This window comes from Butyrivibrio sp. LC3010 (assembly GCF_000424385.1).
In the GTDB taxonomy this organism is placed as follows: domain Bacteria; phylum Bacillota; class Clostridia; order Lachnospirales; family Lachnospiraceae; genus Butyrivibrio.
On the sequence record NZ_AUJU01000021.1, the window covers coordinates 55,924 to 113,594 of the forward strand.

General features: G+C 40.3%; 60 protein-coding genes (1 of these 60 running past the window's edge). 53 read left to right on the plus strand and 7 right to left on the minus strand.

Features of this window, described 5'->3' with window-relative positions; all coding sequences use genetic code 11:
* The 8 genes from G622_RS0113285 to G622_RS0113320 form a co-directional block, all read left to right on the plus strand.
* Positions 1-272: the end of an HD domain-containing protein gene (locus tag G622_RS0113285; protein WP_026511112.1), read on the plus strand. It extends 295 nt beyond the left edge of the window; only the last 272 of its 567 coding nucleotides appear in the window; its start codon lies off the left edge, out of view; its stop codon occupies positions 270-272.
* A gap of 50 nt (positions 273-322) precedes the next feature.
* Positions 323-1,282 carry a DNA/RNA non-specific endonuclease gene (locus G622_RS0113290; RefSeq protein WP_155831489.1) on the plus strand — a complete coding sequence of 320 codons (960 nt, stop codon included), beginning with the start codon at positions 323-325 and terminating at the stop codon, positions 1,280-1,282.
* A gap of 345 nt (positions 1,283-1,627) precedes the next feature.
* Positions 1,628-1,849 (plus strand): hypothetical protein, encoded by a 222-nt coding sequence (locus G622_RS0113295; protein ID WP_026511114.1) that lies wholly within the window; start codon positions 1,628-1,630, stop codon positions 1,847-1,849.
* A 355-nt stretch (positions 1,850-2,204) separates the two neighbouring features.
* The gene (locus G622_RS0113300) at positions 2,205-2,774 is read left to right on the plus strand and encodes a chromate transporter (protein WP_026511115.1); all 570 of its coding nucleotides are present in this window, start codon (positions 2,205-2,207) and stop codon (positions 2,772-2,774) included.
* Positions 2,771-3,334, plus strand: coding sequence for a chromate transporter (locus tag G622_RS0113305; RefSeq protein WP_026511116.1), 564 nt, complete (start codon positions 2,771-2,773; stop codon positions 3,332-3,334). The genes G622_RS0113300 and G622_RS0113305 overlap by 4 nt, the downstream gene beginning before the upstream one ends.
* 140 nt (positions 3,335-3,474) lie before the next feature.
* Positions 3,475-4,062, plus strand: a complete 588-nt coding sequence (locus tag G622_RS0113310; protein WP_026511117.1) for a sce7726 family protein — start codon at positions 3,475-3,477, stop codon at positions 4,060-4,062.
* 257 nt (positions 4,063-4,319) lie between these two features.
* On the plus strand, positions 4,320-5,075 hold the full coding sequence (locus tag G622_RS0113315; RefSeq protein WP_026511118.1) for an ATP-binding protein: 756 nt from the start codon (positions 4,320-4,322) through the stop codon (positions 5,073-5,075).
* Between the two features lie 263 nt (positions 5,076-5,338).
* Positions 5,339-6,103 carry an HD domain-containing protein gene (locus tag G622_RS0113320; protein ID WP_026511119.1) on the plus strand — a complete coding sequence of 255 codons (765 nt, stop codon included), beginning with the start codon at positions 5,339-5,341 and terminating at the stop codon, positions 6,101-6,103.
* 8 nt (positions 6,104-6,111) lie between these two features.
* Here the strand turns inward: G622_RS0113320 and G622_RS22935 are convergent, their stop codons facing one another.
* Positions 6,112-6,582, minus strand: coding sequence for a hypothetical protein (locus G622_RS22935; protein ID WP_155831490.1), 471 nt, complete (start codon positions 6,580-6,582; stop codon positions 6,112-6,114).
* 173 nt (positions 6,583-6,755) lie between these two features.
* On the opposite strand from G622_RS22935, the gene G622_RS0113330 reads away from it, so the two are divergent.
* Both G622_RS0113330 and G622_RS0113335 read left to right on the plus strand, forming a co-directional pair.
* A complete protein-coding gene (locus tag G622_RS0113330) occupies positions 6,756-7,127 on the plus strand; it encodes a YccF domain-containing protein (protein ID WP_026511120.1) in 372 nt (123 codons plus the stop codon).
* Positions 7,128-7,259: 132 nt separating this feature from the next.
* A complete protein-coding gene (locus G622_RS0113335) occupies positions 7,260-7,457 on the plus strand; it encodes a hypothetical protein (protein WP_026511121.1) in 198 nt (65 codons plus the stop codon).
* Positions 7,458-7,798: 341 nt separating this feature from the next.
* On the opposite strand, the gene G622_RS0113340 is transcribed toward G622_RS0113335, so the two are convergent.
* Entirely contained in the window at positions 7,799-8,854 is a 1,056-nt protein-coding gene (locus tag G622_RS0113340; RefSeq protein WP_026511122.1) for an AraC family transcriptional regulator, read from the minus strand.
* 207 nt (positions 8,855-9,061) lie between these two features.
* Between G622_RS0113340 and G622_RS0113345 the strand changes: the two genes are divergently transcribed.
* The 7 genes from G622_RS0113345 to pgmB are packed head-to-tail and all read left to right on the plus strand — an operon-like array spanning position 9,062 to position 17,732.
* Positions 9,062-10,564 carry a sugar ABC transporter ATP-binding protein gene (locus tag G622_RS0113345; RefSeq protein WP_026511123.1) on the plus strand — a complete coding sequence of 501 codons (1,503 nt, stop codon included), beginning with the start codon at positions 9,062-9,064 and terminating at the stop codon, positions 10,562-10,564.
* A 14-nt stretch (positions 10,565-10,578) separates the two neighbouring features.
* Positions 10,579-11,559 carry an ABC transporter permease gene (locus tag G622_RS0113350; RefSeq protein WP_026511124.1) on the plus strand — a complete coding sequence of 327 codons (981 nt, stop codon included), beginning with the start codon at positions 10,579-10,581 and terminating at the stop codon, positions 11,557-11,559.
* A 14-nt stretch (positions 11,560-11,573) separates the two neighbouring features.
* Positions 11,574-12,773: a substrate-binding domain-containing protein gene (locus tag G622_RS0113355; RefSeq protein WP_026511125.1), complete on the plus strand. Its 1,200-nt coding sequence runs from the start codon at positions 11,574-11,576 to the stop codon at positions 12,771-12,773.
* A 24-nt stretch (positions 12,774-12,797) separates the two neighbouring features.
* On the plus strand, positions 12,798-13,778 hold the full coding sequence (locus G622_RS0113360; protein WP_026511126.1) for an ABC transporter permease: 981 nt from the start codon (positions 12,798-12,800) through the stop codon (positions 13,776-13,778).
* A complete protein-coding gene (locus G622_RS26560; protein WP_044957680.1) occupies positions 13,775-15,298 on the plus strand; it encodes an alpha-L-rhamnosidase-related protein in 1,524 nt (507 codons plus the stop codon). Before G622_RS0113360 ends, G622_RS26560 begins: the two co-directional genes overlap by 4 nt.
* Before the next feature lie 24 nt (positions 15,299-15,322).
* Entirely contained in the window at positions 15,323-17,092 is a 1,770-nt protein-coding gene (locus G622_RS0113370; protein ID WP_044957681.1) for a glycoside hydrolase family 3 protein, read from the plus strand.
* A 1-nt stretch (position 17,093) separates the two neighbouring features.
* Complete coding sequence (gene pgmB, locus G622_RS0113375) at positions 17,094-17,732, plus strand: beta-phosphoglucomutase (RefSeq protein WP_026511129.1); 639 nt, start codon at positions 17,094-17,096, stop codon at positions 17,730-17,732.
* A gap of 223 nt (positions 17,733-17,955) precedes the next feature.
* On the opposite strand, the gene G622_RS0113380 is transcribed toward pgmB, so the two are convergent.
* Positions 17,956-18,945 carry a LysR family transcriptional regulator gene (locus G622_RS0113380; protein ID WP_026511130.1) on the minus strand — a complete coding sequence of 330 codons (990 nt, stop codon included), beginning with the start codon at positions 18,943-18,945 and terminating at the stop codon, positions 17,956-17,958.
* A gap of 413 nt (positions 18,946-19,358) precedes the next feature.
* Between G622_RS0113380 and G622_RS0113385 the strand changes: the two genes are divergently transcribed.
* The 3 genes from G622_RS0113385 to G622_RS0113395 all read left to right on the plus strand — a co-directional run bounded on the left by G622_RS0113385 (position 19,359) and on the right by G622_RS0113395 (position 25,349).
* Positions 19,359-24,308 carry a fibronectin type III domain-containing protein gene (locus G622_RS0113385; RefSeq protein ID WP_026511131.1) on the plus strand — a complete coding sequence of 1,650 codons (4,950 nt, stop codon included), beginning with the start codon at positions 19,359-19,361 and terminating at the stop codon, positions 24,306-24,308.
* A 286-nt stretch (positions 24,309-24,594) separates the two neighbouring features.
* Positions 24,595-25,113 (plus strand): O-acetyl-ADP-ribose deacetylase, encoded by a 519-nt coding sequence (locus tag G622_RS0113390; protein WP_026511132.1) that lies wholly within the window; start codon positions 24,595-24,597, stop codon positions 25,111-25,113.
* Between the two features lie 2 nt (positions 25,114-25,115).
* Positions 25,116-25,349, plus strand: coding sequence for a hypothetical protein (locus tag G622_RS0113395; RefSeq protein WP_026511133.1), 234 nt, complete (start codon positions 25,116-25,118; stop codon positions 25,347-25,349).
* A 239-nt stretch (positions 25,350-25,588) separates the two neighbouring features.
* Here the strand turns inward: G622_RS0113395 and G622_RS22940 are convergent, their stop codons facing one another.
* The gene (locus G622_RS22940; protein WP_049945854.1) at positions 25,589-27,316 is read right to left on the minus strand and encodes a glycoside hydrolase; all 1,728 of its coding nucleotides are present in this window, start codon (positions 27,314-27,316) and stop codon (positions 25,589-25,591) included.
* A 211-nt stretch (positions 27,317-27,527) separates the two neighbouring features.
* On the opposite strand from G622_RS22940, the gene G622_RS25810 reads away from it, so the two are divergent.
* The 3 genes from G622_RS25810 to G622_RS0113420 all read left to right on the plus strand — a co-directional run bounded on the left by G622_RS25810 (position 27,528) and on the right by G622_RS0113420 (position 28,611).
* A complete protein-coding gene (locus G622_RS25810; RefSeq protein ID WP_155831491.1) occupies positions 27,528-27,689 on the plus strand; it encodes a hypothetical protein in 162 nt (53 codons plus the stop codon).
* Positions 27,690-27,732: 43 nt separating this feature from the next.
* Positions 27,733-28,212, plus strand: coding sequence for a YbaK/EbsC family protein (locus tag G622_RS0113415; RefSeq protein ID WP_026511134.1), 480 nt, complete (start codon positions 27,733-27,735; stop codon positions 28,210-28,212).
* Between the two features lie 96 nt (positions 28,213-28,308).
* Positions 28,309-28,611, plus strand: coding sequence for a Dabb family protein (locus tag G622_RS0113420; protein ID WP_026511135.1), 303 nt, complete (start codon positions 28,309-28,311; stop codon positions 28,609-28,611).
* A gap of 143 nt (positions 28,612-28,754) precedes the next feature.
* On the opposite strand, the gene G622_RS0113425 is transcribed toward G622_RS0113420, so the two are convergent.
* Complete coding sequence (locus tag G622_RS0113425) at positions 28,755-29,405, minus strand: Crp/Fnr family transcriptional regulator (protein ID WP_026511136.1); 651 nt, start codon at positions 29,403-29,405, stop codon at positions 28,755-28,757.
* A gap of 252 nt (positions 29,406-29,657) precedes the next feature.
* On the opposite strand from G622_RS0113425, the gene G622_RS0113430 reads away from it, so the two are divergent.
* The 16 genes from G622_RS0113430 to G622_RS0113505 all read left to right on the plus strand — a co-directional run bounded on the left by G622_RS0113430 (position 29,658) and on the right by G622_RS0113505 (position 41,514).
* Positions 29,658-29,876, plus strand: coding sequence for a hypothetical protein (locus tag G622_RS0113430; protein WP_026511137.1), 219 nt, complete (start codon positions 29,658-29,660; stop codon positions 29,874-29,876).
* A 235-nt stretch (positions 29,877-30,111) separates the two neighbouring features.
* Positions 30,112-30,420 (plus strand): PspC domain-containing protein, encoded by a 309-nt coding sequence (locus G622_RS27145; protein WP_081675320.1) that lies wholly within the window; start codon positions 30,112-30,114, stop codon positions 30,418-30,420.
* A gap of 140 nt (positions 30,421-30,560) precedes the next feature.
* On the plus strand, positions 30,561-30,797 hold the full coding sequence (locus G622_RS0113440; RefSeq protein WP_049945855.1) for a GlsB/YeaQ/YmgE family stress response membrane protein: 237 nt from the start codon (positions 30,561-30,563) through the stop codon (positions 30,795-30,797).
* Between the two features lie 332 nt (positions 30,798-31,129).
* Positions 31,130-31,483: an arsenate reductase family protein gene (locus G622_RS0113445; RefSeq protein WP_026511139.1), complete on the plus strand. Its 354-nt coding sequence runs from the start codon at positions 31,130-31,132 to the stop codon at positions 31,481-31,483.
* A gap of 46 nt (positions 31,484-31,529) precedes the next feature.
* On the plus strand, positions 31,530-32,042 hold the full coding sequence (gene thpR / locus G622_RS0113450) for an RNA 2',3'-cyclic phosphodiesterase (RefSeq protein WP_026511140.1): 513 nt from the start codon (positions 31,530-31,532) through the stop codon (positions 32,040-32,042).
* 3 nt (positions 32,043-32,045) lie between these two features.
* Positions 32,046-32,261 carry a hypothetical protein gene (locus G622_RS0113455; protein ID WP_026511141.1) on the plus strand — a complete coding sequence of 72 codons (216 nt, stop codon included), beginning with the start codon at positions 32,046-32,048 and terminating at the stop codon, positions 32,259-32,261.
* Positions 32,262-32,308: 47 nt separating this feature from the next.
* Entirely contained in the window at positions 32,309-32,878 is a 570-nt protein-coding gene (locus G622_RS22950) for a DUF6609 family protein (protein WP_044957683.1), read from the plus strand.
* A gap of 19 nt (positions 32,879-32,897) precedes the next feature.
* On the plus strand, positions 32,898-33,680 hold the full coding sequence (locus tag G622_RS0113465) for a histidine phosphatase family protein (protein WP_026511142.1): 783 nt from the start codon (positions 32,898-32,900) through the stop codon (positions 33,678-33,680).
* Positions 33,681-33,893: 213 nt separating this feature from the next.
* Positions 33,894-34,667, plus strand: coding sequence for a methyltransferase (locus G622_RS0113470; protein WP_026511143.1), 774 nt, complete (start codon positions 33,894-33,896; stop codon positions 34,665-34,667).
* A gap of 65 nt (positions 34,668-34,732) precedes the next feature.
* Positions 34,733-35,044: a hypothetical protein gene (locus tag G622_RS0113475; protein ID WP_026511144.1), complete on the plus strand. Its 312-nt coding sequence runs from the start codon at positions 34,733-34,735 to the stop codon at positions 35,042-35,044.
* Between the two features lie 338 nt (positions 35,045-35,382).
* Positions 35,383-35,535 carry a hypothetical protein gene (locus tag G622_RS25815; protein WP_155831492.1) on the plus strand — a complete coding sequence of 51 codons (153 nt, stop codon included), beginning with the start codon at positions 35,383-35,385 and terminating at the stop codon, positions 35,533-35,535.
* Between the two features lie 478 nt (positions 35,536-36,013).
* Complete coding sequence (locus G622_RS24725; protein ID WP_049945856.1) at positions 36,014-39,259, plus strand: leucine-rich repeat protein; 3,246 nt, start codon at positions 36,014-36,016, stop codon at positions 39,257-39,259.
* Positions 39,260-39,335: 76 nt separating this feature from the next.
* On the plus strand, positions 39,336-39,506 hold the full coding sequence (locus G622_RS0113490; RefSeq protein WP_026511145.1) for a hypothetical protein: 171 nt from the start codon (positions 39,336-39,338) through the stop codon (positions 39,504-39,506).
* Between the two features lie 317 nt (positions 39,507-39,823).
* Entirely contained in the window at positions 39,824-40,114 is a 291-nt protein-coding gene (locus tag G622_RS0113495; RefSeq protein ID WP_026511146.1) for a Nif11-like leader peptide family natural product precursor, read from the plus strand.
* Positions 40,115-40,223: 109 nt separating this feature from the next.
* On the plus strand, positions 40,224-40,568 hold the full coding sequence (locus G622_RS26915) for a PspC domain-containing protein (protein WP_081675322.1): 345 nt from the start codon (positions 40,224-40,226) through the stop codon (positions 40,566-40,568).
* A gap of 16 nt (positions 40,569-40,584) precedes the next feature.
* Positions 40,585-41,514, plus strand: coding sequence for a J domain-containing protein (locus G622_RS0113505; RefSeq protein WP_155831493.1), 930 nt, complete (start codon positions 40,585-40,587; stop codon positions 41,512-41,514).
* A 3-nt stretch (positions 41,515-41,517) separates the two neighbouring features.
* Here G622_RS0113505 and preA read toward each other — a convergent pair whose 3' ends face one another.
* Positions 41,518-43,008, minus strand: coding sequence for an NAD-dependent dihydropyrimidine dehydrogenase subunit PreA (gene preA / locus G622_RS0113510; protein ID WP_026511148.1), 1,491 nt, complete (start codon positions 43,006-43,008; stop codon positions 41,518-41,520).
* 398 nt (positions 43,009-43,406) lie between these two features.
* Between preA and G622_RS0113515 the strand changes: the two genes are divergently transcribed.
* From G622_RS0113515 to G622_RS22975, 5 genes are all read left to right on the plus strand, one after another.
* Entirely contained in the window at positions 43,407-43,883 is a 477-nt protein-coding gene (locus G622_RS0113515) for a GNAT family N-acetyltransferase (RefSeq protein ID WP_026511149.1), read from the plus strand.
* 685 nt (positions 43,884-44,568) lie between these two features.
* Positions 44,569-46,272, plus strand: a complete 1,704-nt coding sequence (locus tag G622_RS24730; protein WP_049945857.1) for a hypothetical protein — start codon at positions 44,569-44,571, stop codon at positions 46,270-46,272.
* A 26-nt stretch (positions 46,273-46,298) separates the two neighbouring features.
* A complete protein-coding gene (locus G622_RS22970; RefSeq protein WP_044957684.1) occupies positions 46,299-46,520 on the plus strand; it encodes a hypothetical protein in 222 nt (73 codons plus the stop codon).
* A gap of 17 nt (positions 46,521-46,537) precedes the next feature.
* Positions 46,538-47,164: a flavodoxin family protein gene (locus G622_RS0113540; RefSeq protein ID WP_026511150.1), complete on the plus strand. Its 627-nt coding sequence runs from the start codon at positions 46,538-46,540 to the stop codon at positions 47,162-47,164.
* A gap of 145 nt (positions 47,165-47,309) precedes the next feature.
* Positions 47,310-47,693 carry a response regulator gene (locus tag G622_RS22975; protein WP_049945858.1) on the plus strand — a complete coding sequence of 128 codons (384 nt, stop codon included), beginning with the start codon at positions 47,310-47,312 and terminating at the stop codon, positions 47,691-47,693.
* Between the two features lie 230 nt (positions 47,694-47,923).
* Here G622_RS22975 and G622_RS0113550 read toward each other — a convergent pair whose 3' ends face one another.
* The gene (locus G622_RS0113550; protein WP_026491417.1) at positions 47,924-48,142 is read right to left on the minus strand and encodes a hypothetical protein; all 219 of its coding nucleotides are present in this window, start codon (positions 48,140-48,142) and stop codon (positions 47,924-47,926) included.
* 233 nt (positions 48,143-48,375) lie between these two features.
* Between G622_RS0113550 and G622_RS0113555 the strand changes: the two genes are divergently transcribed.
* The 9 genes from G622_RS0113555 (at position 48,376) to G622_RS0113595 (ending at position 57,583) form a co-directional block, all read left to right on the plus strand.
* On the plus strand, positions 48,376-49,527 hold the full coding sequence (locus G622_RS0113555; protein ID WP_044957686.1) for an ATP-binding protein: 1,152 nt from the start codon (positions 48,376-48,378) through the stop codon (positions 49,525-49,527).
* A gap of 80 nt (positions 49,528-49,607) precedes the next feature.
* Positions 49,608-51,206, plus strand: a complete 1,599-nt coding sequence (locus tag G622_RS0113560; protein ID WP_026511152.1) for an ABC transporter substrate-binding protein — start codon at positions 49,608-49,610, stop codon at positions 51,204-51,206.
* Positions 51,207-51,210: 4 nt separating this feature from the next.
* Positions 51,211-52,137, plus strand: coding sequence for an ABC transporter permease (locus G622_RS0113565; protein ID WP_026511153.1), 927 nt, complete (start codon positions 51,211-51,213; stop codon positions 52,135-52,137).
* Positions 52,134-52,949 (plus strand): ABC transporter permease, encoded by an 816-nt coding sequence (locus tag G622_RS0113570; protein ID WP_026511154.1) that lies wholly within the window; start codon positions 52,134-52,136, stop codon positions 52,947-52,949. Before G622_RS0113565 ends, G622_RS0113570 begins: the two co-directional genes overlap by 4 nt.
* Positions 52,927-53,739 carry an ATP-binding cassette domain-containing protein gene (locus tag G622_RS0113575; RefSeq protein WP_049945859.1) on the plus strand — a complete coding sequence of 271 codons (813 nt, stop codon included), beginning with the start codon at positions 52,927-52,929 and terminating at the stop codon, positions 53,737-53,739. The genes G622_RS0113570 and G622_RS0113575 overlap by 23 nt, the downstream gene beginning before the upstream one ends.
* Entirely contained in the window at positions 53,732-54,475 is a 744-nt protein-coding gene (locus tag G622_RS0113580; protein WP_049945860.1) for an ABC transporter ATP-binding protein, read from the plus strand. The genes G622_RS0113575 and G622_RS0113580 overlap by 8 nt, the downstream gene beginning before the upstream one ends.
* A gap of 106 nt (positions 54,476-54,581) precedes the next feature.
* The gene (locus tag G622_RS0113585) at positions 54,582-55,355 is read left to right on the plus strand and encodes a class I SAM-dependent methyltransferase (protein ID WP_026511157.1); all 774 of its coding nucleotides are present in this window, start codon (positions 54,582-54,584) and stop codon (positions 55,353-55,355) included.
* Between the two features lie 87 nt (positions 55,356-55,442).
* The gene (locus G622_RS0113590; RefSeq protein WP_026511158.1) at positions 55,443-56,195 is read left to right on the plus strand and encodes a class I SAM-dependent methyltransferase; all 753 of its coding nucleotides are present in this window, start codon (positions 55,443-55,445) and stop codon (positions 56,193-56,195) included.
* Between the two features lie 29 nt (positions 56,196-56,224).
* Entirely contained in the window at positions 56,225-57,583 is a 1,359-nt protein-coding gene (locus G622_RS0113595; RefSeq protein WP_044914767.1) for an MATE family efflux transporter, read from the plus strand.
* Positions 57,584-57,671: the final 88 nt, after the last annotated feature.

The following is a 57,671-nucleotide window of genomic DNA, read 5'->3' on the forward strand; positions in this document are numbered from 1 at the left end:
CTCTTCCAGAGGAAATATCAAATGACTTTTCTGAGTTATATAAGGAAATGGATGCTCAGGAAACAAAAGAAGCCAAGCTCTATAAAGCCTTGGACAAGCTTGAAGCACTGATCCAACATAACGAATCTCCGATTGATACGTGGTCAGAAAATGAGTATGAACTAAACAAAACATATGCGTTTGATACTGTGAATTTCTCAGAATGGCTCACTGAGCTAAGGAAAGTTATTCTCGAGGATACATTAAAAAAGATTGATGAAAGTGTACAGTAAAGTATGATAGATGAGCTTAGATCGTTCTCAATGAAAGAGGACAGATGGTTATGAAAAAAATGCGTAAGACTAACTTCATTTTGATGTTTTTTCTTACAGTTTTCATAGTTGCTGCGAATATTATTGGAAGCAGAGCTTATGTAAAGAAGGCAACTACTGATGCTGATATTCCTGCTTATAATGGCAGTCCATCGGTTATACTAAACGAAAATGAACCGGAGTTTAAAACTGATGAGATAACAGCGGTATCATTTGAGAGATATGGTGAACTTGATGATCTTGGCAGATGTACTACCGCCATGGCATCAATCGGCAGGGAACTTATGCCTACAAAGGACAGAGAGTCTATCACCATGGTTAAGCCAACCGGTTGGGAGCAGAAGAAATATCCTGGACTTGTAGATTCAGATCCTCCGTATCTCTATAATAGATGCCATATGATCGGGTTCCAACTGACTGGAGAGAATGCGAATGAGCAGAATCTTATAACGGGAACCAGATACATGAATGTGGAGGGCATGCTTCCTTATGAAAATGAAGTAGCGGAATATGTGCATAGTACCGGGAATCATGTAATGTACAGGGTTACGCCGGTGTTTGAAGAGAATAATCTTCTGTGCGATGGTGTGAAGATCGAGGCATTATCTGTTGAAGATGGCGGTAAGGGTGTCAGTTTCAATGTGTTCTGCTATAACGTGCAGCCTGGTGTGATTATAGATTATTCTGATGGATCTAATAAGCTGGATAAGGATTACAAGACAACTCAAAGTGAGAATGCTGATCATAGTAAGGCAGCAGATCAGAACAACAATAAAGGGCAGGCTGATGAAAAGGTTGCTTCTGATAAAACATATTCCTATATTGGGAACAGGAATTCACATGTGTTCCATTATCCGGATTGTAACAGTGTGAAGGATATGAAGGAAAAGAATAAGGTTTATTTTGAGGATGTCACTAGATATGAGGTTATAGAAAATGGGTTTAGGCCTTGTCAAAACTGTAAGCCATAAGGAAATATGAAAAAGTAATTGAATATCAGATATGTTTGGAATAAACAAATCAGTGCAAAGCAGGCCGTTATGAGTGTATCATGCGGTCTGTTTTTTCTTGCGTGGTATATACACTATCAGAAACTTTTTTCGTTATCTATTATAGAGGATTAAAAATAGTTATTTTGCGTTCTTGGATATACACAATAACGTAAAAAATAAATATCATATTTTTACAAGGATCAGTAACAAACCACATAAATGGATAGTGGTGGACAATGAGTGATAAAACTGGGATAGAAGAGTTGCTAATATTACAACTGAAGCACGGTAATAAAGAAAAACAGATTTTGAGAGAGGTATGTAATGATGAAGGGTATGGTATTTGTAAAAAGACTAACAATGGTATTTACACTTGTAGCAGTCATTGCAGTAGCTTCATTAAATGGAATGCTGAAAGTAGAAGCAGCAAAGACTCAGATGATGGAGATAAACTGCCCTCATTGTCATGAAAATACAACAGTAGATGTTATGCAGGATGATGTAGAATGCACAAACTGCTTTGTAAATATTCACATAGATGGCTGAGCAGCATTGTTACAAGAACGGGCTATCAAAATGAGTTTAATATGTTAGAAAAATTGCCATTTGACAGAGCAAATTACTGTTAAATGGCTCTTTTTCTGTTATAGTAAAATATATTTTTGTTGGAGAGTGTAGGTGAAGGTTGTTTCATCTGCATATTTAAAGCAGAGAAAGGCGCTCCGCCAGGAATTTTTATTATGTTGGATATAAGAAGCAGCTTTTAAAGAGGTTGCTAAGTGATGATTAGTACAGTACATTGTTTCTTAAATAACCGGATCGAATTAGACCAGTTATTTTGCTAACGATGTACTAATAGTATTGTTCACTGATAAAACTAATAGTTAGACGGTAGGATACAATGGTAGAGTTATTTCTGACTTTTGCAAAGATCGGGCTTTTCACCTTTGGAGGTGGATATGCCATGATCTCTATTATTATAAATATATGCGTAGCGAAGAAAAAATGGATAACACATGATGAGATGATGAATGTAGCAGTGATTGCAGAATCAACACCGGGACCGATTGCTATTAACTGTGCGACTTATGTGGGTTATAAGAAAAAAGGTATTAGGGGAGCAATTGCAGCTACTTTGGGCGTTGTGTTTCCGTCTTTTATCATAATCTATCTGATTTCTATATTTCTTAACAATTTTCTGGAGATTACATGGGTAGTAAATGCCTTTAAGGGAATCCGGGTTGCAGTGGGACTGTTGATTCTTGATGCAGGCCTTAATATGATAAAGAAGATGAAAAAGAAAGTGTTTCAGATGGCTGTCGTGTGCTGTTCTTTTACTGCCATGATGCTGATCAACATTTTCGCGTGGAATTTTTCTTCAATCCTGCTTATGCTTATTGCTGCAATAATAAGCCTCCTGGTTTTGGGGGTTCAAGAAGCACGATCCGGAAACGGGGGTGATCTTAAATGATATACCTTGAGCTTTTTGTTGGATTTCTGACTGTGGGATTATTTTCTTTTGGTGGAGCATATGCTGCGATACCACTTATCCGTGATGTGGTTACTTCTTATGGTTGGATCGGTGAAGATACACTGACTGATATGATAGCTATAGGTGAGAGTACTCCTGGACCAATAATGGTTAATCTTGCCACATATGTCGGAAGCAGTAAGGCAGGACTACTCGGAGGGATAATAGCCACGTTTGCCGTGATACTGCCAGCATTTATTATCATACTTCTTATAATGGTCATGTTGAAAAACTTACAGGGAAACAAGTATGTGCAGGCTATTCTCCGTGGATTGCAACCATGCATTATTGGAATAATTCTCGCTACCGGGTTTATGATGATGATAAAAAACACAGTCTTTCCATTGCTCCATAATACAAAAGATTATCGTCCTGCGTTTATGGGCTGTGTTTTGGCTATTGCTTACTTTGCTCCAAGGAAAGTATTTGGCAAAAAGTTGTCTCCGATATTGCTCATAATGATTTCTGCGGTATTGGGAGTTATCACATATGGTGTTTAGGTGCAACCTATGGGTGCTATCAAACATACAGCGAATACTCACAAAAAATCTATTAAGGGAAAAACGAGAAGACTATTTTTCATATAATTATTGGTATAGATGGAAGAAAAGGAATTTAAAGATTATAGATGAGTAAGGATATTTTTTATGACAAGGATATTCGAGAGCCACTGTTTGATTTTCTTGAGGATACATTTGGGAAAGTGAGAATCCTTGAGGAGAAAAGGACTGGCAGCGCCAGGGCAGATGTTGTCATGATTACACCGGATTTTCTGTATGGCATAGAAATCAAAAGCGATGCAGATACTTATGTCAGGCTTGAAAAACAGGTAAAGAACTACAACTGGTATTATGACCGCAACATCATTGTGGTAGGTTCATCACATGCTGCTCATGTGAAAGAGCATGTTCCTGAATGGTGGGGCATAATTACTGTTGAAGCTGATGAAAACGGTGCACCGGATTTTTATATAATGCGACATGCCGATGCCAATTCGAGAGTAAAAGAAAAAAGAAAGATCACCATACTTTGGCGTACTGAACTTAATCATCTTCTGGAAAAAAATAATCTTCCCAAGTACAAGGAAAAGAGCAAGCTTTTTGTGCAGGAGAAGCTTCTCGAAAAGGTTCCTGAGGATATACTGTGGAAGCAGGCGTATGAGGAATTGTTTGAGAGGGATTATAACACAATAGCGGAAGAAATTGAGACATATAGAAAGAGTCGGTGAAACAGCTAACTGTTATGAAGCAGGAGAGGTATCAGCAGCTGTTCGTTCAAAATCAGGGAAAATATATGTTGGAGTATGTATTGATACATGTTCGACGCTTGGGGAATTATATATCTGGGTACCACTGAAGAAAGAATAGATATTAAGGCGAGTATAAAGTCTATTATGTAGATTATCAAAATGTGGTTATAACAACATACTTATGTAAAAATCCATATTAAACTGACATCATAAAACAAGTAGGAGGTCAGTTTAATATGGTACGTAAGATAATCAGGATAGATGAGGATAAGTGCAACGGATGCGGATTGTGTGCAAATGCATGTCATGAAGGCGCCATAGAGATGGTAAACGGAAAGGCAAAGCTTGTCAGAGAGAACTTCTGCGACGGCTTTGGTGACTGTCTCCCCGGATGCCCTACAGGAGCGATAACATTTGAGGAAAGGGAAGCACCTGAATATGATGAAGCTGCTGTTAAGGCTGCAAAAGAATCAAATCAGGAAAAAGCCAATCATCATGACAGCTGTGATAATGGAATGCAACATCAGCCTGGTCATGGTTGTCCCGGATCACAGTTTAAATTGTTTGTGCAGAAACCAGCTGCAGATATGTCAGGAACCCCGGCAGCTACAATGACTAATCATCCATCAAGGCTTATGCAGTGGCCATGTCAGATAAAGCTTTTGCCAACAAAAGGTGAGTTTTATAACGGAGCGAAGCTTCTGATAGCAGCTGACTGCACGGCCTATGCTTATGCGAATATGCATGAGGATTTCATGAAGGGAAGAGTTACAATGATTGGATGTCCCAAGCTTGATGAGGGTGACTATACTGAGAAACTTACAGAAATTATCAGTAATAATGATATAAGGGATGTTACAATTGTAAGGATGGAAGTGCCATGCTGTGGTGGTCTTCAGAGAGCTGCTGAAAATGCACTAAAAAGCAGTGGTAAGTTCATTCCATGGCGGGTAGTTACGATTTCCAGAAATGGTAATGTTATAGAAGATTGAAAAGGTTACTGTTCAGTCAGCTCTGCGCACTTGCTGCGCTGAGCGTGAGAATGTTCTATGTCTTGAATATAGGATTTGCCCCTTTGCCGAAGGCAACTGGAATGGGCAAATCCAGTTGCTGTGAGCACCGTAAGGTGTGAACAGTAACTTGAAATGCGAAAACCTTATCCCAATATCATCAGTAGAATTCAAAGTTGCATTCCTGGCTGGTATAATATTTTTATGCATTGACAAATGATAATGACGAAGAAAGAAAAAGATTTATGCTGATAGACAGAAGAAAAGTCAGGGAGCAGTTTGCTTCCTATACAAGGAATTATGATCCCGAGGATCCTAAGATTGCTTTAAAGATAGTTCATACATATCGTGTTGCAGAAAACTGTGAAGAGATTGCCAGATCATTAGGGTTATCTGATGAAGATGTAGAGTTTGCCTGGCTTTCAGGAATGCTTCATGATATAGGAAGATTTGAACAAGTAAAAAGGTATAACACTTTCATAGATTCAGAATCAGTAGACCATGCAGAGTTTGGAGCAGATCTTCTATTTGGAACAGACCATCTCATCAAGAATTTTTGTGATGACAGGTCTTTCGATGAAATGATGGAAACAGTCATCAGAGAGCATAATAAATATAGGATAAATGAGTCAGTTACCGGGAAGACTCTTACTTTCTGCAACATCCTCCGGGATGCGGATAAGGTTGATATCTTAAGAGTAAATGTAGAGACACCCATGGAAGAGATATACAATGTTTCTAAAGAGGAGATGTTATCATCAGGTGTTTCTGAAAAAGTCATGGATCAGGTAAGAGAGCATCAGGCAGTAAAACGTGATGTAATGGATTCACCTGCAGAGCATCTTATTGGACATATAGCTCTTGCTTTTGAACTGGTATATCCGAAGAGCTGGGAGTTAGCAGAGGAGCAGGGTTACCTTTATAAGATGTTCGAATTCCCATCGAGGAATGAGAGTACTATAAAAGCGTTGAAGGATACCAAAGCAGAACTGGAACTGCACCATATATAAGATAGCTGTTACGTTTCAGTGCAATCCCCGTAAGGACAGACGGCCAGACATAATGCGCATGCCCCGACACACTTATTGCAATCGTTCGGACACATACATTTTTCATATGCTTTTCCATAGTCAAAATCATGATCTATAAGAATTGCAGATAATCTTACTCTTGGTCCGTATTTTTCTGTTATTATGACATCATTTTTTCCAAACCATCCAATGCCTGCAGCTGCTGCAGCATCTTTAAATGAAAACTCAGCTCTGAAACGTCCGTTGTTTTTCTGGGCGACTTGCGGAACATAGTAACTAATGCCGTCTTTTTTCAAGACATTCTCTATTTCTTCCACTTTTACTTCCAGTCTGTCCTTTGCTCCGAGGATACCCTCATCAAAAAAATCGGCTTTATTACTTGCCTGAATTGTTCTTCTGGGATTAGCGTTTATACCTGATATGACCACGGAAATCGAAACAAAGAATGGTAAACTCAAACGCCTTACCTGGGAGGGGGTGAAGATGTGGCTAGTAGTTGGTTTATTAAAAAAAATAATATTTACAGTTGAGAAATGATTTTCGTATTTAGAAAAATGTGTTACGGTACAAAGAGGAATTTACTTAGTAAAATTCTATTAAAGTAAAAATGAAAAGAATGTGAGGGTGGATTATGAGATTTTTAGGAAACATTATTTGGATTTTATGCGGAGGACTGCTTAGTGCCCTGGGATGGTGGATTGTAGGAGTTCTCTGGTGCTGCACAGTTGTTGGAATCCCTGTGGGACTTCAGTGCTTTAAGCTATCTTCAGTATCACTTAATCCTTTTGGAAAAGAGATTGTGGATGAAGGCGGAGCGATATCGTTGCTTCTTAACATACTTTGGATATGCTTTTCGGGAATTGAGCTTGCGATTGGAAACGCAGTTATTGGATGTATTTTCTGTATCACCATTATAGGAATACCTTTTGGAAAGCAGTTCTTTAAGATTGCCAGAGTAGCTCTTTTCCCATTTGGAGCAAAAGTTGTGAGAGTACATTACTAATAACAGAGAGAAGATGCAATTATGTTAGATGAAGGATGCGCTTCCGGGATGAATGAAATGATAAAGTGGTCAGTGGACTTTACATAAAGAATTGAGACAAGGACAGGCAGATATATTAAGGAGATTGATATTATGGCAACTGCACCGGAGATAGCATTATCAACAAGTGAAGAACGCAGGCAATATATTAAGGAACGATTTCCATGCATAGCTGACTGCGATATGTGCGGGTTGTGCAAGGTGTTTCATGGAAAAGATCCGGAAACGGCTTATAAAGAATACATCGATGGGGAGAAGGATTTTTTAGAAGTTTCACAATCATATAGATAGAGAATAAAATTCATGAGAGTACTTTGAGTGAAAAAGTAATTGCAAGTCAGTAAAAGTAGTTACGACTATAAACCTTATTTTTCGCCTTTTTAGGTTTTTTTAGATGGGGTATAATAAGTAAAAACTGTTGTTTTTGCTTATATCTGAGCACAACAAACAAATGGCGGCGCAAAAGTTTGTAAAAGTAATCGCGACCCCATTTCTGTAAGAGTATGCTCTATTTGATAAGCATTACATAACATTTGATCATGATGGTAAGATTAAGGACGGCGCGTGGGTAGGAATTACAGGCGAGAATATCGATATCGCGGATGATATCTGACAGGGGTATGAGAGCTCTTTTACCTGGTTCTGTTTGATGTGGACTGTTTGCGATATGCAGAGGGCGTCATGCCTGTGTGCTTTTTAAATTGCCTTATATAATGCTCTGTGGTATCGTACCCAACAGCTTCTGCTATGGTCTGCACCGTCATGGTGGAATTGGCAAGAAGATCCTGCGATCTTTCGATTCGGACAGTTCGCAGGATATCTGTGTAATTCATGCCTGTGAGCTCTTTTATCAGTCTTGATGTATATTCATTGGAATAGTGGAACTTATTTGACAGATCCGACAAGGTAACGTCTTTGTAGTTTTCCTGAATATACTGGATAAGAGCATAGCGCTGGACATCTACTCTGGAGTCAAACAGGGGCATCTGAACAGATTCGGAGTACCGTCTAATTATCATATAGAAGTCGAGGAGTAGGGTGTTTGTTATGGCCTGGTAGTGGTACTCTTCCTTGTTGCGACTCTCTGTTAACATCCATATGAAGGACTCGGAAATGACCGCGTCCTGGCCGGTCCTGAACATTATATAATCGTTCGCCTTTTTGGCATAAATGTTGTTCAGAAAGAAGGATGAGAGGATGTTACGGGTGTTGAGAAAGGAGTAGAACATAGTGTGAAGTGTATCACGGCGCAGCATTATATTTATGGCGATAGTGTCGTCAAATACCGCAAAAGAATGCCTGATTCCCGGTGGAATCACGCAGAAATCTCCTGTTCTCATCTCAATGGTATTGCCCGATATAGTCTGGGTGCATCTGCCATCGTAAATATATGAGATTTCAAAAAAGGTATGGCTATGCTCAATATCCGGGCTGTATCTTTCGTGCTTTTGAACAATAATACTGTCATTGTCAGACAGATCAAAAAAGAAATAATCCTCATAAACATCGGGGATTGTTTCTTTTTTTTCTTTGATCAGAAGGTGCTTACTCAGCACCATTTCCATGTCAAGATTCTTAAGAAATTCTCTAAGCGAATCCGGGTTCTTCCCTGCGAGGTAGTACTCTCTATAAAATGCTTCCACCTCTGTAACATCGTATATATGCTGCTTTAATGCATTAGCGTCCATTTTATCTCCTTATTTTGAGGGCTCCTATTAAATCTACTATATCTGCTCGGCAAGTAGATGTCAAAAAATCAAAGATTTATATAAAAATTATTATATTTAAATCATAAAACATCAATAATATTGAGCGATTTTGTGAATTATGTTCAGTGCTTTTTAAACATATAATTGCATCATAAAGAGCGCCGTTACAGAAAGGAATGGGCAGTTATGAATAAACCAGTTCTAGAAATGAAGAATATCAGCAAACGATTCGGAAGCGTCGTGGCTCTTAACGAGGTTGACCTTGAAGTTTATCCCGGCGAGATCAGAGGCCTGATCGGTGAGAACGGATCAGGAAAATCCACTATTTCCTCAATAGCTGCCGGAATGCAGAAAGCAAATGAAGGAGAGATGTTTTTTAAGGGAAACAGATGGGAACCGGCCAGTATGATAGATGCACTGAACAAGGGCATTGGAATGGTTGTCCAGGAAAGCGGAACCATTGGAGGAATATCGGTGGCTGAAAACATGTTCCTTGCCGAACTTGGGAGCTTTAAAAACAAATTTGGCCTTGTGGACAAGAACAAACTGGAAATAAAAGCAGATGAGGCTCTTAAAAGCGTTGGGATAGCAGGCATCAGCGGAAGAGATGCGATGGGAAGGCTGGACTTTCAGGACAGAAAGCTGGTTGAAATAGCCAAAGTTATCATGAAAAACCCGGATATTCTGATCATCGATGAGACATCAACTGCGTTGTCCCACGATGGAAGGCAGATCATGTACAGTCTGCTCAGAAAAATGAGGGATGACGGAAAGTCAGTGATCTTTATATCTCATGATCTGGACGAAATCATGGAAGTCTGTGACACGTTGACGGTACTCAGGGATGGAAACATCATAAGGACTTTTGAAAAAGAGGAATTTGATGCAGATGCCATCCGCAGCAGCATGATAGGAAGAGAGCTTAAAGGTGATTATTACAGGGCGGATACGGAGTGTACATCTCTTGATGAAGTGGTACTCAGCGCTCAAAGCCTGAACTACAAAGATAATTTAAAGGACGTTTCTCTGGAGCTCCACCGCGGAGAGATTGTGGGAGTCGGTGGCCTTGCGAGCAGCGGAATGCATGATCTGGGTGAAGCCCTTTTCGGAGCGCTAAAGCTTGATTCGGGGCATGTTATCTGCGGTAGTGGAAAAGAGATACTCAGCCCTCACAATGCAATAGGGCAAAAGATCGGATATGTGTCGAAAGACAGAGATCAGAAATCGCTTTGTCTCGATGCCAGTATAAAAGACAACATTGCTATCGCCGGAATGAATATCTTTAAAAACAAGATAAACCTTGTTACTTCATCCGGTGAGAAAAAATATGTAAAAAAACAGGTGGATGAACTTAAGATCAAATGTTCAGATATGGATCAGGCAGTAGGTCAGCTTTCGGGTGGCAATAAGCAGAAGGTTGTCTTTGGTAAATGGATAGGCTGCGGAAGCGAGATACTGATCCTGGATTGCCCCACAAGAGGCGTGGATATCGGAGTCAAGCAGGCGATGTATCAGCTCATGGTAAAGCTCAAAAATGAAGGCAAGGCAATACTTATGATAAGTGAGGAGCTGCCGGAGCTGATAGGTATGAGTGACAGAGTACTCATTATGAAGGACGGAGAGATCACAAGAGAGTTTAAGAGAAGCAGTACCCTCAGCGAGGGAGACATTATAAGCTACATGATCTGAGGAAGGTAAAAGAGATGACAGATAAAAGAAAAACCAACATAAAACAAAAAATCATATCCTTACTTCCCATTGCCGCTTTACTGGTTTTGTTTGCAGCATTTCTGGTGGTGGTAAGCATAAATGGTTACAAGCTGGATATGTACCTGAAAATAGTATTTAATGAGGCTCTTGTTCTTGCGGTGGTTGCTACTGGGGCGATCTTCATTTATACCCTTGGCACCTTTGATATAAGCCTTGGAGCATCAACGCTCTTTGCAGCCACTATGGGGGTCATGACCTATAACAAGACTCAGAGCCTTATTTTGATGATCGTCGCGATATTCGCAGTGGGTATCACAGCTTCACTGCTGAATTCGGTTTTAGCCTCGGTTTTTCATATACCTCCCTTCGTGACAACTGTTGCCATGATGTCGGTTCTTTCAGCTCTCTCGGCACAGATCATCACAAGTTATGGAGGAGCTCTTGGCGGAATAAGTATTCCCAGCGAAGTTGTAAAGCCCTTTGACAACATAGGTTTTAAGGCAATGCTTTTAATAGCCTTTTTTGCCATATGCTTCTTTGTATTCCAGTTTACGAAGGCCGGAAGAAGGATGAAATTTGTGGGCGGAAATCCAATTTGTGCAGAGCTTACAGGAATAAAGGCAAGTAAATATACGATCCTGGCCTTTGTGATGGCGGGAATTGGAATCGGCCTCGGAGCATTTTTGACACTTTGCTATACCCCATCGGTTACTACTACAACAGCATCAAGTATAGGAATGAATATCTTTATTGCGATCGTTTTCGGAGGAATGCCAATCTCAGGAGGTGCAAGAAGTAAGATTTACGCGGCATTGATCGGTGGCTTCTCATATATTTTGCTGAATGACATTCTTGAGATAGTCATAGACAGCAGCGCAGCATACGGCATCACACAGGTGATCAGTGCAGTCTTTTTCCTGGCGGTGGTTTATGTAACCAGCATGAATTACAGGACAGCACTGTTACCAAGATAAAGGAGGAAAATATTATGAACAAAAAACTTACAAAAGTGATCGGACTTATCATGGCCGGGGCCATGACGGTGATGGCAGGATGCGGAAATTCGGCACCTGCTGCACAGGGCAGTGCTGATAACGCAGCACCGGCACAGGAAGCTGAAACAACTACTCAGCCTTCCGGCAAAGCCAAGAAAATCGGAGTGCTTGTAGCAGATGTCAGCGGTGAGGAAGCCCTGGGATTTAGAAATTACTATGAGAAGTATATTCAGGAAAACTATGATGTTACCTTTGATTACACTGATGCGCTGGCAAGCGCTGAAGACGAGAAGGCCGCTATTGAAAAATTTGCATCAAAGGGATATGACGCAGTTATCTCTTTATCCAGCAGCGACAGAGCACAGCAGATTGAGACCTGCGAGCAGTATGGCATTTACTATGCAATAGCTTCAGGAGTTCTTGATGACGAGCAGTATGAAGAATACAAAGGTTATGAGCACTTCGTTTGCCAGATCGGACCTTCAAATGCCACTGAATTTGAGGCAGGAAAAGCTATGGGCGAGTATTTTAAAAATCAGGGAGTAAAGAAGGTGGCTCTCTATGGCGCTTTCATTCCAAATCCTATGCACGTTTTCAGAGCAGCCGGTATTCTTTCGGGACTTGGTTGTACCTACGGCGGAGCAAATGACATGGGAGCGATCGTGGGACAGATTTTCCAGGATCAGGGAATTGATCTTTCAAAGGTTTCCGGCGATGTTGAACTTGTTGCATACCTCCAGGGATATGGCGACACAACAACAGATGAGCTTGGTGCAGCTATTCAGAAGGCTCCCGAGGCATTCCTTTCAGTTGGAATGGCAACTACATTCTTTGCACAGACACTTTCACAGGAAAATATACCTTTTGCCGATATTGATTCCTTTACTGCCATGAACAGTCAGTCAATGGAGAGTGGAAGTCTTAAATATCTTGCAGGTAAGTATTCATCATCTATCGGACCTGTATTTGCGCTGGTTTCAAATGCGATTGACGGAAATCTTATCAGAAATGATGAGGGAAATGTTGTATCGCTCAATCAGGGCTATCTGGTAGCAACAGACAAGGCTACCTTCGATGAGTATTTTGTCAATGACAACGGTGATTCACCCATCTACAGCAAAGAGACACTTGATAGCATTATCGGAAGTCAGGTCACCTATCAGGATGTAAAGAGCCTTGTAGAGAGTAAGTAATACAGAGTAATAAGGAGATTAGCTATGAGTACCCCGAAGAGAATCGTAAACGCACTGGCCATGCCGGTTGTAACCCTTGTGGTTTTGCAGACTCTTTGCCTGTTAAATGGACAGAGTGTGATTTCAAATATGAAAAGCTTTGACAATTTCATAGTTTATACAGCTATTGTGATGATCACAACCATGGCTCTTTCCATAAATCTGAACAGCGGAAGATTTGATTTCTCCCTGGGATCAATGGCCAGTCTGTCATCTATCATAGGGGCAAAAATAACCTATGGGATTCTCTCCGGGGGAAATGGCTCTGCACCGCTGATGCTTTGTATATCCCTTGTTGCAGGAGTGATACTTGGACTAATATCGGGTCTTACATATTGCACATTAAGACTGCCTCCCATCATAGTCTCACTGGGAGTAACGCTAGTGTATGAGGGAATTATGTACACAATAACCGGTGGCAAATATGTTATGAGTGAAGTTCAAAATCCTTCAATGTCCGCTCTTACAGGAACCTGGGTCTATGCAGCATTGATAATAGCGGCAGCCCTTGCATTTATGATAATTACTTTTGATAAAACGGCCTTTGGATATGACTACAACGCACTTAAGTCGGGACAGAAGGTGGCTGTGGCTACAGGTATCAATGAGGTAAAAAACACTCTGATCTGTTATGGGATCAGTGGAGGCCTGATGGGTATAGTGGGAACACTTAATGCGGCCAGAAATACGACAATAAATGGAGGACAGCTCAATTTTGGCAGTATAGCCATCATGTTTACAGCATTTCTCCCTATGTTTATCGCAGGATATATCGGCAGATTCACAAACGAGAAGATTGGCTTTCTCCTGGCGGCTGTTTGCATGTCACTTTTAAATTCTACTTTTGCTGTATTCTCAAACTCAGTGAATGCAACGATGCAGTCAATTATAAATGCAGTATTGCTGGTTGTTTTCCTTATTTACCTGAACAACAATGATTTGATAAAGAGATTATTGAAAGCATGAAAGACTTAAGATTATTGAAAAAAGCAACGGCTCTTTTCCCAAGGTTAAATGAAAAAGAGATTGCTGTAGCCGAAACAGTAAGTATTACAAGGGACGGCAAGGGAATAAAGAAAAAAAGTCTCCGGGATTTCAGGACTATGTCACTAAAAAAAGGTGATGAGGTCATCCTTGACTTTGGCGGACATCTGGTTGGATATCTTTCTCTTGATTTTAAGAACATAGGAGCTCATGCAGATGCTCCTGTGCTCTTAAGAGTACGCTTTGCCGAAAGAGAAGTAGAGCTGTTTGAGGAAGCATCAGAATACAGTGGCTGGGTAAGCGCATCATGGATCCAGGAAGAGCTGGTAAAGGTGGATGTGGTCCCCGGAAGGCTGGACTTTGACAGACGATATTCATTCAGATTTGTAAGGATTGAGGTTATGGATATCAGTTCAAGATTTGACCTTCAGATTTCCGAAGCTTGGGCCAAGGCCGTCACTTCTGCCAGAGATACGGATCTTTTACCCTATGAGGCGGCAGATCCCTTGGACAGAGAGATGGACAAGGTGGCTGTAAAAACTCTCAAAGATTGCATGCAGACAGTGTTTGAGGATGGACCTAAAAGAGACAGAAGGCTGTGGATAGGAGATCTTAGGATACAGGCTCTGGCCAATTATGAAACCTACAGAATGAATGATATGGTCAAATCCTGCCTATACCTGTTCGGTGCGCTTACTCAGGAGAATGGAAGAGTCGGAGCCTGCGTATTTTTGGAGCCTGAGCCTGAAGTAGACGACACCTGTATGTTTGACTATTCTCTGTTTTTTGTGGTCATTCTCAGGGATTATTACAGAAAGACAGGTGACCAGGAGGCGCTGGAGGATCTGTGGCAGGTATGCCGCAGACAGATCAGTCTTGCCAGAGAGGGCCTTGACCAACACTATGTAGTAAAGGACCTTGACGTTCTTGGCTGGTGCTTTGTGGACTGGAATCTGGAGCTGAATAAACAGGCAAGTGCGCAGGGGATATTCCTGTACGCGCTGGAGGCAGCAATTGAGCTTGCCGAGCAGGTCGGAGATGTGCTCTCAGAGGAAGAGTATGCTGATCTTTACAACAAAGTAAAGGATGCAGCCAATACTTTTTTATATGATGAAAAAATGGGCATGTACGTAAGCGGGAAAGACAGACAGATCTCCTTTGCATCTCAGATATGGATGATACTTGGAAATGCCGTTGAAGGTAGTGCTGCACTCAGGCTTTTGGAAAGACTAAATGGCTGCGACGGTGCTGTTAAAATGGTTACTCCTTATATGTATCACAACTATATAGATGCACTTATTAAGCTTGGCAGGAAAGAAGACGCTCACAATCTTATGAGACAGTACTGGGGCGGAATGATCAAAAACGGTGCAGACACCTTTTGGGAGCTGTATAATCCAGAAAATCCGGACGAGTCACCTTACGGAGGAACCATTGTAAACAGTTATTGTCATGCCTGGAGCTGTGGCCCGGCGTATTTTCTCAGGAAATACTTTGCTTAATACTTTGGAGGAAGAGAGTTTGATATGACATTTGATAATTATGAAATCGATTATACCGGAAATCCGTTTTTTCTTGACGAGAGTGCCATAAATTGGGTAAAAGAGACCTTTGAGGACATGAGCCTTGAGGAAAAATGCGGACAGGTTTTTTGTCCTATGGGATTTAGCAGTGAAGATGAAGTTCTTCGCGGAATCGTCAGTGGAATTGGCGTTGGCGGGATGATGTACAGAAGTGGGAGAGCAAAAGAGATTCAGGATACTCACAGAAAAATACAGTCAATGGCCAAAATTCCGCTTTTATTAGCCGCTAATACGGAGAGTGGTGGAGATGGACTGGCGGTAGAGGGGACATCTTTTGGCAAGCCAATGGCAGTTGCAGCAACTGCGGATCCTGAAAACGGCTACAGGATGGGGTATGTTGCATGCAGGGAAGGGGCAGCACTGGGACTAAACTGGTCTTTTGCTCCTATCGTGGATATCAACAGAGACTTTCATAATCCGATAACAAACGTCAGGACCTTTGGCGATGACCCGGAGAAGATAGTTTCCTTCGCTTCACGCTATATGGATGGTGCAGATGAAAATAATGTTGCCGTGTCAATAAAACATTTCCCCGGAGATGGAATAGATGAAAGAGATCAGCATATCCTTACCAGTGTCAATTCTTTGTCTGTAAAAGAGTGGGATGACAGCTTTGGATATATCTATAAAAGTCTTATAGACAAGGGAGCAAAGACTGTAATGGTGGGCCATATTGCCCAGCCGGCTTATGTAAAAGAGATTAACAATAATGCTGACAGAAGAAGCATGTTGATGCCGGCATCTCTTTCTAAGGAACTTCTTGGAGGTCTTCTCAGAAAACGTCTTGGCTTTAATGGCCTTATAACCACAGATGCCACTCCCATGGTAGGATTTACCAGTGCAATGCCCAGAAATATTGCCATACCGACTGCCATAGAAAACGGCTGCGACATGATTTTGTTCAACAAGAGCCTTGAAGAAGATTACGGTTTCATGCTTGAGGGTATTGGCAGTGGTTTGTTGTCCGTAAAAAGACTTGATGAGGCAGTGCTGAGAATCCTTGCAACAAAGGCATCCCTGGGGCTTCATGAGAAACAAAAAAACGGAAGTCTTGTCCCTATGGAAGAAGAGTTATCAGTTGTTGGCTGCAGCAAACACAGAATGTGGGCAAAAGAGGTGGCTGATAAGGCTGTCACTCTTGTGAGGGACGAGAAAGCTCTTTTGCCGTTAAGTCCGAAGAAATACCGGAGGATATACCTAAATGTGATCGACAAGGAAATGGACCCGGAGAGCGCATTTGTAAAGATGTGGAAGGATAAGCTGGAAGCAGAAGGGTTTGAAGTTACGGTAAGGGACAGACGTGTTAAAATTGTCCCGGCTGATTTTATGGATCCGGCATCACTGCCTGATGAGAAGAAGGCTCTTTTACATGAGATGTACAGAAGTGTTGCTGAGATGAAGGAATCCTTTGATCTGTATCTATATGTCTGCAATATGGAAAATGCTTCAAATAACACTACTTTGCGACTCAACTGGAACGTAGTGTTTGGGCTTGGAGATGATGCGCCCTGGCATGCATCAGAAATACCTATGATGATGATATCGACTTCGTATCCATATCATCTGTTTGATGCTCCCATGATCGGGACTTATATTAATTCCTACAGCGCAGGTGCGGATTTTGTCGATGCAACTGTAGAGAAAATTATGGGCAGATCTGAGTTTATGGGAGTAAGTCCCATTGATCCCCTGTGCGGAAAGGATTACATCTGATATGAAATATAAGGCCATAATTTTTGATCTGGACGGAGTTATCTGTTTTACCGATGAATACCATTATCTTGCCTGGAAGGAGCTGGCAGATGAGCTGAATATTCCCTTTGACAGGACTATCAATGAGAGGCTAAGGGGCGTCAGCAGAATGGATTCTCTTGAGATCATACTGGAGAAATATTCAGGACCTGAGTTCTCAAAGGATGAAAAGGAAAAGTTCGCCGGAAAAAAGAACGACATCTACAGAAAGAGTCTTGAAAATATGTCTGAAAAAGACCTCTCGGAGGAGGTCAGAGAGACGTTAAAGGAGCTTAGAAACAGGGGACTTAAGCTTGCCATCGGATCTTCGAGCAAAAATACCAAGTTCATATTAAAACAGATCGGGCTGGAAGGTTTCTTTGACGCCATAAGTGATGGCACCAATATCACAAGATCCAAACCCGATCCGGAAGTGTTCTTAAAAGCTGCCCAGTTCCTTGCAGAAGAGCCGAAGGACTGCCTTGTTATAGAAGATGCTGAAGCCGGCATAGATGCTGCGGTATCGGGCGGCTTTTACAGCGCCGGTATCGGGAGCGCAGAAAGCTATGGAAAGGCCACATATCATTTAGAGAGCTTTAAGGACATTCTAAAGTATGTTTAATGGTAAAGTAATCTGTGAGTGCCCGGATTGTGTCAGAAATGCGGTGCTTTCACTAGGAGAGGTAGTAGAAACTATATAATAATCCATTAAGACTGATATAAGCATCTGATCGGACCTGGTGTGTTGTCTCACTCATAATTGACCAAATTATTTGTAAATGATTTGATTAAAGATGAGCAAGACAACACACTAGTTTTTTTGCCAATAGCACAGAAAACATAAATCAGTTGAAGCTGATGTTGATCTTTGAGAAAAAATCCACACAAAATTCCATAAAAAGTTTTGAAACATTACTAAGATACTGCCCTTCGGGATAGGACAGAAATATAGTCCTTTTACACACTGGTGACTTAATGAAAATCGGTGTGATCATAGGCGTGAAAAAGGATTTATGAGTCTGGTAGGGAAGCAGGGCAATTCCCATCTGTGATTGCACAAAACTTTTAAATGTGCCGGGACTGTCACTTTCCAATATGATATCAGGCTTAAATCCCGCCATTTTACACAGGTGGTCCGTAAGTTCGCGAATACTTGGCCCCTTTGAATAGGTTACAAACTGATAGGACTTTGCATCAATGAGATCTATCTCCCTGTAAGCGGGAAGGGAGCAATCATTATTTGCATCTGTTAATTCACTCTTTTTGTAAGCTGAAGGAGAGCAGTCTTTATTGTATTCACTATGGCTTATTTCTGCGCAGATAGACAGAGGATGATTTTTGTTTGCTGCTATTACAATATCCTCTTCAAGTAAGGTAATGTTTGTGAGCCCCTTATAATTACCTGGGGTGGCTGATATAACAAAGTCAAAATCCCCTGCCTGTTGAATATTATGGGTTGCCTGCTGTTTCAGATTGAGAGATATATGTGGGTAAAGTTTATGGAATTCCACCAAAAGTTCAGGCACGATATTTGAACCGGCTAAAATGACGAGCGTAAGATGACCGGAGGGTGAGGTGCAGTTGTCTAAGAGCTCATTTTTTGCATTATCAATGATTCCAAGAGCACTTCTGATGTTCTTGTAATAGAGTTCTCCGTTATGATTCAATCTAAGCTTCCTGCCTTCGCGCTCGAACAGCTTAGTCCCCAACTCTTCCTCAAGGCAGGCAAGTGACCTGCTAAGTGAAGGCTGCGCTACATGCAGAACTTTACTGGCTATAGATATATTTTCTTCCTTTGCAATTTCGCAAAAATATCTCAATTGAAGTAATTCCATAAACACTCTTCCTATATAGCAATGATGTTATATGGCACATAACAAATTACATATTAGACGCCACATAAGTCAACGAATATAATCTAAAAAAGAAAACTTTTTAAGTAATTTTACCTAAAAATAGAGGTTAAAACAATTGTTGATTTTAGCTAAAATAATTGTATTATTTAGCTAAAATGGTGATGCGATCCGCAGCCTAGATATGCAGATAAGAAACGCAGGAAAACAGAGAAAATCGACGGAGAACAGAAGATTATATGATGCGCACATATAATGTGAATTCGTCGGGAGCAGGAATTATTATGCAGGTCTGGAGAAGGGTAAATTTGGGTATTTCAAGTTTTAGGGAAGCATGGATTATGGAGTTTATTAAAAATCTGAATCCGTGTTGTAAACAGTTTTAGGAGGAGTAGATGAGGTATTTTAAAAAGTTATATTGTTTCATATTATCGCTCTGCCTGCTTTTGACATCAGTTGCGAACATGGATGTCAGGGCAGAAGAGATGCCGCAGGGAGGCGGATTTTCGGGTTTTGTAACTGTAGATGGGACTAAGCTTATGGATGGTGACAGGGAGCTTAGATTTGTTTCCTTGAATTATCCCCAGGCTACAAGCGATACTCCGTGGGAGCATGCAAATGCCATGAAAACCTTCAGGGCAATGGGAGGTAATGTCACAAGAACCTACACTATCCCTGTTTTCAATGGAGAAAATAGTGCAAGAGCCTACGTTACAGGTGTGGATGAAGCAGGTAATCTCACATTTAACGAAGATGCACTAAACAGCCTTGACGATGTGCTGGCTAAGGCTAATCAGTATGGCATAAGGGTGGTTATTCCTTTCGTTGATCATTGGCACTGGATAGGTGGGATAGACGGCTATGTGTGGCTGGCAGGAGAGTCAGACGGAAATGCACCATCTCAGTCGGGTTTTCAGGACTGGGCTTGGAAATTCTACAGCAGCGAGAGGTGCATGGAGCTGTTTAAGCAGATGATCACTCATCTTTTGAACAGAACCAATACAGTAACAGGCGTTCAGTACAAGGATGATCCCGCTATCCTCTGCTGGGAGACCGGAAATGAGATGGGAAACAGAAGTCAGGTGGAAAGAGATGATGAGCTCACAGCCTGGACTAATCAGGTGGTTGAGCATGTAAAAAGTATTGATACGAACCATCTGGTGCTTGATGGAAGAATGTCTATGTCACCCAGATCTCTGGGAGAAGAGAATTTAGCTGATATTCTTGGCGCACATTATTATGAGGGCAATTATGCACAAAGATGCGAAGAGGATACAAGGGCTGCTCACGCTGCAGGAAAACCGTTTATCCTTGGCGAATTCGGTGCAAAGGTTACAGCAGGTCCCTGTATAGATGTATTCCAAAAAGGAGTTGAGAATGACACCAACGGAATAATGATGTGGAGTTTAAGAGCCCACAAGGACGGCTTTGGATACTATTTCCATAATGAGGATGGATATTGGGCATCCTATCACTGGCCGGGCTTTGAGTCAGGTAATTACTACGGTGAGACAGAGATAATCAGATCAATTTATGCTTATGCACAGATTGCAAACGGAGTGGCTTCTAATTATGAGGAAGCAGCTGCAATTCCGATACCTGCTCCTGAGACAGATGAAGCACCGCTTCTTTACTCTGAAAATGGAACACCCCACGATAACTCTTTCGCTGGAGGTTCGGTTGGAGACATTAAGTGGAGAGGCGTTGTTGGAGGTGCCTGGTACGAAATTCAGAGAGCAGAAGGAAGCGTTACAGATCAGGATTCCGAGCTCTTTGAGACTATCGCAGGTGCTGATGATTACGTTTACGATTCCGGCAGAAACTGGGAAGATAAGTCTCATGACTGCATAGCCGGATACCACGATATGACTGCAGTTGACGGACAGACCTATTCCTATAGGATTCGTGCCTGCAACGAATCAGGAGTTGGTCCCTGGTCAAACATTGTGGTGGTAGAGAATGTAAAGCATGTTGTTAAGGACGAGCTTGATCTTATAGCAGTTTCAAGTAATGATCAGAATCCCACAGAGATAAGACGCACCTACAGCAGTGATCATTCAGCTAATATCGAGCATTCAGGCAGCACTATAGTCAACAAGAGTGCAGAGGAGGGCTATATCGAGTACTCATCCATAATACCTGTGGAAGAGGTGAAGGTTCAGGCTGTAAGTGAAGCAGCAGAAGGTGCAGAGCCAAAACTTATGGTGTCCTCAGATGGTATTTCTTATGAGGAGATAGGATTAATTCATGAGACAGGAAGTACACTTTATAGCGCATCTTCAATAACAGCAAGTAAAGCCTGCTATTATAGCCGAATTTATCTTAAAGGCAACAGCAGCTGCAAACTGGATAGCATTGAGATCACTTATAAAAATGGCGGCGATTCCTATAACGATAACAGCGAAACCGGTAAAGTAAGAACAAACGCTATGATCCAGGATGCGACCTTTGGTGAGAACGCAGAGCCTTACTATGTATCCAAGGATACTGCCCTTGTTGTTGGAGAGGCTGAGGGCATCAGAGGTCTTACAACCGCAGATTCCGGGAAGGGATCTATCGTATATAAAACAGGTGATGACATAAACGCCTTTCGTGTAAGTACAGCGGGCCTTAATGGAAAAAGAGCTATAGTTGAGTACTCCTTTGACGGAGTAACATTTAATCCTGCGAAGGAGCTGACTGTGGCAGCAGGTGAGACTGTAGAAAATATCGTTTATGGTGATTTAAATGTATCTCAGGCGGTTAGAGTGATTAGGGTTACTGTTCCTGAAAACAGCGCAGGCGAAGCCTTTGTAAGACTTGTTGAGATATCAAGCGGCAAAAAGATGATACCACTTGCAGATGCATCACCTGCAAACATTATTGAGGATGGCGAATATTACGTCGGATCTAATGACAGTCTTAATGCTGTTTATAGGATAAATGGCTGTGAAGGAGAAATCACTTTTTCCAAGGATCTTGGAGGAATTGCCTACACTGCCTTCGACAGTATTTATTTGTGGGTAAAGCCTGACAACAGCTCAAATGAGCTGAGGGTGAGACTTCTTGATGCTGAGAATCACGTATGGGAAAGCGATGCAGTACTCTTAAGCGGCGGCGCTGAGATGAAAAAGCTTTTCCTTACTAAAGACGGCGATTTTAACTGGTCTGATGTAAGAGAGGCACAGTTTGTAGTAAAGAGCAGCAGCGCTGCAGGAAACGGTGAGGGACATATTTCGCTTGATGCCGGACAGGTATATACGGGCAACTATGGTATTGCACTTGGCTACTCCTTTGGCGAAGAGGAAAAGGTCATTTATATTGACAGTGTGTATGCAAACTCATCCGTAAAGGTTGATGACTTTGAGGGATATAGCGGATCAAATACACTTTTAAATCAGGCTTATTCAAGAAATACCAACGGTGGTAAGTTCAACCTCTCATTGGATTCTGTGAATAAGTACGAGGGAGCCTATGGCCTGAAAATCGATTATGACTACGATGGAAAAGGCTATGCCGGAGCAACTAAGAATATGGATATGCTTAACCTTGGCGGATATGACGGCTTTACCATGTATCTTGACTCTGATGGCTCAGGAAATGAGATTAAGGTGCAGATGGAGACTGACACATCCACCTATGCCTACACAGGATATATGACAGGAAAAGGTCCCATGCTTCTGTACATGCCTTTTTCCAAGATCATTCAGCCTGACTGGGCAACTTCAGGAACACCGCAGCCAATAAACAGTTCGCAAAATCTTAAATCGGTTTCAATTTATACTAATCAGACAGGCACCGTTACCTCAGGAACACTCTATGTGGACGATTTAAAGGGCGCTAACTTTGTGGAAGACCTGACTGAGAAAGCAGGAGTTACAATTGATGAGCCTTCTGAATTGGTTACGGAGTTTCCGTATACAATCTCTGGAACTGCTGATTACGTTGAGTATGTAACGGTTTCTGTAGGTGAAAAGAAGTACAACGTACCTGTAAACGGAGAGGGTGTATGGAGCTTTGAACTTACCGCAGATGCAGGAATCGTTAACGGGGATGATATTAAGGTAAAAGCAGGAGCGTATTATCCTGACGGAGAAGCTATAGCAGAAAGTTCAGAATACGCCATCAAACTTGAGGTAGAGGATAATGACGGACCTGAAGAAGAGCACTATGACAACGTAATCTGGAGTTGGGATTTTGCAGAGATGGGCACTGAAGGATGGAGCTTTGAGGGCTTTTCACCATGGACAGAGAATGGAAAATTAGTTGCCTGGTCACAGGATGGCTATGATGCAATATTCTCATATGCGATTACAGATATACCAAATGGCGTTTATACCCTTTCAAATGATATCAAGGTTAAGAGCAATATGAACAGCGCAGTTATGGCTCTTTCTTCAGGGGAAAGCGAGATTAAATCAACTCCAATTGACACAGCAGATACGGTTGTGGAGGATCATCTTCTTGGAGAGAAACTTACGGTAGATAATAACAGCATAACTGTTAAATATTATGTCAATGCCCCTGTTGATGCTAACGGAGTTACTTTTGCAGTTGGAGATATAAAGCTTTACCTGGTTAAGGCTCTTGAGAATGATGATCCCGAAGATGATGAAGTAAATGAGGGGGATGAAAAAGAAAATTCCGGAGAAGGTACAGGAACTGAGGGCGAGATACCGGATGATTCAGGCGAAGGCACAGGAACTGAGGGCGATACACCGGATGATTTCGGAGGAGATACAGGAGCCGGGGACGAGACACCGGATGATTTCGGAGGAGACACAGGAGCCGGGGACGAGACACCGGATGATTTCGGAGGAGACACAGGAGCCGGGGATGAGACACCGGATGATTTCGGCGAAGAAACTGGAGACTGGGATGAGACACCTGATGATTTTGGCGAAGGTACTGTAGCCGGTGATGAGACATCGGGAGATTCCGGTGAAGGAGAAGGTACAGAGAGCGGAGCTGTAAATAATCATGAGACAGTAAGTGCCGACAATAATACAGGCCTGGATTTAGGAGAAGCTGCATATGATGGAAGCACAGCAATTAATGAAGTCATAGACAGTAAGCAGAAGAAAACTTCTATATCTGAGCTTACTGCCAAAAAGAAAGCCATCACAGTTTCCTGGAAGAAGCAGTCCAAGGGTATCAAGGGCTATGAAATCCAGTACAGCACCAATAAGAAATTCGAAGAAAATGTAAAGACAGTTAAGATAGGAAAAGCTAAGACTACCAAAAAGACTATAAAAAAGCTTAAATCCGGAAAGAAGTATTACCTTCGTATAAGGACTTATAAAGAAAAGGATGGTGGAATTGTATATTCTAACTGGAGCAAGAAAAAGAGCATTAAAGTCAAGTAAGGCATTTAATAGATAAGCCTGAATTACAGGGAATGTTACCTGTATAAAAAGAACCGGGACTAGTCAGTTCAAATACTGATTATTCCCGGTTTTTGCTACAGGTAGCTGCATCTTGCTGGCATGCAGCTATAGCGGATCTTTCGTCTATAGTCGTTACGTTGTTCCATTTTTCTTTTTGGGTTCGACAGGCTATTTGTTCATAGTATAATAATCTTATTCTGTACAATTTTGAACTGATAGGTGAAAGGCCAGGATATTATCTTGATTCGTGAAAAGGGGAAAACATATGAGTTCGATCAATTACCATTCCGGGGATATAACAAAATTAAAAGTTGATGCAATAGTGAATGCCGCTAACAGTTCTTTACTTGGGGGTGGTGGTGTCGACGGAGCAATTCACAGAGCTGCGGGGCCGGGACTTTTAGAAGAGTGCAGGACTTTGAATGGATGCAGAACCGGTGAGGCTAAGATTACGGGAGGATATAATCTTCCTGTAGCACATGTCATTCACACTGTTGGACCTATATATAGCGGAAAGACATCTGATGCAGAAGATCTTCATAACTGTTATTGGAACTCGCTGGATGTGGCGAAGACAAATAATCTTCACAGCATTGCTTTCCCCGGAATCTCAACAGGAGTGTATGGCTATCCCAAGAAAGATGCGGCTAAGATAGCTCTGACTACAGTGAAACAATGGCTTGAAAAGAATTCGGACTATGATATGGCGATAACTATTGTTACTTTCAGTGAAGAGGATTATTTGATATATCAGAAGCTGGCAGCTGATGTAAGCAAGGAGTAAAGATGAATTCAATATTAATAAAAGACACAACACGAGAACAGAGGGAGAAAATAGTAGCTGAGTCTATAGGAAATATCAACGGCTCATGCGACGGATGCATGTCCGGACTGGCTGACATGTATCAGGATTACATTGATGGCAAGAAAGAAATCCGTGAGATAAATATGGAATTCAGGGCTCATTATGAGTCCGGAGTAGATGGACCTGAAAAGGCGGATTGCGGGTATAAGAGATGACAGTGAAGTCGGGAATTGGCCTTAGAAGAGTTTCATATGACAGGAGGAACTGGGACTGCGTTTTGTCAGTACCGGAAGATGAAAAGCTTTGTGATGAGACCGGATATAGAATTTATTATTTCAGTAAAACGCTCCATCTGCCAGGGAGTTGGTGCATAATATCCGAATAAATCGCATAATGACATCTTGGCCCTTACATCATTTTATTTTAGCAACGTATTTCACAATCCTGGCAGGGCTTATTGGAGAGTGACAATATAAGTTGTAATGGAATAAGCATTAGCCTGCGCTGAAAAGAAGTTATTGGATTTTTTTATGTTATCTTCGTCTGTGACATCACGCCAGTTTTCACCATTCTCCATAGCACCACTTGTTCTTATGGCAGTTATTTCTGAAATATCCTTATCGAAGTTTTCCAGATCAAAACGGCGGAGTTCATCATTGGAATTACTATTCATGGTAACTATTACAAGTTTATTGTTTTGAGGATCATAAGCAGCAAGAGAGTCTTTTCCTGACTTCACTATGCAGAATCCGGGGCGGATATATCTTGTAAACTGGCCAAAACCATAGTATTTTTTGCCTGTAAGTAATTCTTGTGCGTCATGGTCAGCTATGGCCACTCCCCAAAAAGGTTCACCATTATTGAGGATGTTCTCCGCTTCCTGCCTCGTAAGTGTATCAAATTCATTGGTTGAATCAATATGCATGTCTGCTGCATTCCACATGATCCAGGCAGTAGGATACATTCCGTTCATATCCTGCATTATGGCATCTGCAAATCCAAGTGCAGCTTCCATAGCACCTGATTCTTTACCTAATGAAAATGTACCGTCAACTTCACTCATCCACAGATTTATTCCGGCATCAAGAGCTGTTTCTTTTAGTTCCTTGCGTTTGTTTCCATGATATGTATGTGTATCCAGTCTTGCTATGGCATCCTTTGCCTCAGGTGAGAGCTTTTTATAGGAACTGATTGTAGCATTTATACTGGTTTCATCTGAACTGCTGATTATTATGTCAATACCTTTGTTCTGTAGTTCACGGTTCAGTTCTGTGATAATTTTTGATTGTGATTCACCAGGGCTAAAGTGGCAGCCTTCCTGTTTTTCACTATAGGCAGACCAATAGTCTGTGGCTGGTTCATTCATGGGAGTTATGCTCTGAAAACTGGTCACTCCGCTTTTTTCCAGGTGTTCAATAACATCTGCCAAATAACATGCAAATGCTGTATAGGAATCATCTCTGAGATTATTTCTTGCAGGTTTTTTATTTCCGGAGCTGCATCCACTTATTGTCATAAAATATGGCGGTGAATTTGAAAAAGCCTCTGCAATAAAAGCATTCCCCGCTTTTTCAGATGCTGCTTTAAGAACATTTATCTGATTTTTATCAGCATCCCAATTGTAATTCCAGGCATATCCACAGGAAAAATCTGCTCTCTCATAATTTTGCAGGTAATATTCTTCCGGATGTAGTGATAAATCTATTGGTGTAATATCAATTGCGTAGCCGGGAATAATGGAATCAGATCTTTTGATATGTGCTTCATGCAGAAAATCACTGGGGTTATCAACATCTGAAAGCGCAAAATCAGTGACATTATCCCCACCGCCGATATTGTATCTTCCAATGTTTAGTCCTAATCCTTTGTCTGCATCAAAAAACAATTCAGAAGCCGCATGTGTCAGCTTATCGCTGTAGCCAACACGATTGGCCCACCAACATAGGCTTGTTCCCCAACCTTGAAACTCTCCATAACCATCGTTATTAGTATCATTGAAGGTCTGATGATCATTTAGGTCTATCTTTATTATATTTTGGACTTTTTCACCGGAATCGACTTTGTCAGAGCTTTTCTCTATAGAATTATTCCAGGAAAAAGTGCCACATCCAATAAGTTGCAGGCTCAAAGTAGTAAGTGCCAGGGATAAGACACAAACCATAGAGCGATGTATTTTTTTCATGCTAAAACACCCCATATGTTGTTAGTAGAATAAGATATTTTTAGTAATTCTAAAACATTATAGCAGAGGCTATGATTATTCGCTTAAATACTATCAAATTGAGTGTGCAAAAAGACAGGATGATAATGATCTGGATGCAATTCATGTATTACAATAGAAATATTAGAAAATCGAAGCGAACTAGTGGTGAGACTGAAGGGAGAGCCGGTAAATGGCAGGTGTAATAAGGAAATATGAAAATAAAGATCTGGAAGATGCAGTAAAAATGAAGTGGCAGCAATGCCGTATAGTCTGTTATAACCTCCGGCTATCACCAGCCATAGGCAAATGCATATACAGAATTGGAGTTATCAGCGATATAATTGTAACGTAGATAATTGTCTTTTTTAAGAAATATATGCATGGGGTGAGCAGAAATGGTTAATGAAAAGGTAAAAGAGTTTCTTGTATCAAACAACCTTGGTGACAGACTTACTGAGCATACAGAAACGATTGATACAGTTGAGCATGCTGCACAACAGATAGGCTGTACCGAGCCGGAGATTGCAAAAACATTGTCTTTTGTTGTTGATGAAAAACCTGTAATCGTTGTGATGGCTGGCGATGGTAAGGTTAACAGTTCGAAGTTCAAGTCATTATTTCACACTAAGCCGCACATGATTCCAAGGGATCAGGTGGAGAGTATCACGGGATTTCAGCCGGGCGGAGTATGTCCTTTTGCTGTGGAAAATGATATCCCTATCTGGCTTGATGTTTCCATGAAACGTTTTGAATATGTCCATCCTGCAGGAGGAAATGAGTTTACTTCTGTTAAGGTTACACCTTCTGAGCTCGAAGCGGTTACAGGCGCCGAGGGCTGGTGCGATGTATGTAAGGGATGGGAAGATAATGAATAAAATGGTTTGGAATGTTTGCAGGTATGATGATAGGTGCTATGATTGATAGAAATGGAGCTGCAACGATATAAAGCTTTAAAGAGGAGTACAGACGTTATGGTAAAGCATGTAATATTATGGACATTAAAGGATGAGCTTTCTGCAGAAGAGAAGGCAACTATAAAGCAGGGAATCAAGGAAGGGCTTGAGGGATTGAAGGACAAGGTTCCTGGCATAGTAGATATCAAGGTTAACATCCATGGTCTTTCATCTTCAAATGCAGATCTGATGCTTGATTCCACTTTCGAAACTGAGGATGCTCTGAAGGCATATGCTGTACATCCGGAGCATGTGGCAGTTGCAGATTCTAAGGTAAGACCATACACAAAGCTTAGAAGCTGCCTGGATTATGAGGTTTAATAAAGAGTAGTCTCATATTCATAGATTCCTGTTTTTCCCCAGAAAAACGGGAATCGTATTGGACCAGGTCCTCGCGAAGCGAGGGGCGTGTCCTGCCGAAGGCAGGATTTTTGTGGGCGATTTCCGCTTTTGCCCACAAAAAGTCATAATAACTTGAAATGATTCATTCTGTAGCGGATTATGCCTTCGTCCTGCATGCGGGACAATTCCTTTGACATGTTTGTCCGCTCTAGATTCAGGTAATCAGCAAGCTGCTGTCTGTTAAATGGAATATCAAATTCATTTTTGCCGGTCTTAAGTGCTACAGCATTAAGGTAGGAAAGGAGTCTTGCGCGGCAGCTTTTGGGAGAAGTATAAAAACTTCTCTGGGACAGCATCAGATTCTTTCTGGCTGATATGATAAGTATATTTTTCAGGAGCTTTTCTTTCCAGGAAGAGCTCATTTTATTGATGGACATAATTGATCTGATGTTGAAAAAGACTATACTACTGTCTTCGTTTGCTCTCACATCAACCAGCATCACCTCATTAAGCAGAGCATATGTTTCGGCGAAATAGTCGCCGGGGCCGATGAGACTTAAGACAGTACAGTTGCCCCATACATCGTTGCTTTCTATGGTTACGCTTCCGGTGATTACCATTCCAAGTGAGTATGCCCTTTCTCCAGCATTAAGAACCAGTTCGCCTTTTTTATAGCTTCTGTTTTTGGCATCTAAATCTGAAAGGCATTTTGAAATCTCTTCTTCTGACATTCCGGAAAAAAGTCTGCTGCCCTGTATATCACTTATTCTCATAGGTATTCTCCTGACCCTTTAAATGTGGCTTAAACAACATACTTTATATTCTGAGTATATAACACTGATTTCATCAGAACAATATAACGATAAGAAGGAAACGAGCATCTTTCTTATAGAAAACACATTAGAGATTAAATGGCAGAAATAATCGCTATTAAACAGAGTCTCTTTTTGATATTATAGATTATGACTATAGAACTTTTTTATCTTCATATATCTACTAAGTTTTTGTAAAGAAGGAGGTTAGGTATGGCAGACATTGCTGAAATCATCAAACAGATTAATGGTAATAAGGAGCTTATGGCTCAGATTGCTAAGGTCGATCCGGTACAGGCAAAGGAATTGCTTAAGAAGGCAAACATCGATGTTAGTGAATCAGACATCAAGTTGGTGCAGGAGGCAGTTGCTGATGGCAAGCTTGATCTTGGAGATATCAAGAATATTGCCGGTGGGTTATTTAAAAAGTAATGGGTGTTTTATGAACGGCGCTCCCTTGGCTGATGAAATTTGAATCAGGCAGGGAGCGCTTTTGCGGTTTTGATGATGAATATTTGATATTCAGCTATACAAAGATACCGAAAAGCTACGGTAAAAGAAAAATAGACATATCAATTTTGCAACATAGAGAATTTATGTGAAGACAATTGAGGGTTATATTCGTTATATAAACAAGTAACCGTTGTAGAGAAGTGGGGTATTATTTATGAGTGGAAAGAGATTATACAAAAGTAATGATAAAAAAATCTGCGGTGTATGTGGTGGAATAGCTGAGTATTTTGGAATTGATCCATTTATCGTAAGGCTTATTTGGGGTATCCTGGCATTCGCCTGGGGAACCAGTATAGTAGTATATATATTGCTGGCCTTCATAATGGATGAAGCTCCTGGTTATATCGAATCAGATGAAAACGAACCTGAAGTTCCAAAGGGCATAGAAGAGAAGACAGTTCTTAATGCAGAACCGGTTGGTTTCAGACTTAACAATGGCGTAAAGGAAGAAATCTACCGATGATGTAAAATAAAAAGATTTGAATTGGATATGTAACCTTATATATCTAATAGATCATTGAAATCGATCGCAGGATAACTATTATAAATAGTGGGATAGAAATATCTCATAAAAGTGTGAAAAAGAGATTGGAGGAAATTGATATGTTTGGAATTATTGGTGGACTTATTTTTGGAGCAATTGCAGGTTTCATTGGAAGTAACATCATGAATGAGAAATCCGGGACTATTAAAAATATTATCCTTGGAATTCTTGGTGGTGTAGTTGGTGGATTTGTATTTAAGCTCATAGGATTTACTGCAACAGGACTTATTGGAAGTCTCATCGTATCCAGCGTAGGTGCATGCATATGCATCTGGCTTGGAAGAAAGCTGTTTTAAAGAGGCAACGAGCTGGCGATAGGAGCCGAGGCTATACTGATAGAGCTTTATAAATCATTTTTGCTTGGGCTGGGATATGTTTTAGAAACATCCCGGCTCTATTTGTATATATGAGTGGAGTTATCGTAAACGGCAGATATATCTGACACTTATTACCGCATGGTTTATAATATAGCTATACGATTTTTTGGATATAACCAGTACAAAATATTAGAATTTTTATTATGAGTTTTTAGTGAAACGGACTTAACAAATGATTATCGCTGAGATCAGAACCAGTGAGGAATCAGCATGGCTTAATTGCTGACAGCGGAAAATGGAGGGCGTGGTCTATGGTAAAGATTTATTGTTATTCAAAATGTTCTACTTGTAACAAAGCTCTGAAATGGCTTGATGCTAACGGAATAAAATATGAAAGTCTTGATATAAAGGAGCAGCATCCGGATAAGGATACAGTGAAGGATCTCAACGCCAGGAGTGGTCTTCCTTTAAAGAAATTCTTTAATACCAGCGGAAAGTTATATAGAGAAATGGAGCTGTCTAAGAAGCTTCCGGATATGACTGATGATGAAATGCTGGATCTGCTTGCGTCAGATGGGATGCTTGTAAAGAGACCGCTGCTTATTACGGATAAGACTGTTATTGCAGGCTTTAAAGAGGATGTATGGAAGGAAGCTCTTTTGTAATAAAGAAATTGTATTCATGGTGAGCGGTGTAGGATAAGGAGGCTTTATGCGCCTGTTTATAGCGATAAACTTTGATGAAAACATGACGGATGCTCTTATCGAGATGCAGGATGATCTCATAAGAAGCGGAGTAAGCGGCAATTTCACTCGTGAAGAGAATCTTCACATGACTTTGGTATTTATTGGTGAGAGCGATGAGCCAGAAAAGATAGAGGAAATAATGCGTGATGTGCCTCTTAGATCTTTTACCATAAAAGTGTCAGGAATGATGCGTTTCAAGGACATGATATTCGCCAGCGTTGTAGATAATCCGGATCTTAGTGATTACGTAAAACGGCTTAGACACGCTCTTTCGGATAATGACATCGATTTTGATAAAAAGAAATTCATGTCCCATATAACACTTGTCAGAAGGGCTGGCGGAGTTAAGAATATTCCGATACAGTCTGATGAAATTATCGAGGAGTCAATGAGAGTTAAGGGGATATCATTGATGAAATCAGAGCAGAGTAAACACGGTATGATTTATACAGAGATTGGATATGTGAGGGCATTCTAATATATGTTTTTCAAGAAAAATTCTGAAAAGAAAACTTATGATAAAGAAAATAAAAGGCCTGTGATCAAGGCTAGCATTTGTAATGGGGAAATGGTTGCCGGTTTTCAGGATATACATACCGGAGCTTTTGAGGAAGTTATGCTTGTAAGGGACGATGCAGAAATCAGGGAATTCATGTATCAGTATGGTATTACGGAAAAGATGGAGAAGATTTATTGATTGGGTTTAGAAGCTATTCATGAAGAATTCGCGAGGGAGGTTGAAAAATGGACAAGTTGGAGTTTAATAACAAGAAACAGTGCGGACTGTGGTTAATGTTAGTTGGTGTTGTGATTGTATTATCTGATATTTTTGGTGGTGATTTTTTGATAAATCCTATCGTCTTTTTGGCGGGGTATTATATATGTTTCTTCAGTGTAAATGTAAATAAAAAAGTCAGGAAAAAACTTTCTCAGGGTCCTCTCTCCAAGTTTCAAATAAAAATGATATATGTATCCTTGATAATGCTATTTGTTTTAATGTTTTGCATCGCAGGACCTTTTATTCCGGGATGGAACTGGAGACTAATATGGCTTGGAGTATTTTTGGCGACTGCAATTCATTTTATACCATGGTTTACTATTCATGGCTTTAGTATGCTGGCGCTTGCAATGGTAGATATTATCGTTTGTATCATCGGATACGCATTTCCGGAGGTGTCGATAAAGGTAATCGGATACGTTGATGCAATCACGAAAATAATCTTGGGTACATATTTATTCTTTTTATCAAAGCCGTCTGCATTTGTATTCAGAGGAAAAGCAAAGGACAAAGAACAGCTATGTAAAGAAGGGTAAAGGAGAAGAAAAAAACAGAATGAGACTTTTGTTTATAAGGCATGGAGATCCGGATTACGAAAATGATACTCTTACAGAAAAAGGGATCAGAGAAACGGAATGCCTTGCAGAATATATTAAGGAAATTCATATTGATGAGATTTATCAGTCACCTCTTGGAAGAGCGAAGAAGACCCTGGAAGTTGCACTTCCCAAAACAGATCTGACCATAAACACATTGGAATGGTTGCAGGAATTCCCTGCACAGTTCAATCCGAATTTGTCTTTGGACGCCAGTGCTGCCTATAAGACAGAACTGCAGAAAGATTCTGAGAGCGGATTATTCAAAAGCAGAATCCTCTGGGATATCCTGCCATCGTATTATACTGCTCACCCTGAACTCTTTGACAGAAACGGATGGAAGAATAGCGAACTTGTCAAAAACAGCAATATGGTAGAAGTGTATGAGAATGTTAAACGTGATTTCTTACAGTTTCTGTCAGAACATGGCTATGATAAAGACGGTGATGCTTTCAATGTAGAAAAAGGCAACGGGCAGACGATTGCTTTCTTTTGCCATTTCGGAATTACTTCTGTTCTTATGTCCATTCTGTGGAATATTTCACCATTTATACCGCTTCAGTTTATGGCTATGGCACCAACATCCATAACTGAGATAGTAACAGAAGAACGTGAAAAGGGCATAGCAATTTTCAGGGCACTACGGATAGGCGATATATCACATCTTAATATGGCAGGAGAAACCCCTTCTTTTTCTGCGAGGTTTTGTAAGCAATTTGAAAATGCAGATGAGAGGCACTAATAGACTTCTATATCCATGGAAAGTTTGTTACAATGAAATCTGTGGCATACTGGTAATCAGTAGTCACAAGGAGGTAATCATGAGAACACGAGATAACTACTCGGTGCAGTTTTAATACTGGCAGCAGGTTGTACCGAGGTTAAATATATTTATGCTGTCACATACTGCACCGAACAAATAACTGAATAGATAATTACTTGAAAAGGAGCAGATATGAATACAGAAAGAATAAATGAATTAAGAAAAGAATGGGAAGCTGAGGAGAAGATTGCACATATTCATGGATGGGATTTTTCTCATATCCATGAGAGATATGAAGAGGAAGATGATCTCCCCTGGGATTACAAGAAGATAATTAACGAGTACCGTCTTCCTGATATGAAGTTGCTGGATTTTGATACAGGCGGTGGTGAGTTTTTATTATCCCTTGGACACCCTTATGAGAACACAGTGGCTACTGAAGGATTTCCTCCAAATGTGGAATTATGTAAGGAAACGTTGCTTCCGTTAGGGATAGATTTTAAGCCTTGTGCTGATGAAAAAAATATTCCTTATGCTGATGATTCTTTTGATATATTTATCAACAGACACGGAAGTTTTGATCCGGTGGAAGCACATCGACTGCTTAAGTCTAAAGGGCTTTTCATTACTCAGCAGGTCGGGGGCAAAAACGATAGAGATCTGGTGGAGATGGTTCTTCCGAATACTCCGGAACCCTTTCCTGAGCTGGAGCTGTTCATTCAACGCAAGAGATTTGAGGATGCCGGGTTTGAAATCATCCGTGGTGAAGAAACATTTAAGCCAATAAGATTTTTTGATGTCGGTGCGTTTGTTTGGTTTGCGCACATCATTGAATGGGAGTTTCCGGGATTTTCTGTAGACAAGTGTTTTGATAAACTTCTTAAGATGCAGGAACAGATTGATAAAAACGGATTTGTACAGGGAACTATCCACAGATACCTCATTGTGGCTAGAAAAAAGGATTAATAATGATAGAGCGGTAAGTATAATGCTTGCCGCTTTTACATTTCGTTCAAAAAAGGAAGTGTAAAATGACAGAAAAGCAGATCGAATGGGCAAAGAAACGAGATGAGCTGGTATCAGCAGTAAACAGGCTTGGATTTCCGGAAGAACTTGGAGTGCAGATGGCAAAACAGCTTGGAAGTCCAAAGGCAATGGACAGGATGCTGGCTTATTTGTATAACGTGAAGCCGAAAACAGTTGAGCTTGTTGTGGATGAAATGCTTGCTATATGCAGTGATATAGATGCATGGCATAACAAGAAGGCTGCAGAAGAAGCCAACGCAAAGTATAACGAAATGCTATACTACGGCCTTGGCACTGAGGATAGTGATTTTATTTAATGCTTCGAATTAAAAGTGTGCAACTTGTGTGATGCTTCACTTGATATTATCCAAATAGAGACAGGGAAAACAACTTTAGAAACAGTTGATAGGAGGATGGTATTATGATGAACATCTTAAGAAAAATCAATGAGTGGCTTGACAGCTATTATGAGATTTTTGGAAGAGTATGGTGATTTTAAATGAAATGATCAAAAGTTTTTGTCCATGCCTGCTAAAAGAAAAGTGCAGACGTGAGTTGGACATTTGTTGGACAGCTGGTGATAAAACGATGATATAAGAATTTTTAATATGTCGTTATCACCAGGATGACCAAGGAATGTATGGAGGCATTTACTATGCGTAAGATTTTTGAGAGCTTTATGGAAGAATTTGGTTTATTAGATACTTCAGCTACATATAGAAAGCCTTTTGGCAGGCTGGATGCTTCAGACTATGTCAGGATTGAGGCAGAACTTATAAAATTTGCAGATAATGTCGCTGCAGGCTGATATATATAATGGGTAATATCAAGAATAATCTGTATACAGATTTTGAAGCAGCAGGTCATAAATGAAGGACCGGTGCATAAAAGAGTGAGGAAAATGAAATTTTTATACAGAAAAGTCATTTTTTATATTCTGTTCCTGTAAATATGTCATTCTTAACTCCGATATAAGTATTAGAAAGACAATCATACAGGGAACGAGACAAGCCTCCGGTTTCTGTATGGGGACCTCCCGAGAAAGTCCGAGCTTTCAGAGGATGTAACTGAAAATTGATAGTAAAGAGAATAATTCATTTTAAAACCTCCTCCTATAGAAGCACTATGCTGCAAAGAGGGCCAGATCAAAATAAAAGATCAGGCCTTCTTTTTTTGCCACGGACATGTAAATATTGTCCGCTTTTTCCCCTAAAAAGACATGTAATTTCATTGAAAAATATAGTACAATTATGAAAATTTGGGAGAAACATTTGGGAGGAAAATTTATGTCTAGAGGGAGTAAAAATCTTTTTTTAGCGGTGATCACCGTATTCTTTGTGTTGTTATTCTTTGATGTAAGACCGCTTACTGCGTCAGCAGCTGTTACTTACAAAGATGGGAAAAGTCTTTTCTCAAATAATAGTATCCAGATCAAAATTAAAAGTGCTGGACTTGGGCATAATAGGAATAAAGTTCCCTATTTTGAAAAAGGGTATTTAATGGATTTAGAATTGAAGAATAAGACAAAGAAACCGATTTTTGTAGATTTGTATGCATATAAAATAAATGGAGTTAAGTATTTGTCTTATAATGGGGATTCAATAGTAACATATGATGTAGCACAAACTGTTTCCCTTGGAAGTCAGGAATCCCGCTATATACGGATTGAAAAAGGTGCAACAGTCGTAAGGAGCGTTGCTCTGAATATTAATAGTTTGAGAGTAGGCCATTCTCTTAAGATAAAAAATATTGATGGCGGAGTCAAAATTGTTGATAATACGGGAAAAACTGTCCTGGATCCGAAAAAAAATGGTAAATTTCATGTTGCTCTTGAGGGTGAAGGGGCTAATGATGTATTGTCCTTTGAAAACAGTACAGGAATAAAGTTTGATTCGAAAGATAAAAAGTCAATAAAGGGGTCTGTTGCAATTTCGATTGAAACTATCGGATGTTATGACAACAAAAGATTTAATATGGATTTCAACTATCAGAATACAACTGATAAAGAATATATACTTGAGGGTTGTTTAAGCGATGGTACAAGGATTTTTAATAATTGGATTTCCGCTAATACATTTACAGAATGGCAATATTATTCTTCAAATAATGCCAAATTAGTAGAATACTTGAAAAATCCGAAAGAAATTGATATTACATATAGACTCCTCGATAATAACCGGGTTTTAGTCGCTGAAAAAAAAGCTAAGCTTGATTTAAGAAAAATTTTCTTAAGGCAAAACGGTAATGCCTGTGAAATACGTATCAAGTATTATGAGGGTCAACGAACAACTTATACTTCAGAACCTGTCTACATGGTAGATGGTGTTACATATACTGCTGCTCTATATAAAAGTTACGCTTATGACTCAGATGAGATTACAAATGACAAGATAGTATGGACAAGCAGTGATGAAAATATTGTTAAAATTGATCAAAATGGAAGACTTATATTCACGGGCGTAGAGGGAAGTGTTCTTATTCAGGCGAAATGTCAGACGATGGTCTGTCAAAAAATGTTTACGGTAGAAAAGCCCAAGATGAAAATGGATACGGTTTCAATATATGAAGGGGAAGTAGCAATGCTTAAACCTTATGTATATCCTGTAAATTTATGGACCGAAGGGAGTATAACGTATGAAATTGAAAATGAAAAAGTTGCGTATGAAAGATTCGGAAGAATTCATGGAATATCTGAAGGGACTACAAAAATCAAAGCAACTTGTTATCATAAGGGGGTAGCAACTGGTCTTACTGTTGAGACTTACATTAATGTATTAAAGAAGGAACATCAAAATGTCACTTATAAAGCTGTAGAGGTTAAGAATTACTCTGTACCTGTGGGAGGAAAGGATGTTCAAAAGAACAAATTCAGTCTAAGTCTTGATAGGGTTAAACAGGATAAGGGTAAATTATTATTGTACTTTACAGAGACTAATTTAACTTCCCAAAATGTTAAACAAAGTCAAATAAAAATAACCAGTATAAATGGATTAAAGGTATGGCTTAATTCCCCTTCTGACTATTCGATATCTTTTTCAGATGCCAAGATTAAAATTTTAAAGCCCGGTCAGAGTCGGGAGAGAATGGTAGAACTTGATAGTGAGGTCTTTACACAATTGGGAACTCTGGCAATTAATGAGATTCGTGGAGAGTTTAATAGTGTTTCTGAGGATGGTTACAGAATAGGCATCTGGGATTTTAAAATTAAATGCGGAAATGCTAATGATAGAGCATATGAAAAGAAAATTGCCGGTGGAAAGAAGCTTGATTATAAATTTAAGGATGTAAGTGCTTATGTAACCGGTATAACGAAGCAAACTCCGGATTTGCAGAGCGAAGGTGCCTTTGTAGGGATGTACTATAAAAATAACTCTACGGATAATGTGTATCAGATATTGTCATATCTCGATAAGATAAATGGTGAAATGGTGGATTACAATCTGGTATTTCAGGAAGGTATTTGGGGGACACTAAAACCGGGAGAAAGTATTTTTGGATATTTTTACATTCCTCAGAAGGTGTATGAGAAGTACAAAGGTAACATAGAAAAACTCACAATCAGCACAGCACTAAAGAATGAGGCAGGTGCAATTAAATATAATGGAACCGTTGACATACAAGATTTTTCAAATCTTATGGGGAAAACGGAGATCTTATTTGTGAAAAAAGGTATATCAAAATGCTATGTTGGAGATGATGAATTCGAAGTTCAGATTTGTCAGGAAACAAATGGAAGAGTGATTCCGGGTTGGAAATTGGCATGGACTACATCTGATCCTAATATTGTATCTATACAGCCGGGAGGTTACTTAAAACCTGTTGGAGCAGGTATCGCAGTTATAACGGCAACAGATGATGAGGGGCGCATGGCAGTGATGAAAATCAATGTACAGCCGAAAGTATCAGATGGTAATGATGACAGTCCCAATAATCCGGGAGGAAGTGGGGGTTCTTCTTCGGAATCAGGAAATGGCGGAAGTGGTTCCGGATCAGGAGCAGGCACAGGGAATGGCGGAAGTGGTTCCGGATCAGGAGCAGGCACAGGAAATAGCGGAAATAGTGGAAATAGTTCGCAGACACAAAATAGTGGAAAAGGAGCATCTGTTGAAGCACCTTCAGGAAACAATAAAACTGTAGAATCACCTGATGGTGTGATAGTAAATGGAGCATCTGATAAAACCCTGATTGATAAAAAGACACGTAATGTGTATCTTGTTACTGGCACAAAGACGGTTAAGTTTGTAGCTGCAGGGAATAAAAAAGCAAAAAAGGTTGTCATTCCGGGCAAGGTTAAACTTTCAGGAAAGAAGTATTCAGTAACCGCAATTGGAACAAAAGCCTTTAGCGAAAACAAAAAGCTAAAGAGCATATCAGTTGGCAAAAATGTCAAAGCTGTGGATACTGACGCATTTAAAGGAATCAAAAAGGGTGTAACTATCAGTATCTCAAGCAAGAATAAAAAGGCATACAAGAGTCTTGTTAAAAAGATCAGGAATGTTGGGGGAAAGAAAGCAAAGTTTTCGATGAAGTAAAAAAGGGAGGCTGTGCTTATGGTATCTGTATCAGAACGGAATAAGTTAGCTATAACTAAAGTAAGAAGGAGTAAATATGGAAACCTGGTATTATATAGTCGATAGTATCGACGGCGATTATGCCAATTTAAAAAGAACAGATATAGAATCTGAGGACTTAAAGCTTGTTGCGAGAGCTCTTTTGCCGGAAGGCATTGAGGAGGGCACCCGTTTAAAATATGAGTTCATGCAGTATTCAATCATCTGACATGCAAAGGGGACGGTTCAACAGACTCTCAGGCTATTATAAAACAGCTATAACAATTAACTTCACTCGAAAAACGGGTGGAGTTAATTTTTTAATTTCTGGGAATTCCTATGAAATTCTTATTATCATTTATACTAACAAAATAATTCAAAAATATTTGTTTTCTGAATTTGCAAGGAGGGCTTTATAGATTACAATCGAAATATGAATGAAATAGAGGAGGAACCATCATGACGAAGTCATGATTCGGAATGGTTCCGACCGATAGGGCAGGATTACGAAGTAATCGTGCCAATACACAAGAGGAGGACATGGCGATGGAGATTACTGAAAAACTTGATGAATTGTTGGCAAAAGCATCTGCTGATCACGTACTTAGGGATAAGCTGCTGGGAACAAGGAATTCTGAAAATCCTCTGTCAGATTTTTGCAAAATAGCTACTGATAATGGCTTTCCAATGTCTGTAATGGATATGGTTAACCAGGGCGAGGAATTTTATGCAGAAATAAAAAGAAGTACCAATGGCGGAGGGGAGAATTCTCCTGATCTTGATTTTCAGAATGATGAGTATTCTATTTTTATGATGAGACTTGAGGGATTTGAGTGATTAAGAGCCCGGTAGTCCATGAACGAAGTGAATGGGCAATGATTTTGGTACTACAGGACCTGGGCAGATAAAAATTTTTTCTAAAGGAGAGCAAAAGAGGACAATATTTATGAATGGAAAGAAACTTTATAAAAGTCATGATAAAAAGTTGTTTGGTGTATGCGGCGGTATAGCCGAGTATTTCGGAATAGATCCGACACTGGTTCGAATTGGTGTGGGACTTGCTGTGCTTTTTACCGGAGTTGGTATCCCGGCATACATAATAGCTGCGCTTGTTATGGAGGATGATCCAAAATATTTAGAGGATAAGTCCTATGATAATAATAATGACAGTGACGATATCATAGACGGAACAGCTGTTATCAAGGATGTTGAACCTATAGAGTATCAGCAGACGCAGCAGTATGACACAGATGAGCCTGTTGGATTCGACCCTTTTAACAGAAACAACTAATGGAGTATAGGATAATGTGAGGTCACTTCATATTATCCGGGAGATGGCAGTGACACTTAAGGAAGCATATAAGATACTCGGAGTATCACAGGAAAACACTGATAGAGAAATTAAAGCCAGGTATAAAAAACTCCTCATTATGTATCATCCCGATTCTGATCCTGCAGGAAAAAGAGAGTCAAAAGACGATGAAATGATCAGACGGGTTATCGAGGCTTACCGGAAAATTCGGGAATCCGAAGGCGAGCCGGTCCATGATACATATGAGTTTACTTGGGATGCCTTCGAGAACAGGGCTGCATTTTCGGAGAGAAATATTTTTTTCCAATTCAGGATATATGATGAAGCTCTTCCGCCATCAAAAATGGCAAGAGGCAGGTTTGTCTGGGACCCGGACATGGAGGAATTTTCCATGTTTACGAAAAGCGTCCTGGAAGCCTGCAAAGATGTCATGACAGATCACGACATAATTCTAACACCGGAAAAGGTTAAGAATATCTTTCATCTAATGATGCAGGAGTATGTACTTCCTGCAGACGCCGCAAGGAAGCTGGGCAAGAAGGTCCGCGAGGATGAGGATAAAGAGGTTTACTTATTCTATGGTTTTATAAAAGAAGAACCTCTTGCAGGACGGGGAGTATCGAAACAGATAAATAATGAACCTCTTAATCTTTTTCTGCGAGATGACAGAGCTGTGGCAGAAGAGATGGTTTCAGGGAAAGTGCTCGGGAGTGTATCCTTCGACGAAGATGAGCTGTATTACATAGTACTTCCACTTCTGGAAGATCCTGCAGTAAATGCGCACGCAGTCATAACAAGGGTGGAAAACAGCCAAAGAAACAAGAGACGGATGCATGTAGAAATTGAACTGACAATTCCAAAGAACCTTGTGGATACACCCGTCTCAAATGCACGAATTATAAAAGAATGGATTGGTAGGGTATAGCTTTTATCTGCTTATTCTTTTACGGGAGGGACTAATGGCATCCTGTGGACATACCAAAAGGCATAAATGGCATCCAACACACTTTGAGCCATCAAGCTTTGGAATTCTGTTTTCAAAGCGGATTGCCTGGTGACCTCCGTCATTGCAGGATATTATGCATCTGCCACAGCCGATGCATTTATCATTATCAAATTTAGGGAAAAGGATGGTATCTCTTTCAAGTACATCCGTTGTGTCGCTGACAGAGTCCAGTCCTGCGCCTACTATATCTTTTACGGATTTGATTCCCATTTGTGCAAGATAGTAATTGAGACCTGATTTCAGATCATCAATTATTCTGTAACCGTACTGCATTACTGCCGTTGTTACCTGCAAGGATCCGGAGCCCATAAGTATAAACTCCAGTCCATCTCTCCAGGTCTCAATTCCACCCATTCCGGATATGTGTTTTCCTTTCATATCAGGATGCAGTCCCAGCTCGGATATAAAACGAAGAGCAATCGGTTTTACTGCATTCCCGCTATAACCACCTACAGCAGACTTACCTTTTACGGCAGGCGCAGACACAAAGGTAAATGGACTTATGTCGACTATGCTCTTGATAGTATTTATGGCAGCTATTCCATCCGCACCTCCGCGAATTGCAGCTTCGGCAGAAGGAGACATAGCAGCTACATTTGGAGTGAGCTTTGCAAGTACGGGGAGCTTTGTTCCGCTTTTGGCAGCTCTGGTGAAACGTTCCACAAGCTCAGGCACCTGGCCTATATCTGAACCCAGGCCATCCTCCTGCATGTTTGGACAGGAAAAGTTAAGTTCAATGGCATCAGCACCATTTTCTTCGCAGATTCTGGCTAAATCGCCCCACTCTTTTTCGTTTTGTCCCATTATGGAGGCAAGGATAAATTTAGAAGGGTAATTCTGCTTGAGTTTTCTGAAAATTCCCATGTTTTCTGCAAGGCTGTGGTCAGATAACTGCTCAATATTTTTAAACCCCTGCAGAGTTCCGTTATCACCTTTTATCGCTGAAAAGCGTGGAGATGCTTCATGGATATCCAGATTACATATAGTCTTAAAGCAGGCACCTGCCCATCCGGCTTCAAAAGCTCTTGCGCACATATCGTAGGTTGATGCTACTACAGAAGATGATAAAAGGAAGGGATTTTCAAGAGGTATGCCGCAAAGATCGCATTTTAACCGATCCTCATCAGAGGGGATATCAGTCTCCGCCATAGGTCTTACTTCCTCATAAAGCTTCGTCATTAGTGCCTTTATCGGAAGACCTTCACTACGTAGGCAACTTTTTTCACATGGGGCATCACATCCCATGCAGGGAGTGCCTTCAGGAAGCCTTAGAGATGCCACATCCTCATTGTTAAACCAAATGCTGCGAAGCGCCATTGATGGATCAAACTTTGGACATACTTTGCAGGGTGCATCCTTACAGAGCATGCAATTTAACATATCTTTACGTTTTATAATATTCTTTGGAAGCATAGCATTACCTCTATTTCGAAGATGACAAAAGATGTTACGATTGATGTAGTTGCTTTTATATTTATCGACAAAAGTACATAGATATGATTTGTAATCTAAAAGTCTAAAGAGGTCAATGAGGTGATCGACGTCTGATGACAATGTGGTTAAATCAAATTAAAGTAAGCATATAGAAGAGTTAAAATAGAACAGTACACGAATAATTATACAATATTTAATTACTCTGCTATCCAAGCCAATTGCTAAAAAGTTATAAAAAAAGCCTAAAATGTTAATGGCTCAACGCAACAAGTTCGCGAATGGACTGATAGGGGGGCTTTGGGTTAAGGCCGCAGAGGGAGTCACAATAGAGCAAGTACGTGAATGGACTGATTCATAAGGGAAGGAAGAGAATTTAAGTGTACAATTTCAGAATTTTGAACAAAGCTGATGATAAGGCTTTGGCTGCAATTATCAGATCTAATCTAAAGAATCATAAGCTTGATATTCCGGGAACTGTTTATTTTGATGATGGACTGGATCACCTCAGTGAATTCTATGGGACAGAAGATAAGAAATACTATGTTCTTGAGGATGAAAAAGGAAATCTTGTGGGTGGTATAGGCTATGCAAAATTCCCACCAATGGAGGATACTGCAGAACTTCAGAAATTATATCTTGCTGATTCAGCTAAGGGAGAAGGGCTGGGGTATAAAATGATATCGTATGTAGAAGAAAGAATGAAGGAATACGGATTTAGAAAATCCTATCTTGAAACCCATGATAACCTTCAGGCAGCAATTCACATATACCAAAAGAGTGGATATAAAGAAATAGAGCGGCCAAAGGAAGTTGTGCACAGTGCAATGAACAGGTTTTTTCTAAAAGATATGTGACGCAACGTATCTGACTCTCTGAGGGGTGAGGAATGGCGGAAGTCCAATTCGAGTGAGTATCAGGTTAAGTGTGTAAGTTTACTAGTGCTGCTGTCATTAAATACCTCGACTTATTTGATGACAGTAGCACTAGCTTTATCAAAATCATAGGTAGGAATGACCGAAAATAAAAACTGCATCTCATCCGAGGTGCAGTTTTCTCAATAAAGCCTTTTGTTTTTTGATGTAAATAATTTTGATTACTTGTTTTCGTTGTTTGAGTTTTCTCTTCTTCTTTTGATTGTAAGTGCCCCAACACCAATCACAAGAACAGCAATAGCTACAATCGCTGCATCCATACCTTTCTCCTCCTACTTTTTTTATATATAGTTTCTTTCTTGGATAAATCATAGCATATGGAAACTTTATAAATCCACATAAATTAAATTTGTTAAAATATTTTTGAATAAAGTTTTTTATCCTGATTCCTTAAGGTGAATCAGGTCAAGAAAAATGTTAAGACTTTTGAAAACTAACAAGAGGGAGTGCCGATAAATCCTGGGTTTGCCAGACTGTGCCAATCATAGAAGGGGGATATTATCCAACATGAATATTGATTGCCTGAAGAAAAGAAATATTCTATGGTATAATTCAGAAAAGGAAACTATTGTCAATTTTCTTATATATTGAGGGGGCTTATATATTTATGAGGAAGATAAAAGTTATTAAGAGAGCGGGAAGACTCTCAAGTGTTCTATTATGTGCAATTCTTATGATGGGATGTTCAAATTCTTCCGCTAATGTGACGACCGCATCCGGGGCATCAGGTACGTTTGATTTATCTGAAAATCCGGAGAATGGCGATGATATAGCAGATGGTGGAGGTGCTACTTCAAAGAGTGAAGGAGCTGACGAAAGCGAAGAAGATACAAATAGCAATGATGCTGCCGGAAGCAAAGGAGATACAAATAGCAATGATGCTGCCGAAAGCAAAGATGATATAAATAGCAATGATGTTACAGAAAGTGAAAATACTACTGGTAGTTCCAATAATAATTTAGCATCTAAGGATCCGTCTAAGATGGTCGAACACATTAAGCCGGAAGCTATTGCATATTTTGATACAACCTATGGTGATTATGTGAAGGCAGGTGGTGGCGAAGCAGAATTTCTGCACGCAGGAAGATACCTCGCACCATGCACTGATCTTGATGCCGGAGTGGTTTATGTTGGTACCTGGAATGATGATACTTTTGACTATCCACTGAATGATGATGCGACTTTTTTAAGATTGGAAGGAGGTTTATCATCGTTTTTCACAGGCTCCATAGTTGAGATGCCGGCAGACGTATTTCTGGATTGTCTTGGAAATGAATATACGGTTACAGCTGAATATAGGGAAAGCGCAGGAACTGCCTATTATGTGTCAGCGGATGAATTTCTACATATAGAGCTTACGGCTAAGGATGATAAAAATGCTGATGCTGTTTTGGAAATTGACTGCCGGAAAGGTGAAACAATCACTCCTGAATCATACAGCTGGCTTATGAAACGTGAAAAAATCAATCTTTTTTCTGAGATACCTGCCGATTTTTCATTTACAAGTGGTGCAGGTGCATGGAGTACGGATATAGTGATCTCGGAGGATGGCTCTTTTAAGGGACAATATTATGATGCTGATATGGGGGTTATTGGAGAAGGGTATCCGAATGGAACGCTTTATATATGTAATTTCTCAGGAAAGTTCTCGGATCCTGAGCCTACGGATAAAGAAAACATTTACTCGACAAAGCTCCTTGAATTAAATATAGAAGACAAGGATAAAATCGGAACAGAGGAAATTGTCGATGATACCTTATATGTGTACTCAAGTCCCTATGGGTTCGAGGATGCAGATGATTTCCTGATATATACTCCGGGGGCTGATATGTCTGAAATGTCAGAAGCTTGTCAGTCATGGATATTCTTAAGCAGAGATATTTTCAGTGAAGTACCTGCAGACTATTATGTAATTTATAACGTTGGCGGAGAAGAAGCATTTACAGGGGTAAACGAGGACTCCTTATGGTATAGCAAATTTTCTTATGAATATAAAGATGCGAGTGTCAAGTTCAGTCCTTCCTATTATATGGGAAGTTATCTCAATTTCTTTGACGGAAAAGATTCTCCTGCAGCGCTGGCATTAAGCGTTCCGTGGGATGGAGTTAATTCAAACACTATGGAGGCCAAGAAGAATTGGTCTGATGACATGGAGTTTTTCAATGTGACGATAGAGAAAGTTGAGGATGGTTCTGAAAATACAAAATATAAAGTAACGGTGCAAAGTGCGCTGGAAGAGAAGTTTGATTTCTCTGCCTGGGGCAGCAGTACACCCGGGGAGTTCAGCGCAGTGTTTGAAAAAATAAAATGATTAAATAGGTAAGGAGGCAAATGCCTATGAAATCAATATTGATCAAAGATACAACTAAAGAAGAACGGGAACAGATAATAAAGAACTCACTGGATTGCGGAGGCGGCTGTGAGAACTGTTCTTCATGCTGGCTTGGCGGAGGCAGCCCATGGGATATTTATCAGGATTATATCGATGGCAGAAAAGAAATCCGTGAAATAAATTTGGAGTATATGGAGAAGTACCGTCAGGACAGGCAGATTCATTAGAAACGTGGAGGTTTTTTATGTCAAAGGTTTTAATATTAAATGGCAGTCCGAAGGCAAACGGCTGCACAGCTACAGCGCTTGATGAGATGATTAAGATTTTTCACGAAGAGGGCGTTGAGACAGAGATTATTCAGGTTGGAAACAAAGATATCCGCGGCTGTGTTGCCTGTGGATATTGCAGCAAGAATGGAAAATGTGTAGTAGATGATCTTGTGAATGAGGTTGCAAAAAAGTTTGAGGAAGCGGACGGACTTGTGGTTGGAAGCCCTGTTTACTATGCTTCTCCCAATGGAACAATCCTTTCATTTATGGACAGATTGTTCTACAGCACTTCATTTTCAAAAAATCTTAAGGTAGGTGCTGCGGTTGTCAGCTGCAGAAGAGGTGGAAATACCGCAGCTTTTGACGCTCTGAACAAATATTTCACTATAAGTGGAATGCCTTTAGCCACAAGCACCTATTGGAATCAGGTTCACGGATTTACTGCTGAGGATGTAAAGAAGGATCTTGAGGGACTTCAGACAATGAGAAATCTCGCAAGAAATATGACCTTTATGATGAAGGCTATCGCTGATGCTAAGGAGAAATACGGAGAACCTTTGATAGAAAGGGATGCATTTACAAGTTTTCCTGATGGAAAATGATAGGTTTTATCTTTTTCGTAACAGACGATTAAGAATTATTAAAAAAACGTAAAAAAATTCATTTTCTATTGAATAGTATCTTTTTATGAATTTATAATGATTTTAAGGAATAATATCTGTTCAAATTATCGTTGGGGAGGTATTTATGTTTGATAAGAAGATACTGATAGTTGATGATGATCCAACTATTCTTATGACGCTTGAAAGAATTCTGTCAAATGAATACAGTGTTTTAAGTGCTTCATCAGGACAAGAGGGTATTGAGCTGTATGAGAGACATAGACCTGATATTATCCTCTGTGATTATCTTATGCCGCAGATGACAGGATTTGAAATGATGGATATCCTGCATGAACGCTTCGGAAGAGCAATATTTGTAATCTTCATGACAGGTAATGAGCAGGATGAGACGGAATTAGAGGTTTATAAGCATGGAGCACTGGAATTCATGAGAAAACCAATAAAAGCTTCAGATCTTCTAAAGACAATTTCAGCCTGCATCGAGAGAGTTAATTCTTTGAAAATGTAAAAATAATAAATATTGTCATGTTACTACCGGGTATATAAGTGTCTTGCTTATATACCCGTTTTTTCGGTTTGGGGTTGATTTTTTTGAATATCGTATTATATTGTAAGCGACATTAGTAATTACCAGGTGCCGTTTGCGACGGAAGAATTTCACAAGCGAAATTCTTATTTGGGCAGAGCAAAAAAATGGAGCCTTCATAGTGAAGACTCCGTCATATACATAATTCAATTTTATTTTACAACCTGGAAATCCTTGTTCCAAATAAACTCTAATCCGTCAAAGAGATAGGTAAGCTTTCCATCAGGATAAAGGCTGATGAATTTACTTGTAATATCGGACGGGTTATCCTTGGAATTGTAGAAGACACCACCGATATCATTGTATCCCTGCTTGTCATAAACGAAACCGTCAATAGTGATTCTTGAAGGAAAAAGTGCTAAATCTGGCATATTAGGACTCCTTTAATAAAACTGGAATAATTTAATTTATTTACGCATGATATTTTAGCACGAAGCGGATGAAATGTTTTTTAAGAAATTCTTAATTTTTTTTCCGCCGGTTGACAGCGATAATAATAAAGGATATCTTTCGGTCAGTAGATATAGGATTTCGAACGATTTTCATCGTTATTGTTCGGAAAGTCACCCCATCAGGAATATGTAGTATTTATAAGGAAATTAAAATGAAGGAAATATCATTAAAAGAACTTGAGAAGCTTAACAGAGATTCCTATGAGCTTATAGATATAAGAGAGGAATCAGTCAGAGATTACGGGATCATCCCCGGAGCAGTAGCGATTTCTCTCGATGATTCATTAGAGGAAGCAGCTAAGCAGATATCTGAGATCCCTATGGAAAAGACTTTGGTTTTTTACTGTGATTTTGGAAGAAAGACCCGTTATATTGATGACGAAGAATTAGACTTTTTAAAAGAAAGAACTTCATTCAGCCTTGAGGGCGGATATACAGGCTATGTGTGTGCCAAGGCTGCGGATTCTTCTGATATGGAAGAAAGACACCATAAGGCGGAGCTGAGTATACGAAAGAAGTATCATAAGCAGCTTTTCTCTCCTTTTGCAAAGGCATGTAAAACATACCACCTCATAGAGGAAGGAGACCATATTGCGGTTTGTATTTCGGGAGGAAAAGATTCAATGCTTATGGCGAAGCTTTTCCAGGAGATTCAAAAGCACAGACAGGTTAAGTTCGATCTGACATTCCTTGTGATGGATCCCGGATATAATAAGGAAAACAGAGCGCTTATCGAGAGTAATGCAAAGACACTGGGAATCCCGATAACAATATTTGAGAGCGATATCTTTGACGCAGTTGATACTGTTGAGAATAATCCCTGTTATCTCTGCGCAAGAATGAGAAGAGGCTTTTTATACAGCAAGGCGAAGGAGCTTGGTTGTAACAAAATAGCCCTGGGACATCATTACGATGACGTTATTGAGACGATCCTTATGGGCATGCTTTACGGAGCACAGATCCAGACAATGATGCCCAAGCTTCACAGCACTAATTTCGAGGGAATGGAGCTTATAAGACCTCTTTATCTTGTAAGAGAGTGTGATATATGTGCATGGCGTGACTATAATGATCTTCACTTTTTGCAGTGTGCATGTCACTTCACCGAGACCTGCTCTACCTGCCATGAGGACGGAACAACAGCTTCAAAACGTCTAGAGACAAAGAAGCTGATCGCCAGGTTAAAAGAGGAAAATCCATTTGTTGAAGCTAACATTTTCAGAAGTGTTGAAAATGTAAATATAGATACTGTTATCGGCTATAAGAAAAAGGGTGTAAGGCATAACTTCCTGGATGAATATTGATACCCCCCGGGGGGCTTAAATAAATTTTTTCTTAATGATATAATCCTAAATCGCAGAAAATAAAAAAGCGGAGGATAATTATGAGAAAATTTAATAAGTTATTTGCGCTTGCGATGGCAACAACCATGGCTTTTTCAGCTGCAGGATGTGGCAATAGTGCTAAAGAGAGCAGCGAGAGTACAGTAGAATCAAATGAAGCTACAGAGCAGGAAGAAGTAGTAGAAGCTTCAGATGAAGAAGAAAAGACATCAGATGGTGACAATATTCTTCGTACGGCTGCATCATTTGCGTATCCGAGTCTTGACGTTCATAAAGAATACTATGGCTGGTACACTTCAATATATGGTCTTTCAGAGGCACTTTTTAAGCTTGATGAGACAAGTACTGCTGTTCCGTGTCTTGCCAAGGATGCAGTTTCAGATGGCACAACATGGACGATCACACTTAAGGATAATGTTAAGTTTTCCAATGGTGAACCACTTACAGCTGAGATGGTAATAAAAAACATCCAGAGAGTTGCAGAGATAAACGGAAGATTCGATATTTTCGGTACATTTTCCTATGAAGCACCGGATGATAAGACAATTGTAGTAAATACAGGTGACGAGGTTTATCCCACACTTAAGAGCGACCTGGCAAGCCCTGAATTCGGTATCATCGATCTTGAAAACACAACTGATTTTGATAATGATCCTATTTGTACCGGACCTTTTGTTATCACTGAGTTTGTTCCTGAAGGTGATGTAAAGGTTGCAAAAAATGAAAACTACTGGGGCGGAGATGTTAATCTCGATGGAGCGGTTTTCTATTATATGCAGGAGGATGATCCGAAGCTTCTTGCAATGCAGAGTGGAGAAATCGATTGCTACAACAGCGTATCATCAGCAGCTCTTGAGGTTTACAAGCAGGAGCCTGATAAATACAATGTGGTTTCCGTTGAAGGAACTAGACTTCAGTTCTATATCCTCAATGAGAACACAATGGACGGTGCGGTAAGAGCAGCGGTAAATCTCACTATAGACAAGGAAGCTATTGCTTCATATCTTGAAGGAACAGTAACAGCTGCAACAGCACCTTTCCCGAGTTCAGCTGCCTACAGCAAGGTTTCAATCCCTGCAGTAGATACAGAAAAAGCAAAAGCTCTTCTTGAGGAAGATGGATACACATTAAATGCTGATGGTATCTATGAAAAAGACGGACAGCCCATAAAGCTTAACATTGCTTATTATGCAGCACGTTCCCTTGATACTCTTGCAATCCTTATGCAGGAACAGCTTAAGGCAGTGGGAATAGATTCTTATCTCACAGTTGAGGAAGATCCTGATTCAACATACATTGCAAACGCTGATTTTGACCTTGCTCTGTATTGCATGATTTCAGATAAATGCGGTGATCCGCTCTACTTTATTGATTCAACACTGGCAGACGGTGCATATTACAATGTGGCTGGCTTTAAGAATGATGAATGTCAGAAGATGATCGAGGAGCTCCGCATTGAAACTGATTCTGCAAAGAGAGCAGAGCTTGCTAACAAGATCATTCAGATAGCAATTGATGATAATGCCTTCGGATATGTAGGACTGTTTAACCATACAACTGTCATGAAGCCCGGAGTAAGCGGATTTGCAGAAAATATTCCTTTCGATTTTTATGGAATAGATGCTAATACCACAAAATAAATATATGAATAATAAAGTAATTAAAAGAATTATAGAATTAATACTTTTACTGGTAGTGCTTAGTCTTTTGACTTTTGCACTTATGTATCTGGCACCCGGCGACCCTGCGGAGAAACGTCTCTCTTCGCAGGGCGTTGCTGTTACAAAGGAAGTGCTAAATGCAGAGCGGGCAAGAATGGGGCTTTTGCGCCCTTTTTTCGTGCGCTATGGAGAATGGCTGTGGGGAATCATTCACGGAGATTTCGGAATATCCTTTAAGGATGATATGCCTGTTGCACCAAAGCTCATTAAGGGGCTAAAAAATACTGTAGTTCTGGCGCTTTCAAGTCTTATGTTTTCACTTATCATATCAATCCCCTTGGGACTTGTAGCTGCGGTAAAAAAGAATGCACTGATCGATCATGTTGTAAGACTCCTTTCTTTTATCGGCAATTCATTACCTAACTTTTTGGTTTCAGTTCTGCTTATGTATTTTTTCTGCATAAAGCTTAATATGTTTCCGATTATCGCAGAGGGTAATCTGCAGGGGCTCTTTCTGCCTGTGATCTCACTTTCAATTCCGATGATAGCCAGATTTTCAAGAATGATAAGGACAGAGGTTTTAACCCAGCTTTCTGAGGATTATGTGACGGGATTAAGACTAAGGGGTGTGAAGGAAAAATATATTCTCCTGAAAAATGTTTTTTATAACTCTATAGGACATATTTTTACGATCATAGCTTTGCAGATAGGTGTGCTCATGGGCGGAAGCGTAGTTATTGAGACAATATTCCGCTGGCCCGGCATCGGAAAGCTTGTAATGGATTCCATTAATGCCAGGGACTACCCGGTGATCATGGGATTTGTAATAATCATGGGGACTATTTATGTAGGTATCAATCTTTTATCCGATCTGTTAAACAAAGTAATCGATCCCAGGGTGGAAGTATGAAAAGTAAGAAACTTAAGTTAAAAAGAAAAGTTATAATTGCAGCCATGATCGCCATAATACTGATAGTAGTGGCATTGCTGGCAGAAGTGATTGCACCAAATGATCCTTATGCCACGAATGCGACCATGATAAGGAAGGCACCATCAGCGGAGTATCTCTTTGGAACTGATAATCTTGGAAGGTGCGTATTTTCAAGGGTCCTCTACGGAGCAAGAACCACAATATCCTCAACTGTTTTTCTTGTTGCCATATCTTTTTTCATAGGGACTCTTATAGGAATGATCTGTGGATATTACGGCGGAATAGTAGATGAAGTACTGATGCGCGTTGCAGATCTGACCCTCGCCTTTCCTCAGATGGTAGTAGCTATTGCGGTTGCAGGCCTTTTGGACGGAGGACTTGGAGGGGCAATGATAGCCCTTGGAATAACCATGTGGACCAGTTTTGCAAGACTGGCAAGGAGTCACACCCTTACTGTAAAACAGATGCCGTTTATAACGGCATCAAGGCTTGCAGGAAAAAGTGGAGCCTATATTATCATAAGGCATATTCTTCCAAATATCCTTGAGCCTGTGCTTATTAGCGCCCTTACCCAGATAGGTACGACCATGATCGGCATTTCGGGACTTTCTTTCCTGGGGCTTGGAGTTGTTGCACCTAAGGCAGAATGGGGATCCATGATAAGTGAAGCAAGAGCATACATACAGATTGCACCCTGGGCTGTTCTATATCCTGCAGCTGCGACAATCATTACTATAGTTGTTTTTAACTATCTCGGAGATGCTGTTCTTGAATACAGAGATAATGCATAAAGGTGATAAGATGTCAGACATATTGCTTAATGTAAATAGTCTTTCTGCCGGTTACGGAGAAAGAAATGTCATAGAAGATATTGATTTTTCCATCTCGCGTGGAGAGATTGTCTGCGTAGTTGGTGAGAGTGGAAGCGGTAAATCCACGCTTCTTAAGACTATCTGCGGATTTGAAAATGTTTATATCAATTCCGGTTCAGTTTCTTTTAAAGGGCAGCAGATTAGCGATTTGAATCCTAAAAAGCGTCGAGCTCTTATGGGGAACGGAATAGGGATAATTCCACAGAATCCGGCAGGCTCGTTTAATCCGTTAAGGAGATTTGATGCCCAGTTTAAGGAGACTTTTTTATCACACAGGATGCCTTATGAGGAGAGCCGGATACTTGATATTTTTGAAAAGGTGGGACTATCAGGTGGAAAGGAAATCCTACGAAGCAGGCCTTACGAGATGAGCGGCGGAATGAATCAGCGAATTGCCATAGCAGCCGCAATGCTCCTTGAACCTGAGCTTTTACTTTGCGATGAAGCCACAAGTGCTCTTGATGTTACAACCGCTAGCGCTATCGTGGATCTTTTGTGTGACTATCGTGATGAGAAAAATGTAGGGATACTCATGGTAACCCACAACCTTGGTATTGCCCGGAAAATGGCTGACTATACAGGAATAATGCAAAATGGAAGATTTATCGAATATGGCAGCCGTGATGAGATTTTTACATCTCCCAAAATGGAATACACAAAAAGGCTCATTGAGGATGTGCCCAAGCTGGCAGGAGTAGTAAATGGATAATAGAGAAGATATTCTGTCCGGATTGCAGATAAGTAAAAAATATAATGCAAATACACGGGAAGTAGAAGCCTTATCAGATGTGAGCTTTAGCCTGAAAAAAGGCGAAATTCTGGGGATTGTCGGAGAAAGCGGAAGCGGCAAGAGCACGCTTTTGAAAATTATTTCAGGAATAGAAAAGCCTGATAAGGGAGATCTTTTGTATAAAGGAGAGAGCTATAAAGGCGCCGGTATAGTTAAAACAGGCAAATTTCTGCAGATGATTTTTCAGGATGCCTATGGTTCCTTTGACCCAAGGATGACCATGAGAAAGTCTCTTATGGAGATTTCCGGGGCAACGGAAAAGGAAATACTTGAGATAACAGGAAAGACAGGACTAAATAAGGAGCTTCTTGATAAAAAGCCTAGCAGACTTTCAGGAGGTCAGTGCCAGAGAATGTCGATTGCGAGAGCGCTTTTGTCCCATGCAGATATATTGTTGTGTGACGAGATCACAAGCGCTCTTGATGTATCAACCCAGGCACAGGTAGTAAAGCTTTTAGAGGAACTAAAGAAAAAGAATGACTTATCCATAATATTTGTCTCGCATGATCTGGCTCTTGTCAGCACGTTGTGTGACAGAATCATGGTGCTGAAAAACGGAGTCTGTGTTGAGGAGGGCGAAACATCTAAAATCATAAGCAATCCAAAGGACGCATACACAAAGCTTCTTCTCTCAAGCGTCATAACTGTAAACTAGGCGAAATTCAGTCAAGATATTTCGCTAGTACAAATTGTGTTACAAACGTCATGTTAACACGAAGCAATTTACTGTAAATTGGTATTAAACGGAGTTACAAATAGCTATGTCAGAAAAACTTATAAATAGAAACAGAGATTACTGGACAAACAGAGCGCCCGGGTATACACTTGTGAATTTAGATGAACTTAATGGTGTTCAAAAGAACAATTGGAAAAAACACCTGGAAAGTGAGATAAATACTGCATTTCCTAATAGAGACAGAAGTGAGATCTCTATTTTGGATATAGGATGCGGACCGGGGTTTTTCTCAATAATCTTGACCGAGATGGGATATAAGGTTACAGCCATCGATCTTACTGAGGCCATGCTTTTAGAGGCAAAGCAAAACGCCAAAGACTTATCTGAGAAAATAGTATATAAGCAGATGAATGCACAGAAGCTTGAATTTGAGGATTGCAGGTTCGATGTGATTATATCGAGGAACCTCACCTGGAATCTTCCTGAACCTCAAAAGGCTTACAGCGAGTGGTGCCGTGTGCTTAAAAAGGACGGATTGTTTCTCAATTTTGATGCAAACTGGTATCACTATTTATTTGATGAAGAACAGCACACTGCATTTCTGGACAACCGCCAGGAACTCGTATCTGATGGATATGAGGACTACTGTGCCGGAACGGATGAGGACGAGATGGAGTCAATTGCAAGACAGATGCCCCTTAGCCGTCTTGACAGACCAAAGTGGGATGAAGCATGCCTGAATAGTCTGGGAATGAGAGATTTTCATAGCATATGGGACATCGGACAGCATATATGGTCAGAGGAAGAGAAAAGAAATTATGCACTGACCCCGATGTTTATGGTAAGAGCAAGGAAATAATGTTCTGTCCCCGATGTTTATGGTAAGGGCAAGGAAATAACGCCCCCTGTCACTATGTTTTCAGATAAAAGCAAGGAAATGATGTAGATGAGTGAGATTAAGAATATACCATTTGAGGATGAATCCGCGGATATAAAAGAAACAGTTGTAGGCTATTGGTCTAAAAGAGCAGAGAGCTTTGCAATACATAAACATGCTGAGATTCACAGTGAAAAAGTGAATCTTTGGAGAAATGAATTTCAGAAACTTTTACCTGAGAAAAAAGAGCTGTCAATCCTTGATGTAGGATGTGGCAGCGGTTTTTTCGAGGCGGTACTTTCACCGCTTGGATATAAGGTTACGGGAATTGACCTTACTCCTGAGATGATAGGCGAAGGCAAAAAGCTTCTTGAAAGGCATAATATCGATGCTGAGCTTATGCTTATGGACGCTGAAAATCCAACTTTTCCTGAAGAGAGCTTTGATGTTATCGTGACGAGGAATCTGGTATGGACGCTGCCGCATCCCCTTCAGGCATACGAGAAATGGTATAGATTACTTAAAAAAGGCGGAAAGCTTCTGGTTTTTGACGCTGAGTATGCAAAGGGCTTTCACAAGTATAACTGGGGTGAAAACCGTGCGCACAGTGAAGTTAATGATGCCATGAAAGAAGAATGCCACAAGATATACCACATGCTGTCTATCAGCTCTTTTGACAGACCCAAGTGGGATGTTGAAGTAATGGAAAAGCTCGGCTTTAGTGAAGTAATGACCGATATTTCTGTCGGGGACAGGATATATGCCACAAAGGATGAATTTTATATGCCGGACAGAATGTTTGGAATTTATGGGCTTAAATAGTTTATAGGTAAGTCCTGCTTGTAAGGAATATGAGAAGTAAAAGTATAACAACCGGCTCTATTTGGAAGAATATGCTGACTTTCTTTTTTGCACTTCTTCTGGGAGCCTTTTTTCAACAATTGTATAACACAATAGATGCCATCATAGTGGGAAGAACTGTCGGAAGTGATGCACTCGGTGCAGTTGGCGGTTCTGCAGCAATGGTGGTCAATCTGTTTTTAGGGTTCTTTCTTGGATTGTCCTCCGGTGCGACTGTGGTTATTTCGCAGTTCTTCGGAGCAGAAAAACGTATAGAGATAGAAAAAGCAGTTCATACCGCCATAGCGTTTTCAATTGCAGCAGGAGCGGCCATTACCATCATCGGAGTGCTTATAACTCCATGGATAATCAGTGCGATGAACACACCTCTGGAGCAGTCCGAAGCAGCCACAATGTACCTCAGAATTTTCTTTTTGGGAATGATTCCGAATCTGATATACAACATGGGTGCAGGAATATTAAGGGCGGTCGGTGATTCAAGAAGACCACTTTACGTACTTATTATCAGTTGTCTCGTTAATATATTTTTGGATGTTCTGTTTGTAATCGTTCTTGGACTTGGCAGAATGGGAGATGTCTACGGAGTATCCGGTGTTGCCATTGCTACAATCCTGAGCCAGCTTGTAAGTGCCATAGCTGTTGTATTTATTCTTGTTAAAACTGACAGTAGCTATAAGCTCGATATCAGGAAAATCAGAATAGATTCCGAGATGTTTTCAAGAATATTGAGGATTGGAATACCTGCCGGTTTTCAGACAACCACCTATACACTTTCAAATACTCTGATCCAGTCATCAATCAACAGTCTCGGCAAGGATGTGGCTTCTGCCTGGGCTGCTTACGGGAAAATAGATGTGCTTTTCTGGATGACCATAGGTGCCCTTGGAACCGTTGCGACAACCTTTGCCGGACAGAACTATGGCGCAGGAAAATATGACAGAGTCCGCAGCAGTGTGAGACAGGCGCTGATAATTTCAACAATTATTACTATACCCCTGAGCACACTGATATGCCTGTTCGGAGATACATTATTCAGAATTTTCGTGGTAGAGCAGAAGGTAATAGATATAGGGGTTCAGATGATTCTGTATCTGGCACCCTTTTATATAACATACATCTGCGTTGAGATTCTGGCGGGAGCACTTCGTGGAATGGGAGATGCCCTGATTCCCATGCTCATTACCCTGTGTGGAATCTGCGTGCTCCGTGTAATATGGGTTTTGGCTGTATTTCCGTTACACAGAAGTATTGAAACAATTGAGATGAGCTATAGAGTGACCTGGTGCACCACATCTGTCCTGTTTATTGTGTATTATTTTGTGTATACAAAAAAGAAGAGGATAAGATAAGCCATATATTTTATATTATTTAATCTCTCAAGAAATTCGGAATCCTATGATATTCCATCTATAAAAATGCGGAATAGGAAAAATAAGT

Excerpts from the sequence above, each read along its gene's own strand:
- G622_RS22975 (WP_049945858.1), top strand. The coding sequence starts at position 47,310 with ATGTTTGATAAGAAGATACTGATAGTTGATGATGATCCAACTATTCTT.
- G622_RS0113540 (WP_026511150.1), top strand. The coding sequence starts at position 46,538 with ATGTCAAAGGTTTTAATATTAAATGGCAGTCCGAAGGCAAACGGCTGC.
- G622_RS0113465 (WP_026511142.1), top strand. The coding sequence starts at position 32,898 with ATGAGACTTTTGTTTATAAGGCATGGAGATCCGGATTACGAAAATGAT.
- pgmB (WP_026511129.1), top strand. The coding sequence starts at position 17,094 with ATGAAATATAAGGCCATAATTTTTGATCTGGACGGAGTTATCTGTTTT.
- G622_RS25810 (WP_155831491.1), top strand. The coding sequence starts at position 27,528 with ATGGCAGGTGTAATAAGGAAATATGAAAATAAAGATCTGGAAGATGCA.
- G622_RS0113590 (WP_026511158.1), top strand. The coding sequence starts at position 55,443 with ATGAGTGAGATTAAGAATATACCATTTGAGGATGAATCCGCGGATATA.
- G622_RS0113395 (WP_026511133.1), top strand. The coding sequence starts at position 25,116 with ATGAATTCAATATTAATAAAAGACACAACACGAGAACAGAGGGAGAAA.
- G622_RS0113475 (WP_026511144.1), top strand. The coding sequence starts at position 34,733 with ATGACAGAAAAGCAGATCGAATGGGCAAAGAAACGAGATGAGCTGGTA.
- G622_RS0113345 (WP_026511123.1), top strand. The coding sequence starts at position 9,062 with ATGAATAAACCAGTTCTAGAAATGAAGAATATCAGCAAACGATTCGGA.
- G622_RS0113495 (WP_026511146.1), top strand. The coding sequence starts at position 39,824 with ATGGAGATTACTGAAAAACTTGATGAATTGTTGGCAAAAGCATCTGCT.
- G622_RS0113490 (WP_026511145.1), top strand. The coding sequence starts at position 39,336 with ATGGAAACCTGGTATTATATAGTCGATAGTATCGACGGCGATTATGCC.
- G622_RS0113330 (WP_026511120.1), top strand. The coding sequence starts at position 6,756 with ATGAGATTTTTAGGAAACATTATTTGGATTTTATGCGGAGGACTGCTT.
- G622_RS0113455 (WP_026511141.1), top strand. The coding sequence starts at position 32,046 with ATGTTTTTCAAGAAAAATTCTGAAAAGAAAACTTATGATAAAGAAAAT.
- G622_RS0113380 (WP_026511130.1), bottom strand. The coding sequence starts at position 18,945 with ATGGAATTACTTCAATTGAGATATTTTTGCGAAATTGCAAAGGAAGAA.
- G622_RS0113320 (WP_026511119.1), top strand. The coding sequence starts at position 5,339 with ATGCTGATAGACAGAAGAAAAGTCAGGGAGCAGTTTGCTTCCTATACA.
- G622_RS0113585 (WP_026511157.1), top strand. The coding sequence starts at position 54,582 with ATGTCAGAAAAACTTATAAATAGAAACAGAGATTACTGGACAAACAGA.
- thpR (WP_026511140.1), top strand. The coding sequence starts at position 31,530 with ATGCGCCTGTTTATAGCGATAAACTTTGATGAAAACATGACGGATGCT.
- G622_RS0113580 (WP_049945860.1), top strand. The coding sequence starts at position 53,732 with ATGGATAATAGAGAAGATATTCTGTCCGGATTGCAGATAAGTAAAAAA.
- G622_RS0113470 (WP_026511143.1), top strand. The coding sequence starts at position 33,894 with ATGAATACAGAAAGAATAAATGAATTAAGAAAAGAATGGGAAGCTGAG.
- G622_RS0113420 (WP_026511135.1), top strand. The coding sequence starts at position 28,309 with ATGGTAAAGCATGTAATATTATGGACATTAAAGGATGAGCTTTCTGCA.
- G622_RS0113295 (WP_026511114.1), top strand. The coding sequence starts at position 1,628 with ATGATGAAGGGTATGGTATTTGTAAAAAGACTAACAATGGTATTTACA.
- G622_RS0113565 (WP_026511153.1), top strand. The coding sequence starts at position 51,211 with ATGAATAATAAAGTAATTAAAAGAATTATAGAATTAATACTTTTACTG.
- G622_RS0113440 (WP_049945855.1), top strand. The coding sequence starts at position 30,561 with ATGTTTGGAATTATTGGTGGACTTATTTTTGGAGCAATTGCAGGTTTC.
- G622_RS22950 (WP_044957683.1), top strand. The coding sequence starts at position 32,309 with ATGGACAAGTTGGAGTTTAATAACAAGAAACAGTGCGGACTGTGGTTA.
- G622_RS0113560 (WP_026511152.1), top strand. The coding sequence starts at position 49,608 with ATGAGAAAATTTAATAAGTTATTTGCGCTTGCGATGGCAACAACCATG.
- G622_RS24725 (WP_049945856.1), top strand. The coding sequence starts at position 36,014 with ATGTCTAGAGGGAGTAAAAATCTTTTTTTAGCGGTGATCACCGTATTC.
- G622_RS0113315 (WP_026511118.1), top strand. The coding sequence starts at position 4,320 with ATGGTACGTAAGATAATCAGGATAGATGAGGATAAGTGCAACGGATGC.
- G622_RS22940 (WP_049945854.1), bottom strand. The coding sequence starts at position 27,316 with ATGAAAAAAATACATCGCTCTATGGTTTGTGTCTTATCCCTGGCACTT.
- G622_RS0113355 (WP_026511125.1), top strand. The coding sequence starts at position 11,574 with ATGAACAAAAAACTTACAAAAGTGATCGGACTTATCATGGCCGGGGCC.
- G622_RS27145 (WP_081675320.1), top strand. The coding sequence starts at position 30,112 with ATGAGTGGAAAGAGATTATACAAAAGTAATGATAAAAAAATCTGCGGT.
- G622_RS0113415 (WP_026511134.1), top strand. The coding sequence starts at position 27,733 with ATGGTTAATGAAAAGGTAAAAGAGTTTCTTGTATCAAACAACCTTGGT.
- G622_RS0113305 (WP_026511116.1), top strand. The coding sequence starts at position 2,771 with ATGATATACCTTGAGCTTTTTGTTGGATTTCTGACTGTGGGATTATTT.
- G622_RS26915 (WP_081675322.1), top strand. The coding sequence starts at position 40,224 with ATGAATGGAAAGAAACTTTATAAAAGTCATGATAAAAAGTTGTTTGGT.
- G622_RS0113390 (WP_026511132.1), top strand. The coding sequence starts at position 24,595 with ATGAGTTCGATCAATTACCATTCCGGGGATATAACAAAATTAAAAGTT.
- G622_RS0113550 (WP_026491417.1), bottom strand. The coding sequence starts at position 48,142 with ATGCCAGATTTAGCACTTTTTCCTTCAAGAATCACTATTGACGGTTTC.
- G622_RS0113350 (WP_026511124.1), top strand. The coding sequence starts at position 10,579 with ATGACAGATAAAAGAAAAACCAACATAAAACAAAAAATCATATCCTTA.
- G622_RS0113425 (WP_026511136.1), bottom strand. The coding sequence starts at position 29,405 with ATGAGAATAAGTGATATACAGGGCAGCAGACTTTTTTCCGGAATGTCA.
- G622_RS24730 (WP_049945857.1), top strand. The coding sequence starts at position 44,569 with ATGAGGAAGATAAAAGTTATTAAGAGAGCGGGAAGACTCTCAAGTGTT.
- G622_RS0113300 (WP_026511115.1), top strand. The coding sequence starts at position 2,205 with ATGGTAGAGTTATTTCTGACTTTTGCAAAGATCGGGCTTTTCACCTTT.
- G622_RS0113570 (WP_026511154.1), top strand. The coding sequence starts at position 52,134 with ATGAAAAGTAAGAAACTTAAGTTAAAAAGAAAAGTTATAATTGCAGCC.
- G622_RS0113430 (WP_026511137.1), top strand. The coding sequence starts at position 29,658 with ATGGCAGACATTGCTGAAATCATCAAACAGATTAATGGTAATAAGGAG.
- preA (WP_026511148.1), bottom strand. The coding sequence starts at position 43,008 with ATGCTTCCAAAGAATATTATAAAACGTAAAGATATGTTAAATTGCATG.
- G622_RS0113340 (WP_026511122.1), bottom strand. The coding sequence starts at position 8,854 with ATGGACGCTAATGCATTAAAGCAGCATATATACGATGTTACAGAGGTG.
- G622_RS0113290 (WP_155831489.1), top strand. The coding sequence starts at position 323 with ATGAAAAAAATGCGTAAGACTAACTTCATTTTGATGTTTTTTCTTACA.
- G622_RS22970 (WP_044957684.1), top strand. The coding sequence starts at position 46,299 with ATGAAATCAATATTGATCAAAGATACAACTAAAGAAGAACGGGAACAG.
- G622_RS0113370 (WP_044957681.1), top strand. The coding sequence starts at position 15,323 with ATGACATTTGATAATTATGAAATCGATTATACCGGAAATCCGTTTTTT.
- G622_RS0113360 (WP_026511126.1), top strand. The coding sequence starts at position 12,798 with ATGAGTACCCCGAAGAGAATCGTAAACGCACTGGCCATGCCGGTTGTA.
- G622_RS0113445 (WP_026511139.1), top strand. The coding sequence starts at position 31,130 with ATGGTAAAGATTTATTGTTATTCAAAATGTTCTACTTGTAACAAAGCT.
- G622_RS0113595 (WP_044914767.1), top strand. The coding sequence starts at position 56,225 with ATGAGAAGTAAAAGTATAACAACCGGCTCTATTTGGAAGAATATGCTG.
- G622_RS0113555 (WP_044957686.1), top strand. The coding sequence starts at position 48,376 with ATGAAGGAAATATCATTAAAAGAACTTGAGAAGCTTAACAGAGATTCC.
- G622_RS26560 (WP_044957680.1), top strand. The coding sequence starts at position 13,775 with ATGAAAGACTTAAGATTATTGAAAAAAGCAACGGCTCTTTTCCCAAGG.
- G622_RS25815 (WP_155831492.1), top strand. The coding sequence starts at position 35,383 with ATGCGTAAGATTTTTGAGAGCTTTATGGAAGAATTTGGTTTATTAGAT.
- G622_RS0113385 (WP_026511131.1), top strand. The coding sequence starts at position 19,359 with ATGAGGTATTTTAAAAAGTTATATTGTTTCATATTATCGCTCTGCCTG.
- G622_RS0113335 (WP_026511121.1), top strand. The coding sequence starts at position 7,260 with ATGGCAACTGCACCGGAGATAGCATTATCAACAAGTGAAGAACGCAGG.